The organism is Methanobrevibacter sp., assembly GCF_017409525.1.
Lineage (GTDB): Archaea > Methanobacteriota > Methanobacteria > Methanobacteriales > Methanobacteriaceae > Methanocatella.
This window is the reverse complement of sequence record NZ_JAFQSO010000011.1, coordinates 1-57,671: the sequence shown is the minus strand read 5'-3', so window position 1 is coordinate 57,671 and position 57,671 is coordinate 1. Positions and strand designations below refer to the sequence as shown.

Annotated in this window: 64 protein-coding genes and 1 pseudogene (1 of these 65 running past the window's edge); 22 read left to right on the top strand and 43 right to left on the bottom strand. The window is 35.2% G+C overall.

The annotated features are described in order from the left end of the window. Nucleotides 1-432, bottom strand: partial view of a cytidylyltransferase domain-containing protein gene (locus IJE64_RS05305; protein ID WP_292783061.1) — the beginning only. 1,254 nt of this gene lie to the left of the window's left edge; only the first 432 of its 1,686 coding nucleotides appear in the window; the start codon lies at nt 430-432; its stop codon lies beyond the left edge, outside the window. 88 nt (nt 433-520) lie between these two features. Here IJE64_RS05305 and hypD point away from each other — a divergent pair, with 88 nt between their 5' ends. The 3 genes from hypD to IJE64_RS05290 are packed head-to-tail and all read left to right on the top strand — an operon-like array spanning nt 521 to nt 3,591. Next, complete coding sequence (gene hypD, locus IJE64_RS05300; protein ID WP_292783058.1) at nt 521-1,567, top strand: hydrogenase formation protein HypD; 1,047 nt, start codon at nt 521-523, stop codon at nt 1,565-1,567. Between the two features lies 1 nt (nt 1,568). After that, the gene (locus IJE64_RS05295) at nt 1,569-2,273 is read left to right on the top strand and encodes a phosphoglycolate phosphatase (protein WP_292783056.1); all 705 of its coding nucleotides are present in this window, start codon (nt 1,569-1,571) and stop codon (nt 2,271-2,273) included. Between the two features lie 7 nt (nt 2,274-2,280). After that, nucleotides 2,281-3,591 (top strand): TldD/PmbA family protein, encoded by a 1,311-nt coding sequence (locus IJE64_RS05290; protein WP_292783054.1) that lies wholly within the window; start codon nt 2,281-2,283, stop codon nt 3,589-3,591. An 11-nt stretch (nt 3,592-3,602) separates the two neighbouring features. Here IJE64_RS05290 and IJE64_RS05285 read toward each other — a convergent pair whose 3' ends face one another. The 3 genes from IJE64_RS05285 to glp are packed head-to-tail and all read right to left on the bottom strand — an operon-like array spanning nt 3,603 to nt 5,573. Further along, nucleotides 3,603-3,854 (bottom strand): hypothetical protein, encoded by a 252-nt coding sequence (locus IJE64_RS05285; protein WP_292783051.1) that lies wholly within the window; start codon nt 3,852-3,854, stop codon nt 3,603-3,605. Nucleotides 3,855-3,862: 8 nt separating this feature from the next. After that, nucleotides 3,863-4,324, bottom strand: coding sequence for a GyrI-like domain-containing protein (locus tag IJE64_RS05280; RefSeq protein WP_292783048.1), 462 nt, complete (start codon nt 4,322-4,324; stop codon nt 3,863-3,865). A 25-nt stretch (nt 4,325-4,349) separates the two neighbouring features. Next, entirely contained in the window at nt 4,350-5,573 is a 1,224-nt protein-coding gene (gene glp / locus IJE64_RS05275) for a gephyrin-like molybdotransferase Glp (RefSeq protein WP_292783045.1), read from the bottom strand. Between the two features lie 72 nt (nt 5,574-5,645). On the opposite strand from glp, the gene eif1A reads away from it, so the two are divergent. The 8 genes from eif1A to IJE64_RS05235 all read left to right on the top strand — a co-directional run bounded on the left by eif1A (nt 5,646) and on the right by IJE64_RS05235 (nt 13,245). After that, a complete protein-coding gene (gene eif1A, locus IJE64_RS05270; RefSeq protein ID WP_292783042.1) occupies nt 5,646-5,987 on the top strand; it encodes a translation initiation factor eIF-1A in 342 nt (113 codons plus the stop codon). Nucleotides 5,988-6,014: 27 nt separating this feature from the next. After that, the gene (locus IJE64_RS05265; protein ID WP_292783040.1) at nt 6,015-6,788 is read left to right on the top strand and encodes a serine protein kinase RIO; all 774 of its coding nucleotides are present in this window, start codon (nt 6,015-6,017) and stop codon (nt 6,786-6,788) included. A gap of 117 nt (nt 6,789-6,905) precedes the next feature. Beyond that, nucleotides 6,906-7,523: a KH domain-containing protein gene (locus IJE64_RS05260; protein WP_292783038.1), complete on the top strand. Its 618-nt coding sequence runs from the start codon at nt 6,906-6,908 to the stop codon at nt 7,521-7,523. Nucleotides 7,524-7,900: 377 nt separating this feature from the next. Then, the gene (gene top6B / locus IJE64_RS05255) at nt 7,901-9,589 is read left to right on the top strand and encodes a DNA topoisomerase VI subunit B (protein ID WP_292783268.1); all 1,689 of its coding nucleotides are present in this window, start codon (nt 7,901-7,903) and stop codon (nt 9,587-9,589) included. 8 nt (nt 9,590-9,597) lie between these two features. Then, complete coding sequence (locus tag IJE64_RS05250) at nt 9,598-10,698, top strand: DNA topoisomerase IV subunit A (RefSeq protein WP_292783034.1); 1,101 nt, start codon at nt 9,598-9,600, stop codon at nt 10,696-10,698. Between the two features lie 114 nt (nt 10,699-10,812). After that, nucleotides 10,813-11,085, top strand: a complete 273-nt coding sequence (locus IJE64_RS05245) for a metal-sensing transcriptional repressor (protein ID WP_292783032.1) — start codon at nt 10,813-10,815, stop codon at nt 11,083-11,085. 60 nt (nt 11,086-11,145) lie between these two features. Continuing rightward, nucleotides 11,146-13,017 carry a cation-translocating P-type ATPase gene (locus IJE64_RS05240; protein ID WP_292783029.1) on the top strand — a complete coding sequence of 624 codons (1,872 nt, stop codon included), beginning with the start codon at nt 11,146-11,148 and terminating at the stop codon, nt 13,015-13,017. A 24-nt stretch (nt 13,018-13,041) separates the two neighbouring features. Continuing rightward, complete coding sequence (locus IJE64_RS05235; protein ID WP_292783026.1) at nt 13,042-13,245, top strand: heavy-metal-associated domain-containing protein; 204 nt, start codon at nt 13,042-13,044, stop codon at nt 13,243-13,245. Nucleotides 13,246-13,250: 5 nt separating this feature from the next. Here the strand turns inward: IJE64_RS05235 and IJE64_RS05230 are convergent, their stop codons facing one another. Next, nucleotides 13,251-14,015, bottom strand: a complete 765-nt coding sequence (locus IJE64_RS05230; RefSeq protein WP_292783022.1) for an alpha/beta fold hydrolase — start codon at nt 14,013-14,015, stop codon at nt 13,251-13,253. 200 nt (nt 14,016-14,215) lie between these two features. Between IJE64_RS05230 and IJE64_RS05225 the strand changes: the two genes are divergently transcribed. Both IJE64_RS05225 and IJE64_RS05220 read left to right on the top strand, forming a co-directional pair. Then, on the top strand, nt 14,216-15,232 hold the full coding sequence (locus IJE64_RS05225) for a phosphorylating glyceraldehyde-3-phosphate dehydrogenase (RefSeq protein WP_292783019.1): 1,017 nt from the start codon (nt 14,216-14,218) through the stop codon (nt 15,230-15,232). 36 nt (nt 15,233-15,268) lie between these two features. Beyond that, nucleotides 15,269-16,105, top strand: a complete 837-nt coding sequence (locus tag IJE64_RS05220; RefSeq protein ID WP_292783016.1) for a TIM barrel protein — start codon at nt 15,269-15,271, stop codon at nt 16,103-16,105. Here the strand turns inward: IJE64_RS05220 and IJE64_RS05215 are convergent. Both IJE64_RS05215 and IJE64_RS05210 read right to left on the bottom strand, forming a co-directional pair. Continuing rightward, nucleotides 16,102-16,614 (bottom strand): zinc ribbon domain-containing protein, encoded by a 513-nt coding sequence (locus IJE64_RS05215; protein ID WP_292783013.1) that lies wholly within the window; start codon nt 16,612-16,614, stop codon nt 16,102-16,104. The two genes, IJE64_RS05220 and IJE64_RS05215, sit on opposite strands and share 4 nt — an antisense overlap. 51 nt (nt 16,615-16,665) lie before the next feature. Further along, entirely contained in the window at nt 16,666-17,733 is a 1,068-nt protein-coding gene (locus IJE64_RS05210; protein ID WP_292783010.1) for a metallophosphoesterase, read from the bottom strand. 105 nt (nt 17,734-17,838) lie between these two features. Here IJE64_RS05210 and IJE64_RS05205 point away from each other — a divergent pair, with 105 nt between their 5' ends. After that, nucleotides 17,839-18,963: an AAA family ATPase gene (locus IJE64_RS05205; protein ID WP_292783008.1), complete on the top strand. Its 1,125-nt coding sequence runs from the start codon at nt 17,839-17,841 to the stop codon at nt 18,961-18,963. Between the two features lie 14 nt (nt 18,964-18,977). Here the strand turns inward: IJE64_RS05205 and hemA are convergent, their stop codons facing one another. From hemA to IJE64_RS05190, 3 genes are read right to left on the bottom strand one after another with little or no spacing between them, the layout of a single operon-like run. Next, a complete protein-coding gene (hemA, locus tag IJE64_RS05200; RefSeq protein ID WP_292783005.1) occupies nt 18,978-20,177 on the bottom strand; it encodes a glutamyl-tRNA reductase in 1,200 nt (399 codons plus the stop codon). Then, nucleotides 20,174-20,794, bottom strand: coding sequence for a bifunctional precorrin-2 dehydrogenase/sirohydrochlorin ferrochelatase (locus tag IJE64_RS05195; RefSeq protein WP_342764997.1), 621 nt, complete (start codon nt 20,792-20,794; stop codon nt 20,174-20,176). Before IJE64_RS05195 ends, hemA begins: the two co-directional genes overlap by 4 nt. A gap of 1 nt (nt 20,795) precedes the next feature. Next, complete coding sequence (locus IJE64_RS05190) at nt 20,796-21,278, bottom strand: methanogenesis marker 9 domain-containing protein (RefSeq protein WP_292783000.1); 483 nt, start codon at nt 21,276-21,278, stop codon at nt 20,796-20,798. A 130-nt stretch (nt 21,279-21,408) separates the two neighbouring features. On the opposite strand from IJE64_RS05190, the gene IJE64_RS05185 reads away from it, so the two are divergent. Then, complete coding sequence (locus IJE64_RS05185; protein ID WP_292782997.1) at nt 21,409-22,101, top strand: M48 family metallopeptidase; 693 nt, start codon at nt 21,409-21,411, stop codon at nt 22,099-22,101. 10 nt (nt 22,102-22,111) lie between these two features. On the opposite strand, the gene atwA is transcribed toward IJE64_RS05185, so the two are convergent. The 11 genes from atwA to IJE64_RS05130 all read right to left on the bottom strand — a co-directional run bounded on the left by atwA (nt 22,112) and on the right by IJE64_RS05130 (nt 31,383). Continuing rightward, the gene (gene atwA / locus IJE64_RS05180) at nt 22,112-23,710 is read right to left on the bottom strand and encodes a methyl coenzyme M reductase system, component A2 (protein WP_292782994.1); all 1,599 of its coding nucleotides are present in this window, start codon (nt 23,708-23,710) and stop codon (nt 22,112-22,114) included. Nucleotides 23,711-23,783: 73 nt separating this feature from the next. Then, nucleotides 23,784-24,494: a tRNA-dihydrouridine synthase gene (locus IJE64_RS05175; RefSeq protein ID WP_342764996.1), complete on the bottom strand. Its 711-nt coding sequence runs from the start codon at nt 24,492-24,494 to the stop codon at nt 23,784-23,786. Nucleotides 24,495-24,523: 29 nt separating this feature from the next. Beyond that, complete coding sequence (locus IJE64_RS05170; protein WP_292782990.1) at nt 24,524-25,285, bottom strand: GTP cyclohydrolase III; 762 nt, start codon at nt 25,283-25,285, stop codon at nt 24,524-24,526. Nucleotides 25,286-25,306: 21 nt separating this feature from the next. Then, complete coding sequence (cofD, locus tag IJE64_RS05165; protein WP_292782988.1) at nt 25,307-26,212, bottom strand: 2-phospho-L-lactate transferase; 906 nt, start codon at nt 26,210-26,212, stop codon at nt 25,307-25,309. An 8-nt stretch (nt 26,213-26,220) separates the two neighbouring features. Beyond that, nucleotides 26,221-26,985 (bottom strand): coenzyme F420-0:L-glutamate ligase, encoded by a 765-nt coding sequence (locus tag IJE64_RS05160; RefSeq protein WP_292782985.1) that lies wholly within the window; start codon nt 26,983-26,985, stop codon nt 26,221-26,223. Between the two features lie 33 nt (nt 26,986-27,018). Next, nucleotides 27,019-27,645 (bottom strand): IMP cyclohydrolase, encoded by a 627-nt coding sequence (locus IJE64_RS05155; RefSeq protein ID WP_292783265.1) that lies wholly within the window; start codon nt 27,643-27,645, stop codon nt 27,019-27,021. Nucleotides 27,646-27,659: 14 nt separating this feature from the next. Then, the gene (locus tag IJE64_RS05150; protein ID WP_292782982.1) at nt 27,660-28,073 is read right to left on the bottom strand and encodes a biopolymer transporter ExbD; all 414 of its coding nucleotides are present in this window, start codon (nt 28,071-28,073) and stop codon (nt 27,660-27,662) included. 8 nt (nt 28,074-28,081) lie between these two features. Further along, on the bottom strand, nt 28,082-28,921 hold the full coding sequence (locus IJE64_RS05145; protein WP_292782980.1) for a MotA/TolQ/ExbB proton channel family protein: 840 nt from the start codon (nt 28,919-28,921) through the stop codon (nt 28,082-28,084). Between the two features lie 91 nt (nt 28,922-29,012). After that, entirely contained in the window at nt 29,013-29,627 is a 615-nt protein-coding gene (rnhB, locus tag IJE64_RS05140) for a ribonuclease HII (protein ID WP_292782978.1), read from the bottom strand. Between the two features lie 41 nt (nt 29,628-29,668). Further along, nucleotides 29,669-30,742, bottom strand: coding sequence for a rod shape-determining protein (locus IJE64_RS05135; RefSeq protein WP_292782975.1), 1,074 nt, complete (start codon nt 30,740-30,742; stop codon nt 29,669-29,671). Between the two features lie 2 nt (nt 30,743-30,744). Beyond that, nucleotides 30,745-31,383, bottom strand: a complete 639-nt coding sequence (locus tag IJE64_RS05130; RefSeq protein WP_292782972.1) for a hypothetical protein — start codon at nt 31,381-31,383, stop codon at nt 30,745-30,747. Nucleotides 31,384-31,788: 405 nt separating this feature from the next. Here IJE64_RS05130 and IJE64_RS05125 point away from each other — a divergent pair, with 405 nt between their 5' ends. The 4 genes from IJE64_RS05125 to IJE64_RS05110 are packed head-to-tail and all read left to right on the top strand — an operon-like array spanning nt 31,789 to nt 34,847. Then, a complete protein-coding gene (locus tag IJE64_RS05125; RefSeq protein ID WP_292782969.1) occupies nt 31,789-32,490 on the top strand; it encodes an archaetidylserine synthase in 702 nt (233 codons plus the stop codon). 52 nt (nt 32,491-32,542) lie between these two features. Next, a complete protein-coding gene (locus IJE64_RS05120) occupies nt 32,543-33,712 on the top strand; it encodes a DUF515 domain-containing protein (protein WP_292782966.1) in 1,170 nt (389 codons plus the stop codon). Between the two features lie 38 nt (nt 33,713-33,750). Continuing rightward, nucleotides 33,751-34,473, top strand: coding sequence for a class E sortase (locus tag IJE64_RS05115; RefSeq protein WP_292782964.1), 723 nt, complete (start codon nt 33,751-33,753; stop codon nt 34,471-34,473). Continuing rightward, on the top strand, nt 34,473-34,847 hold the full coding sequence (locus tag IJE64_RS05110; protein ID WP_292782961.1) for a dihydroneopterin aldolase family protein: 375 nt from the start codon (nt 34,473-34,475) through the stop codon (nt 34,845-34,847). The genes IJE64_RS05115 and IJE64_RS05110 overlap by 1 nt, the downstream gene beginning before the upstream one ends. A 3-nt stretch (nt 34,848-34,850) precedes the next feature. Here IJE64_RS05110 and mfnA read toward each other — a convergent pair whose 3' ends face one another. The 3 genes from mfnA to rplJ all read right to left on the bottom strand — a co-directional run bounded on the left by mfnA (nt 34,851) and on the right by rplJ (nt 39,014). Continuing rightward, the gene (gene mfnA, locus IJE64_RS05105) at nt 34,851-36,008 is read right to left on the bottom strand and encodes a tyrosine decarboxylase MfnA (protein WP_292782958.1); all 1,158 of its coding nucleotides are present in this window, start codon (nt 36,006-36,008) and stop codon (nt 34,851-34,853) included. A gap of 59 nt (nt 36,009-36,067) precedes the next feature. Then, nucleotides 36,068-38,344, bottom strand: a complete 2,277-nt coding sequence (gene ppsA, locus IJE64_RS05100) for a phosphoenolpyruvate synthase (protein ID WP_292782955.1) — start codon at nt 38,342-38,344, stop codon at nt 36,068-36,070. 187 nt (nt 38,345-38,531) lie between these two features. Further along, nucleotides 38,532-39,014, bottom strand: a complete 483-nt coding sequence (rplJ, locus tag IJE64_RS05095; RefSeq protein WP_292782952.1) for a 50S ribosomal protein L16 — start codon at nt 39,012-39,014, stop codon at nt 38,532-38,534. A gap of 236 nt (nt 39,015-39,250) precedes the next feature. Between rplJ and IJE64_RS05090 the strand changes: the two genes are divergently transcribed. Both IJE64_RS05090 and IJE64_RS05085 read left to right on the top strand, forming a co-directional pair. Beyond that, nucleotides 39,251-39,484 (top strand): KEOPS complex subunit Pcc1, encoded by a 234-nt coding sequence (locus IJE64_RS05090; RefSeq protein WP_292782949.1) that lies wholly within the window; start codon nt 39,251-39,253, stop codon nt 39,482-39,484. Between the two features lie 69 nt (nt 39,485-39,553). Further along, nucleotides 39,554-40,543, top strand: coding sequence for an ATPase (locus IJE64_RS05085; protein WP_292782947.1), 990 nt, complete (start codon nt 39,554-39,556; stop codon nt 40,541-40,543). On the opposite strand, the gene IJE64_RS05080 is transcribed toward IJE64_RS05085, so the two are convergent. Continuing rightward, complete coding sequence (locus IJE64_RS05080) at nt 40,540-41,622, bottom strand: nucleotidyltransferase family protein (protein ID WP_292782945.1); 1,083 nt, start codon at nt 41,620-41,622, stop codon at nt 40,540-40,542. The two genes, IJE64_RS05085 and IJE64_RS05080, sit on opposite strands and share 4 nt — an antisense overlap. 89 nt (nt 41,623-41,711) lie before the next feature. On the opposite strand from IJE64_RS05080, the gene IJE64_RS05075 reads away from it, so the two are divergent. Further along, entirely contained in the window at nt 41,712-42,971 is a 1,260-nt protein-coding gene (locus IJE64_RS05075; protein ID WP_292782942.1) for a dihydroorotase family protein, read from the top strand. A gap of 40 nt (nt 42,972-43,011) precedes the next feature. Here IJE64_RS05075 and IJE64_RS05070 read toward each other — a convergent pair whose 3' ends face one another. The 18 genes and pseudogenes from IJE64_RS05070 to IJE64_RS04985 all read right to left on the bottom strand — a co-directional run. Continuing rightward, a complete protein-coding gene (locus IJE64_RS05070) occupies nt 43,012-44,247 on the bottom strand; it encodes a 4Fe-4S binding protein (RefSeq protein WP_292782939.1) in 1,236 nt (411 codons plus the stop codon). Nucleotides 44,248-44,267: 20 nt separating this feature from the next. Further along, nucleotides 44,268-45,695, bottom strand: a complete 1,428-nt coding sequence (locus tag IJE64_RS05065) for a Ni/Fe hydrogenase subunit alpha (protein WP_292782936.1) — start codon at nt 45,693-45,695, stop codon at nt 44,268-44,270. 1 nt (nt 45,696) lies between these two features. After that, complete coding sequence (locus IJE64_RS05060) at nt 45,697-46,623, bottom strand: F420-nonreducing hydrogenase (protein WP_292782933.1); 927 nt, start codon at nt 46,621-46,623, stop codon at nt 45,697-45,699. Between the two features lie 15 nt (nt 46,624-46,638). Beyond that, complete coding sequence (locus IJE64_RS05055; RefSeq protein WP_292782931.1) at nt 46,639-47,064, bottom strand: hydrogenase iron-sulfur subunit; 426 nt, start codon at nt 47,062-47,064, stop codon at nt 46,639-46,641. A 320-nt stretch (nt 47,065-47,384) separates the two neighbouring features. Continuing rightward, nucleotides 47,385-48,635: a SufD family Fe-S cluster assembly protein gene (locus IJE64_RS05050; protein ID WP_292782929.1), complete on the bottom strand. Its 1,251-nt coding sequence runs from the start codon at nt 48,633-48,635 to the stop codon at nt 47,385-47,387. Further along, on the bottom strand, nt 48,604-49,359 hold the full coding sequence (locus IJE64_RS05045) for an ABC transporter ATP-binding protein (RefSeq protein ID WP_292782927.1): 756 nt from the start codon (nt 49,357-49,359) through the stop codon (nt 48,604-48,606). Before IJE64_RS05045 ends, IJE64_RS05050 begins: the two co-directional genes overlap by 32 nt. Before the next feature lie 120 nt (nt 49,360-49,479). After that, nucleotides 49,480-49,746, bottom strand: a complete 267-nt coding sequence (locus IJE64_RS05040) for a PRC-barrel domain-containing protein (protein ID WP_292782924.1) — start codon at nt 49,744-49,746, stop codon at nt 49,480-49,482. A gap of 55 nt (nt 49,747-49,801) precedes the next feature. Then, entirely contained in the window at nt 49,802-50,410 is a 609-nt protein-coding gene (locus tag IJE64_RS05035) for an NTP transferase domain-containing protein (protein WP_292782921.1), read from the bottom strand. A 16-nt stretch (nt 50,411-50,426) separates the two neighbouring features. Next, nucleotides 50,427-51,896 (bottom strand): methanogenesis marker 14 protein, encoded by a 1,470-nt coding sequence (locus IJE64_RS05030; protein ID WP_292782919.1) that lies wholly within the window; start codon nt 51,894-51,896, stop codon nt 50,427-50,429. A 139-nt stretch (nt 51,897-52,035) separates the two neighbouring features. After that, the gene (gene mtrH / locus IJE64_RS05025) at nt 52,036-52,968 is read right to left on the bottom strand and encodes a tetrahydromethanopterin S-methyltransferase subunit H (RefSeq protein WP_292782916.1); all 933 of its coding nucleotides are present in this window, start codon (nt 52,966-52,968) and stop codon (nt 52,036-52,038) included. An 18-nt stretch (nt 52,969-52,986) separates the two neighbouring features. Further along, a complete protein-coding gene (mtrG, locus tag IJE64_RS05020; protein WP_292782913.1) occupies nt 52,987-53,205 on the bottom strand; it encodes a tetrahydromethanopterin S-methyltransferase subunit MtrG in 219 nt (72 codons plus the stop codon). 10 nt (nt 53,206-53,215) lie between these two features. After that, nucleotides 53,216-53,422, bottom strand: a complete 207-nt coding sequence (locus tag IJE64_RS05015; RefSeq protein ID WP_292782910.1) for a tetrahydromethanopterin S-methyltransferase subunit F — start codon at nt 53,420-53,422, stop codon at nt 53,216-53,218. Between the two features lie 12 nt (nt 53,423-53,434). Next, nucleotides 53,435-54,148 (bottom strand): tetrahydromethanopterin S-methyltransferase subunit A, encoded by a 714-nt coding sequence (mtrA, locus tag IJE64_RS05010; protein WP_292782908.1) that lies wholly within the window; start codon nt 54,146-54,148, stop codon nt 53,435-53,437. After that, nucleotides 54,149-54,478, bottom strand: coding sequence for a tetrahydromethanopterin S-methyltransferase subunit MtrB (gene mtrB, locus IJE64_RS05005; RefSeq protein WP_292782905.1), 330 nt, complete (start codon nt 54,476-54,478; stop codon nt 54,149-54,151). 16 nt (nt 54,479-54,494) lie between these two features. After that, on the bottom strand, nt 54,495-55,313 hold the full coding sequence (mtrC, locus tag IJE64_RS05000; RefSeq protein ID WP_292782903.1) for a tetrahydromethanopterin S-methyltransferase subunit MtrC: 819 nt from the start codon (nt 55,311-55,313) through the stop codon (nt 54,495-54,497). Continuing rightward, nucleotides 55,314-56,030, bottom strand: coding sequence for a tetrahydromethanopterin S-methyltransferase subunit D (gene mtrD / locus IJE64_RS04995; RefSeq protein ID WP_292782900.1), 717 nt, complete (start codon nt 56,028-56,030; stop codon nt 55,314-55,316). It lies immediately after the preceding gene. Nucleotides 56,031-56,043: 13 nt separating this feature from the next. Next, a complete protein-coding gene (mtrE, locus tag IJE64_RS04990; protein ID WP_292782897.1) occupies nt 56,044-56,922 on the bottom strand; it encodes a tetrahydromethanopterin S-methyltransferase subunit E in 879 nt (292 codons plus the stop codon). Between the two features lie 316 nt (nt 56,923-57,238). Further along, a pseudogene (locus IJE64_RS04985) lies at nt 57,239-57,671 on the bottom strand (methyl-coenzyme M reductase subunit alpha); the annotation flags it as partial.

The following is a 57,671-nucleotide window of genomic DNA, read 5'->3' as shown; positions in this document are numbered from 1 at the left end:
ATGCCTGTCGTCAACAACTGAAATTACGCTATCCAAACTAAAATCTTCAAATTTTTCAATAGCCTTATCCAACGTTTCAGACTGTATCAATGGAGACGTAGGCTGTAAAGTAATTATAATATCATATTCATCAAAAGCCTGTTTTTCTTTTTGAATCATTGCATCATGAATAACAGGATCAAGCGAAATTTCATCAGTTGCCAGTTCTTTAGAACGTCTGACAACACTCGCTCCGAATTTTTCAGCTATCAATGCAATTTGAGAATCATCAGTAGTTACAACAACATCATCAACATATTGAGAGGCTTTTGCTGTCTCAATTGCATAGGAAATGAGCGGCTTATTGTTAAGCAGCCTCAAATTCTTACGAGGGATTCCCTTAGAACCGCCCCTTGCCGGAATAACTACTAAAATCATATTATTATTAAACATATAAATCCCTATACAATTATAATAAACTATAATTAACCTAATACTAAATATTATATTGAATGTATAATATTAAATCTTCGGTGTTAATATGAAAAATATGTCAAAAGAACTTTTAGATAGAATAAACAAATTAGCCACACCCGTTAAAATAATGCATGTCTGTGGCTCTCATGAACACACTATAATGGAAAATGGAATCAGGAGCCTGCTTCCAGAGGAAGTGGAAATAATTGCAGGCCCAGGATGTCCAGTATGCGTTGTACCGTCACGTGAAATTGATGAAGCTTTAGAGCTTATTGACAAAGGAGTTACAATCACAACTTTTGGGGACATGTTAAGAGTTCCGGGTTCTGAAAGATCACTTGCTGATGCTAAGGCAGAAGGTGGAGACGTAAGGGTCGTTTATGGAATTAACAGAGCCATTGAAATTGCGCAAAAAGAGGACAATGATGTGGTATTCATATCTGCAGGATTCGAAACAACCGCACCCACAACAGCCGCAGAACTATTAGCGACACCGCCTGAAAACTTCTCAGTATTGTCATGCCACAGACTGATTCCACCGGCAATTGACTTTTTAATTAATTCAGGAGAGACAAGCCTAAACGCATTAATACAGCCAGGACATGTCTGCACAATCATCGGGACAAAACCATTCGAATACTTCTCAACTGACTTTGGAATACCTCAAACAGTAGCAGGATTCAACCCATTAGACATATTAATGTCCGTTTACATGATTTTAAGACAAATTCACAATGAAACACCGAAAATTGAAAATGAATACAAAAGAGCAGTTAAAGAAGAAGGAAATGTCATAGCTCAAGACATGATTAAACAGGTATTTGACGTGACTTCAAGGGAATGGAGAGGATTTCCAAAAATACCAAACTCAATCCTAGAAATAAAGGATGAGTTTTCAGAATTTAATGCCCGTGAAAAATATGATATTGAAGTGAAAGACGTTAATGAAGCACCTAAAGGCTGCATCTGCGGACCAATCCTAAGAGGACTTGCAAGACCCGAAGACTGCAAGCTATTTAGAAAAGCATGCAATCCACTACATCCAATCGGCGCATGCATGGTGAGTAAAGAGGGAACCTGCAACATAGCACACAGATATTCAAGAGGATAACATGACAATAGAAGCAATAGCAGTAGACATCGACGGAACAATAACTGACGATAAAAGACAAATCTGCATCTCAGCAATTGAAGCATTGAGAAAAGCAGAAAAAGCAGGAATCCCCACCATAATAGTCACAGGAAATGTCGTGAATTATGCATATGCAACTGAAGTGCTTATCGGATGTAGCGGAGGACTTGTTGCAGAAAATGGAGGCATTGTCTTTAAAGAAGGTGAAAACAACAATGCTGTTGAAACAATGGTTGACAGGGACTTTGTCACATCAGCGGAAAATCACCTAAAAGAAAAATTAGCTGAAAAATTCGATGCACATGCATCCCATGACAATATGTATAGATTAACAGAAACAGTATTCTACAAAACCCTTGCCCGTGAAGAATTGGAAGATGCCCTAAAGGATTTTGAATACTTAAACGAACTTGAAATATATGATAGCGGGTTTGCACTCCATGTAACCGATAAAAGAGTGAATAAAGGAACTTCACTCAAATATCTATGCGAAAGAAATGGGATTAATATGGAAAACGTGATGGCTATCGGAGATAGCGAAAACGATGAAGACTTTCTAAAAGAAGCAGGATACAAAATAGCTGTTGGGAATGCCGAAGCCAAATTAAAAGAGATAAGCACCTATGCTTGCGAAAAAATGTTTGGCGACGGCGTGGCGGAAGCTATCGAAAAATTTGCACTGTAGGGATAGTATGATATATGAAATAGCTGAAAAGGCAAAAAAAGCTGTTGAAAATAATTGTGATGCTTACGAAATCTATATAGAGGAATCCGAATTAATAGAACTCGACTCAAAGCAGGATGAATTAAACTTTGCAAAAGAAGAAATTGAGCAAGGAATCGGCATTAGAGTCATCAAAGACAATAAGATCGGTTTTGCATTTACATCAAACCTGGATAAAATCGAAGAAACCGGAACCCAAGCTATTGAAAATACAAGATTAAACAAACAGGATTCAAATTACGCTTTTTCCGAAGTTGAAAAGGTGGTTGATGTCAAGAAAGTCTATGACAAAAAATTTAACGACTTGGACCTTGATGAATCAGTTGAATTTCTAAAGAATGTAATCGCAACAGCAAGCGATAGCGGATGTGAAATTACCGGCTCCGGATTTTCCGCAAGTGAAGGAAGGTCATTGATAATTAACTCAAATGATGTTTCAATAGAAAATGAAGGCACCGGATTTGGCGTTGGCTTATCCGTAACCATCCAAAAAGAAGGGCAAATTGCAACCGCATACAACTCACAATCATCAAGATTTTTCGATCTGGACGGTGAAAAACTAGCTAGCGACGTGTGCGAATTGGCTAAAAAATCCCTTGACACAAAGCCTATTGAAACAAATGATTATGATGTAGTCTTAGACTATTATGCTGCAACAGGACTTCTTCAAACATTTATGGGAGCTTTTGATGGTGAAAATGTAAGAAGAGGCAGGTCCATATTAAAAGATAAAATGGGACTTGAAACAGCAAATCCTACCCTTACCATCATTGACGATCCCCTTTTAGAAAAAGGAATGTTGAGCTCAAAATGCGATGGAGAAGGCAGCGCCAGTCAGAAAACTGAATTAATAAAGGATGGCGTTCTAAACTCATTTATCTATGATATTTACACTGCAAACAAGGTTGGCGCGAAGACAACCTCCAACGGACATAGGGGAAGCTATCTGACAACACCGATGATTTCTCCAACAAATCTGGAGTTCAAATTTTCCGAGTCAAGAGAACTGTCTGAAATCAAAAAAGGCGTTCTAACAACAAGTGTCCTGGGAGCTCATACTGCAAATCCAATTTCAGGAGACTTTTCAGTAGAAGCAAGCAATGCATTTAAAATAGAAAATGGAGAGTTGACAGAACCAATTAACAAGGCCATGATTTCTGGAAATATCTTTGAAATTATGAAAAAAGTAGAAGGTTTGAATACGGAAATAAAACAGTACGGTTCTTTCATTATCCCTAAATTATTGGTGCATGATTTAAGGGTGGTTGGCCAAAATTAAAAAAAGAAAAATTAAATTTTATTTAATTTTTTCCTATATCTATCGATTGTATCATCTTTATACTCGATAGACAAATAATCAGAAGTTAATTGCTTACTTTCATCAAATTCTTTTATTTTGCCATTTATGGCATTATCAATTTCTTTATCCAATTTTTTCAATTGATTTTCAAAAGCATATTCTGATTTTCTAATATTGATATTAGAAGTGCGAGCAACCTTTTCCAATTCCTTATCAAAATCAATCTCTTCTTTTTTAGACATCCTAACACCTACATCTCAATAATAGGCAATTGAATTTCAGTGATGAATTCATTTTCATCATCGCAGTTGTGGATACCCTTGATTAGAACCTCTTTAGGTGATCCTATAATATCATAGTTATTGGTTTGCGCTACTTCCACCAATTCAGCATAGGTATCCATGATATTATCTGTTGAACCGAAGTGCTTTCCTGCTAAAACCTTATTTTCGATCATGTCAACGACACGAATCCTATCGGTTTCATCCGCATCCTGTTTAATGGCAATGCTCACATCGTATACCGCATCACCTTCATTGACTTCGTGTCTTGGTGAGAAATAAACAATGAACGGGTCGCCTTCAGTTTCTATTTCTTCAGAATCAACCCAACCCATCAATATAGATAAAAATATACCTAAATCTTCTATTGGAGTCTTGCAATTGATAACTCCTAATTTTTGTTCTGGAATTACTTTAACTTCATAATCCATAATTACACCACATTAATTTATAATTTTAATTAAATAAAAAGACTTCTACTTCTTCACCCTCTTCAAGCAACTCAACCAATTTTGGAATCTTTACATATCCATCTGCTGTCGAAAGTGAAAATATTGCTCCTGAATCTTTAAAAATTGGATGAACTTCATCTTCATCAACTTTAACAAGCTGATATTGCATTCTTCCAACTTGAGAATGAATTCTGCGAGTCATTGTTCCCTTAACTGTTTTTAACTCGAAATCTTTTTCGATACCTGCAAGTTTAGTCAAAGGTTCTGCTACAAAAGCGTTGAATATCATTATGGCTGAAACCGGATTTCCCGGAAGGCCAATGACAATCTTACCCTCAATAACGCCAACGATTGTAGGTTTTCCAGGCTGAACTGAAATTCCATGAATGTGAACTTCACCTAATTCATCTAAAACATGTTTCAGCACATCTCCAAGACCAGCTGAAGTTCCTCCAGAGCAGAACAGGACGTCAACATCCTCCAATGATTTGGTAATCATCTCCTTTACCTCATCATAATCGTCCCTCATGACCCCTAAAAATTTAGCGTCAGCGCCGCAGGAAACCGCATCGTTTTTAATCATTCCGCCGTTAACATCATAGATTTTTCCATATTCCAACTCATCTCCCTGAAGTGTGATCTCATTTCCTGAAGACACTATACCAACTGTCGGCCTCTTGTAGACTTCAATGGTTTCAAAACCCTGTGAAAGCAAAACTCCAATCTTTCCAGGATTCAAAAAGTCGCCTTTTTTGAGGATTAATTTTCCCTCTTCAATATCAGAGCCTTTACGAGCAACATCCTGTGTAGGGGTGGCAGTTGTAAACAGATTCACTTTTCCATCAAATTTTTCAGCATATTCAACCATTACAACAGCTTCAGCACCCTCCGGCATTGCCGCACCGGTACTGATTTCAATGCATTTTCCCTTTTCAACTTTTTTATCGGTAGTTGCTCCAGCTTCTAAAAAGTCAATTATCTCCAATGTATTCGGTGATTCTTCAGAAGCTCCGAAACTGTCTTCTGCAAGAATTGCAAAACCATCCTTTAAAGCCTTATCGAATGGCGGGAAATCCATTCTTGAGTAAACGTCTTCGAATAAAATTCTTCCATAAGCTTCACTGACATCAATCTCTTCACTTTGAGGAGTCAAATTTTTGTCAAACAACTCCTGGATAATATCAATCGCTTCATCACATTCCTTAATTTTTAAAAATTCAGTACCCATAATAACGCCTTTATTAAAAATCCAATAAATTAATATATAATATATTCATAAATATATAAATAATTTAATCTAGTGGAAAATTGTATTATTATTTTTGGAGGAGAGTATTTGTCAAAACCTAATAACAACCAACAACAAGAGTACAGAAGGGTAAGAACCCCTAAAAAGGGCGAAATACCTGGAGTAGTTGAACAAATTATGGGACATGGGAAATTAAAAGTCCGTTGTGCTGATGGGAATATACGAATGACCAGAATCCCTGGAAAAATGAAAAAACGTATTTGGATTCGTGAAGGAGACGTGATCCTTGTTAAACCATGGGATTTCCAATCTGATGAAAAAGCTGATGTAATTTGGAGATACACCAAAACCGAATCAAATTGGCTTGAAAGAAAAGGCTACTTAAAAATGTAGTCTAACTACTTATTTTTTTGATATAAAATGGATTCCAAAATAGCAAAAGCCGATGCTGCTCACGAAAAATTGCATTCCCGAAAAAGAAAAAAAGACAGTTCCGAGAGAAAGGTCGGGAATGAAATTTTTGATAAGATAACATTAGAAACACTATATAAACTTGCAAATCAGGGATTCATTGACGTTTTGAATGGTGCCATAAGTACCGGCAAGGAAGCCAATGTGCTTACAGGCATTAGAGATGATGAAAGCTTTGTAGCCGTTAAAATCTATCGGATAGCCACTTCTGATTTTAAAAAGATGGACTACTATCTTAAAGGGGATCCGAGATTCAACATCAAAACCAAAAACAAACGGAAAATCATCTATTCCTGGGTTACAAAGGAATTCAAAAATTTAACCAGATTACATGACGCTGGAGTGAATGTTCCAAAACCCTACACAAGTTCCAATAATGTCCTGATAATCGAATTCATAGGTGATGAAAACGGAAATCCTGCACAGCCTGTCAGAAATCACCCTCCTGAAAATCCAGATGAATTTTTCAATAAGTTACTGGTTCAACTCAAACTGTTTGTAAGGGAAGCTAAACTGGTTCATGGGGATTTATCCAACTATAACATTTTAAATTTAAATGAAGAACCCGTGATTATCGATGTCTCACAGTCTGTAGTTCTGGATAATCCAATCTCTAGAGAATTGCTTGAAAGAGACATTAACACTCTTGTTCGCGAATATAGCAAACTTGGTGTTGAAACCAGTTTTAAGGAAATTTGGGAATATGTTGCACCGGAATTTTGAGTATTTACATACAAAATATCTAAAACATATAGGTTACAATATTAATTTTAACAAAAACATTTAAAGATTTGAAATTAAATAATTATAATTAGTTCTAATTAAAAAAAGGTGAAAATTATGCCGGAAACAGATTACTTAAAAATACCTCAAAATAGAGTAGGGGCATTGATTGGAAGCAATGGAGAAGTTAAAAAATCCATTGAGAAATCAACTGGAACCCTATTAGATATTGATAGTGATGATGGTACCGTTTATATCACACCTAGAGACGATATGGAAGATCCATTAGGGGTTTGGAATGCAAACCATATCGTTAAAGCTGTTGCCCGTGGATTTAACCCTGAAGTTGCACTTAAATTAGTTAGCGATGACATTTATCTAGAAGTAATAAGTTTACCATTATACATTGGAAAATCCAAAAAGGCTCTTGCAAGATACAAAGGAAGAATTATTGGAAAAGACGGCAAAACCCGTGAAATAATCATGGAAATGGCTGAAGTGGATATGGCTGTTTACGGCAAGACCGTTTCCCTAATTGGTGAAATGGACAACATCATGATTGCAAAAGAAGCCATTGAAATGATATTGAATGGATCCAGACACAAATCAGTTTACGGATTTTTAGAACATAAAAAAGAAACCTTAAAGATGAAAGAGTTCAAGGATCTAGTTGGTATCGAAGACGATAAAATCGAATTTAAAGATGGAATTGACTTCGATGAAAAAGATTATTAGGAGCAAACACTCCTAAAACTTACTTATTTTTAAATCCAATCTAATTTGAAAGTTATTACATTTAAGTATACATTTGACCAAACCAGACAAATATTACATATTGAAATTAATTTTAATGAAAGATAACTATAAAAATTATGGCAAATATAGTAAAACCTTATATACTGTAACAAACATATATAGATAACGTAGTGTAAATACTATATTTTCTACATGTTTTTAAATTATTATTTTACCACATATTTAAACAAGATAGATAGGGTACTGTAAAAATATTACTTATCAAATGCTCTCTCACTTGATTTAAATATATTATACCATAATAAATTTAAACATAATACTATAAGGAGGAAAAAACTTTGGCTCAAGAGCAAGAAATGGGACTTGATTGGGAAGAAGATTTTCAAAGATTAACCCCATCACAGTTCTTTAGGAAAAACAAGCAAATGCTTGGATTTACCGGTAAAATTCGTACTTTAACAATCGTATTTCACGAATTAATTACCAACAGTTTTGATGCATGTGAAGAAGCAGGAATATTGCCTGACATTGACATAGAATTAAAACGTATCGATAAAGAGCATTATATTTTAAGACATAAAGATAACGGACCTGGAATTCCTGAAGACTATGTAATGCAAGTATACTGTATGATGTTTGCAGGTTCCAAATTCAGAAACATCCAATCCAGAGGACAACAAGGTTTAGGTTGTAGTGGTTGCGTGCTTTTATCACAAATGACAACCGGTAAACCGGCTCGCGTAATTTCATGTTATAAAGAAGGGGATGAAATTAAAGGAGTGAAAATGAAGTTCCAGATGGATGTTGAAAACAACCGTGGAATCCTAATGGAAAGAGAAGATTATCCTGCAGAAAGCACTGGAGTCTGCATTGAATTACAATTTAAAGACGTGTCATACTCACTTGCGGAACAAGGCGCTTTTGAATACATCAGAAGAACAATGATTGGAAATCCTCATGCAAAAATCACATTTAGGGATCCTTCAGGACACAAATACATCTTCAAAAGAGCAGCAGACATTGTTCCAGTACAACCAAAAGAAGTATTGCCTCACCCAAAAGGTGTAAGCGCTGACGATTTAATGACAATGGCTAAAAATACCGACAAAAGAAGATACAAAAGCATGCTAACTTCTTCATTGTCCAGAATGTCAAACAAAAGAGTGGATGAAATTGCTGAAATGACCGGAATTGACATGAACAAACGTCCAAAAGCAATGACATTCGCAGAAGCGGAAGCAATTGTTCACTGCTTTAAGAAAATGAAATTCATGGCCCCTCCAACTGACGGGCTCATACCAATTGGATCTGATCAAATCGAAAAAGGTATGAAACAGATTCTAAAACCGGAGTTTGTAACTACAATTACAAGAAAACCTGTCACTTATGCGGGCGGTATCTCATTTATTATCGAAGCGGGTCTTGCCTATGGTGGAGATGCAGGAAGAGTTGTTAAGGAACAGAGAAAATCAGAAATCATGAGATTTGCTAACAGAGTTCCATTGACTTTCGATGCAGGAAGTTGTGCAATTACCGAAGCGCTAAAAAGTATTGATTGGAAACGTTATGGTTTAAGAGACATGGACAATACCCCATTAACATTATTTGTAAATATTATTTCCACACAGGTACCTTACCTTTCAACAGGAAAACAAAGTGTATCACCGGAACCTGAAATAGTTCACGAAATAAGGCAAGCAACCATGAAATTGGCTCGTAAACTCCAAAAGCACTTAAGAGCTAAAAGAGCAGCTAAAGAAAAGGAGAAACGTTCAAAAGTATTTGAAGAATATGTTCCGGTAATTATCGAAGAGGCTGCAAAGCTTGGTGAAACTGGAGTTCCTGAATATCAGGAAGTTTTAGCGAAAGTAACCAAAAGGGCTCTTGCGGAACTGCTTGGTGAAAAGGTTGAAGAAGAAGAGGAAGAAGAAGAACTTGACGCAATCATCATGGAAGAAGTTGACGAATTCGGCCATGCTGTTGAGGAAGGTCACTCAACATTGGACAAATTCATTGATGATGATGAAGAGGAATTTGAGGAGTAGTGATTTAGATGACTAAAGTACCCAAAGGTAGTAAATCACATAAAGATGAAAGAAAAGAATACACCCTTAACAAACTTACAGGATTAGGACAGGAAATTATTGAAGACATTGAGAAAAATAAAGTTCCATCCATTAAAGTTCCTTCTAGAGGTACAGGAAACATCATTTACGATACGGCTGAAAGATATTACGTATTAGGTGATAGATTCGGAAGAAGATCCCTTGGAAATGTAAAGCAAATCAGGAAATTAGGTCAAATGGTTTATGTTGGTAATTTCTGTAAAGATTTGGTTGCAAGAGAAAAAACCGCAACCATCAGGGAGATGTATTACGTTTCCGAAGGTTGGGGAATCAGTTTCAAAACACAACAAGAATCCAACATTGTTGGGGAGGACTTGGAAGTTACTTTAGGAACCACCCGTGAAGAATTGGGTTTAATGCCAGAAGAAGACGGAGCATCAGTTTACGGTGACCTCACCCTCTTGGATGAAGGCACCGAAGTTAATGCAACCAAAATGGGAAAATCAGGTTATACAATTTCACCGACAATCGACCAAGTAGAATTCTTGGACTACAATGTTGATAAAGTATTGGCGGTGGAAACAATGGGAATGTTCCACAGGCTAGTGCAAGAAAACGCTCACAAAAGATTCAATTGCTTGATTGTCGGGCTTAAAGGACAAGCCGCCCGTGCTACAAGAAGGTTCATTAAAAGAGTTAATGAAGAACTTGGCCTACCAGTCTACATCTGTAACGACGGAGACCCTTGGGGATTCCACATTGCACAAGTAATCATTTCCGGAAGTGCAAAATTAGCTCACGTTAATCATCAATTAGCTACTCCTGACGCCAAATTCATTGGAGTGACAGCGTCTGACATCATCAACTACGATCTGCCTACAGATAAACTCAAGGATGTTGACGTCATGAGACTAAAAGAGCTTTCAAAAGACCCAAGGTATAAAGGCGATTTCTGGCAAACTGAAATCAAAAAGATGCTTAAAATAGGTAAGAAAGCAGAACAGCAATCTTTCTCAAAATATGGGCTTGAATATGTAGTAGATACATATTTCCCAGCTAAATTTGAAGAAATGGAAAATCAAGCATAGACTTGAATTTTTCCTCCTTTTTTTATTTTATTTTTTCAAATTTCATACTATTTTTTCCGAAATATTTATATACTAATTCAAACATATACCCCCATAGGTATAGGAAGTGTTATTATGAAACAATGTATGGACAGTGAAAACTTACATAGACGACTCAAAAAAATCATTGGCCAAATTAATGCAATCGACCGCATGATTGATGAGGACATTCCATGTGAACAGATATTAATGCAAATAAATGCATCTAAATCAGCATTACACAAAGTCGGACACATAATTGTAGAAGGACATTTAGAACATTGTGTAAAACAAGCGATAAAAGAGGAAGATGCAGACGAAGCCATAAGCGATATTTCATCAATTTTGGAATACTACTCCAGAATTTAAATTTTTTTAAAATAACTTTATACCCTATGGGGTATATCTATACTATTGGGGTTGATAAAAATGAACCTTACAAAAAATCAAAAGATAGACATCATGCTTATAATCGTTTCCACAATAAGTATAATCTGCAGTTCTATCCTCACACTCGATTCAATTTCATGGATTGCAGTTATACTTTGTGGAATACCAATATTTAAGGAATGTGCAGAAGGATTAATAAATGAATTTGATATTAAAGCAGATTTACTTGTTTCAATTGCCATTATCGCATCCATAATAATTGGAGAGGTATTTGCAGCAGGAGAAATCGCAACTATCATGGCTATCGGAGGATTTCTAGAAAAATATACTGTATCAAAAACACAAGGCAGAATTGAAGAACTTGTGAAAATGACCCCACAAATTGCAACAAGAATTAAAAACAATATAGAAGAAAGAATACATGTCGAAAAAGTACAAGTCGCAGATATCTTAAAAGTGCTTCCTGGAGAAAGCATACCAACAGACGGCATCATAGTTGATGGCGAAACATCTATTGACCAATCTACACTTACAGGAGAATCAATGCCAGTAGATAAAACCGTTGATGATGAGGTATATAGTGGAACAATCAATCTTTATGGATCATTTATGATGACAACAACAAAAATCAGCCAAGAGAGTTCTCTTCAAAAACTAATAGGATTGGTTGAATCCTCCAAACCAGAGAATGCAAAAATTGTCAGAACCGCAGATAAATGGGCCACAATGATTGTTGTAATAGCCTTTACTGCTGCGGTATTGACATATTTATTTACATTTGAAATAACAAGATCAGTTACAATATTAGTAGTGTTCTGTCCATGTGCACTGGTTCTGGCAACACCAACTGCAATAATGGCCGCAATTGGAAACCTGACCAAATATGGAATTCTCGTTAAAGATGGAGAATCATTAGAAGAATTGGCGCATGTAGATGAATTAGTGTTCGACAAAACAGGAACATTGACACATGGAACACCAGAAGTCGTTAATGTCATCTCAGATAACCCCAAAGAGATGATGCATCTGCTCACATCACTGGAATCAAAATCAGAACATCCCCTAGCGAAAGCCATAATGGAATTTTATGGCAATGATGATTTAGCCAAAGTGAGCGACTTTAAAATGCATATTGGAAAAGGAGTTAGCGGAACAGTAAACGGTTCAAAAATAATAGCAGGAAATGAAAAATTCTTAAAATCAGAAAATATTACATTAAACAATAGCAAAGAACCACAAAACGGGGAAATTGCAATATATGTGGCAAAAGACGGGGCGAATATTGGAGAAGTGCATCTTGCAGATACATTACGCGAAAATGCAAAACAAACAATAACCGGTCTAAAACGCCTAAGAATAAAAACAACATTGCTTACAGGAGACAATGAAAAGACAGCAGAATTCGTCGCAAATCAAGCAAAAATTAGAAATGTCAGATACAACTGCTTGCCTGAAGACAAAACCAACTATATCAAAGAAGAGCAGATGCTCAAGCATAAAGTTGGAATGATTGGAGACGGCATAAATGATGCCCCATCTTTAAGAAGAGCCAATGTGGGAATAGCAATGGGAGACATCGGCAGCGACATTAGTGTTGAAGCCGCAAATATCGCATTAATCAACGATGACATAGGCAGCATCCCCCATTTGATTAAAGTTGCAAAAAGAACAGTTCGCATCATAAATATAGGAATCGCCTTTGCATTAACATTGAATATAATAGCCATGGCATTAGCTATTCTAGGAATCTTAAACCCTATTGAAGGAGCTTTAATCCACAATATCGGATCAATTGCTGTCATCCTATATTCTTCAACATTAGTGCGATACAATATTTCAAAAAAAGACTCCAAACAATCAAAGAAATTGGGTGTCAATAAAACTTTAAATAAAACAAAAGTAAAATATTAACTATCGATGATAAGGTGATTTATTATGGCCGAAAAAGAAATTAAAGTAGTGGGCATGCACTGCCCATCATGTGTTAATGCTGTAGAATTATGTTTAAAAGATGTTGATGGTATTGAAGATGCTAAAGCAGATTTAGATTCTGGAATTACCACAATTACAATGTCTAGCGATGTAAGTGATACAGACATCAATGATGCTGTTGAAGAAGCAGGATTTAAAGTAGAATAGATTTTCTACTTACCTTTTATTTTTAAAAACTCGATTAAAATATTTAATATTTTCCCATTATTTTTCCCAACCAGCAAATTATGTTTCACATCATCAAGAACAATCATTTTTGAATTTCCTATTTTTGCACAAATATCCTTTTGAATAGATACAGGAGTTATTTCATCATATTCACCTGCCAAAATCAATGCAGGAACATCAATTTTTGACAGCTTATCTCCTACATCAAAATCCAAAGAGGCATCAATAGCTTTGATATAAGCTTGAACATTAGCAGTTTGTGAAGCTAAATGCTTTAAAAACTTCAAATCATCATAATTATCATCAATGACCTCCGGACATAATACCATAGGTAAAATCAAATCATAAAAATCTTCAAAACTGCTATTCAATGCATTTTTAAATTCATTGAAAACAGCTGCCAAATGGTTGTCAATTTTTGAAAAGCAGGACATGAGCACAAGAGATGCCACTTTTTCAGGATATGTGATTGCAAAATCAAGCGCAATTGCTCCACCTAAAGAAAAACCAATTAGGTTAACTTTACCAACATTTAACTCATTTAAAAGATTGGCCAAATCTTTTGCATACAACTCAATAGTTATCTCATCATTTCCTAATTCAGACTCGCCATGCCCTCTTAAATCAACTCTTATAACTTGATAATTCATTTTAAGATTGCTCGCTAGAACTTCCCAATATAATAGACTATCCGAAAGCCCATGGATGAAAATCAAGGCCTCACCATTTCCCTCAACTTTATAGTTCATAATATTCATTTAATTATTATCCAAAATAACATTAACGATTTACATTCAAATCATGGAATAAATCAAACATTTAAATAAATCACCATGATTCAAACAAAACAAATCCCCCCTATCTGGAATATTATATCAAATTTTAAATAAGTTAAAAAACAAATCTAATTTCATATAATATTAATTATATAAACAAAAAAGGGATTAAAATGAAAACTGTTGCAATTAATGGTTATGGAACCATCGGTAAAAGAGTGGCTGATGCAGTGGCCGCTCAAGATGATATGAAAGTTATTGGCGTAAGTAAAACTAGACCAAACTACGAAGCAAGAACTGCAGTTGAAGAAAAGGGCTATCCTTTATACATTGGAATTCCGGAAAGAGAACAATTATTCAAAGACGCCGGAATTGAAATAGCCGGTACTGTTGAAGACATGATTCAGGAAGCTGATGTCGTTGTTGACTGTACTCCTGGAAGTATCGGACCGCAAAACCTTGAAATGTATAAAAAAGCTGGAGTAAAAGCAATTTATCAAGGTGGAGAAGACCACGAGCTAACAGGTCTTTCATTTAATGCTTTTGGTAACTATGATGACTCCTATGGTGCAGACTACACTAGAGTAGTCTCCTGTAACACCACAGGATTAACCCGTACATTATCTACAATTGACCCAATTGCAGACATCAAAAAAGTCAGAGCAGTAATGGTAAGAAGAGGATCAGACCCATCCGAAATCAAGAAAGGACCAATTAATGCAATTGTTCCAAATCCTCCAAAAGTACCTTCCCACCACGGGCCTGACGTGAAAACCGTGATGAAAGGCATCGACGTGACCACCATGGCATTGCTCGTGCCTACTACCCTAATGCACCAACACAATATCATGGTTGAAATCAACAATGATGTTGAAACCGAAGAAATAATTGAAGCATTAGAGAAACGCTCCAGAGTAATTGTAGTTTCTGCAGAAGAAGGTTTAGGTTCTACTGCTGAGTTAATGGAATATGCCAAAGAACTCGGAAGAAACAGAAATGACTTATATGAAATTCCTGTTTGGAGAGAATCTATCAATGTTGTGGACAATGAATTATTCTACATGCAAGCAGTGCATCAGGAATCTGATGTAATTCCAGAAAACATTGATGCTATCCGTGCACTTCTAGAAATGGAAAGTGACAACGAAAAATCAATTGCAAAAACAAACGAAGCTATGGGAATATACTAAATTCCCTCTTTTTTTACTATTTTTTTACTGATTTAAATGAAGCATAAAGTACTTTTTGGACCTGCTGGCAGCCCTATCGATTATAAGGGTGCAGCATATAAGGCTCCAAAATACATTCGTGAAGAAGGACTTGACTCTTATGAATACCAATCCCCCTACGGAGTCAGGATTGGTGAAAGTTCAGCTACAACATTGAAAAAAGAATCAGAAAAGCATGATGTTTTAATTTCAATGCACGGCCCATATTACATTAATTTATGTGCCAAGGAAGAGGAAAAAATTGAAAAGAGCCTAGGGCATTTGATTTCAATGGCACGAGCAGGTGAGTGGATCGGAGCTTACCGATTAGTGTTTCATCCGGGAGCTTACTTAAACAGGAAACCTGAAAAAGCCATGGAGATATCCAAAAATACCGTCAATAGATTATTTGAAGAATTGGAATCAGAAGGCATTGAAGAGTTTACATTTGCCCCAGAAACCACCGGCAAAAGAACCCAACAAGGAAATATTGGAGAAATTGTGGAATTATGCTCATCATTTGATCATTTTGAACCTACAGTTGATTTTGCCCATGTCCACGCAAGAGGAAGAGGCTTTTTAACAAAAAAGGACGATTACAATTGCATTTTTTCAACACTAGAAGACAAACTAGATATTGATATTCTTCACTGCCACTTCACAACAATCGAATATGGCAATCATGGAGAGGTAAAACACCATACTCTTGATGAAAGTGACGAATATGGCCCAAATATTAGAGATTTGTTGGCCAATCTTATTGATAACGGTTGGAAGGCGAACATAATCTGTGAAACTCCACTTAGGGATGTTGATGCATTAAAAATGAAAGAGATATATGAAGAGATGGTTTAGTAATCTTTTACAGAATTAATTAAATCATCCATATCATCAAATAAATGCTGAATATCCTCATTGTCTTTTTTATTTGAACTTAAATGAATTATCAGCTCATTAGTCAAATCTTCAATCTTATCTATGAAAGATTTCAATGTAGCGATTTTATTTTCAATCTCCTTTTCGACGAAAGGATTTTCCTCCACACTCAATTCAGCCATCTTCCTTGCAATGCCTACTTGAGTGCTGAATAAATTATTGGACTTGTTGATTGATGACATGAACTTTTGATAAGCCATGTGGTCCGGACTAAACAGTTTTTCGACCAATTCTTTTGCTTTACTTTGCTTAACGTCGTATTCTTCTTCTAACTCATTGATTTTTGAATCGTATTTGGAAGGATCCTTTTTAACAGTGACATTAGGGCTCTTATAAATTGGTTTTCCGCATTTTGTACAGAAATTTTGGCTGTCAATTATTCTAGCACCACAGTAAATGCAAAAATGGTTGTGATTATCAATAGTCATACAATTAAATATATGAATATTTCTCCTAAATAAACTTTAATTACCTGCGAGTTATTCTTTTCTCAATTTTAAAACAACCAGTTCCGAATCCGTACCCCACCTCATAGGAGTATCCATTGACCCTACACCAGTTGTAACATGCAAATATTTGCCTAAATTATTCTTAAAAAGACCCATATTATATTTAAATAGCATATCAGTGAAATTTACGGCAGGATAGAATTGGCCTCCATGGGTATGGCCAGACAATTGAATATCGAAACCCGCAGATGAGAATTCCTCCCAATAATACGGAACATGATAATTAATGATATTTACAAATCCCGGCTTGATAAGGCTTTCATCAATTTTTGGAACGGACCTGTCATCAAAACTAAATCTTAGACCAAAAATGTTTAAACATTCAAATTCCATGCTTTCATTATCTAAAATAATGATGCCTGCTTTTCTGCATGCATTAAAAACATTTTCAATGCCCATATAGAAATCATGATTTCCTGGCGTGAACACAACGGGGATGCCCACTTCTTTAAATGCAAGAAAATCATCTTCCTCCACAACAGAAGAGCCATCTGCCAGATCTCCGGAAATGATGGCTATTTCGCAAGTGTCCTCAATTTCTTTTAATTTATCTACAACTTGGCGGATAATGGATTTATGCCTTACAGATCCGAAATGAACATCAGAAAATTGAACGATATTGATATCGCGAGGCAAGTTTGGCAATGTTAATGTTTTTTCATTCACAACCAATTTATGAGCCTTATAATAGTTATAAACTCCCAAAATTGGAACAATAGCCAATAATATCGCATTTATTTCAGCTGAAACGTGAATGAAATTTCCAAGCAGATACAACACCAAAACATCTATTAGAAACATTAAAGATGCCCACATCCACACCCCATCAACGGCAGATATGAATCTGGTAATTCTTCTTGATTTTTTAGCTTCGAAAAACATCGGCACCAAATGCAGCGAACCGATGAATACCGCCATCACTGCCACATAAACATCATTAATGCCACCCAATAACAAAAATAGATATTTGAGTAAGAAAAATTCAAATAACATATAGAATGGTGTTATGAAAATTACTCTTCTTGACCTAAAGCTCATAAATTTAACCTCATACTTAAACATATATTACTTTCAACAACTATTTAAATAATTAAAACAAATAAGAAAAATGTTAAAATTAGCGAAAAATAAGGAGGTGATGATTTGAAAAACGATAGCAAAAAACAAGAAATGAAGCCAACTAATCAAAAGCAACATATTAAAGAAAGCGAAAATAAAGAATATGCAAATCTTGTTGTTTTAAAGCCCGTAGGATATCCATTTGAATTTAATTTAATGGAAGATGATATAGAAATTACAAATAAAGAATTGTTTGAAGAATATGCTCGAGAGCAATGGCTAGGATTGGTTGTGCGGGAAAAATCCCATCTATTCGATCAAAAAATCATCCCTGATTACGGTTTTGAAATCATAACTGCAAAGCCAAACAACTCAATAATTTCTGAAGACACTAAAATAACAATCATAACTGATGAAATAAACAAATTAAAAGACAGCAATAAAATCAAATCAGACTTACTCCTTTCAGACATTGTCGGGCAGGACAATGCCAAAAATAAAGTTAAGGTCATAACAAGATATTTGGAGAATCCTGAAAAATTCGGACCATGGGCTCCAAAAAATATTCTTTTTTACGGACTTCCAGGCACTGGTAAAACCATGCTTGTAAAAGCACTTGCAAATGAGCTTGAAGTCCCACTATATCTAATAAAAGCCACATCATTAATAGGAGAACATGTCGGAGACGGTTCATCCAAAATTCATGATCTGTTTAAAAAAGCAAGTGACAATTCCCCATCGATAATATTTATTGATGAGATTGATGCAATCGCACTGGACAGGTCATTTCAATCATTAAGAGGAGATGTATCAGAAATAGTTAACTCCCTATTAACTGAAATGGATGGGATTGTTGACAATAATGCAGTGATAACCATTGGAGCAACAAACAATCCTAGTTCACTTGACTATGCAGTAAGAAGTCGTTTTGAGGAAGAAATTGAATTTAAACTACCAAATGATGAAGAAAGATTGGCTATTTTAGAAAATAATCTAAAAACAATGCCCCTAGATTATGATTTGGATTTGAATAAAATTGTAAAACTAACTAAAGGACTGTCCGGAAGGGACATTAAAGAAAAGATTCTAAAAACTTCACTCCACAACGCAATAGCCAATGATAGCGACACCATCATGATGGAAAATATCGAATATGCCATCAAATCCAGTAAAATTAAAAATAGTGATGTTAAAGGAATGTTTGAATAAAAAAACATCATTCCCTATTTAAAATTAAAAATATATTCTGCTGCATCAATAATCTCCTTATCATCATCTTTTGCAGCAGTTTTGACATTTTTTGAAATGTCATAAAATATCTTATTGACAATAGAATTTGTGAGATTATCTAAAATTTTTGCACTGCCATCTACATCAGACAACTTAGAAGATGCTTTTTTTGTTTCACGTCGCCTTATATCTTCCATAGATGCTCTTAAATTACCAAGAATTTCATCAACTTCCATTATTTTAAAGGATTCTTTAAGTAAAATGAACTCTTCATCTATGATATTTTCTGCTTCGCCAAATTCCTTAATTCTGAGGTTGGTATTTTCATCTGCAATTTCCCTTAAATCATCAATATTGAAAGATTTGACACCCAACTCACAGACATCATCAGAAATGTCCCTTGGATTGGCAATATCAACAATCATTAAACTTTCATAATCCCTATCAATACCTAAAAGACGATTTTTTGTGATAATTGCATGGGGAGCGCTAGTTGCACTAATCACCAAATCGGCAGTAGCCAAATACTCTTCCAGCTCACTGAAAAGAATTGCTTCACCGCCCAAATCCTTTGCAAGATTTACAGCAACATAATATGTCCTATTTGCAACAAAAATTGCATTTAAATCTTTCTCAGCAAGTGCCTTGGCAACCAATCTGCCCATCTTTCCAGCACCTATTACCAATACTGATTTGTCATCCAAACAGCCCATGTGTTTTTCTGCAAGGTCGATTGCAGCAGAACCTATTGAAACGGATCCCTTGTTAATATTGGTTTTGTTTCTAACAACCTGGCCAACATGAACAGCCTTGGTAAAAACAGCATCAAGAGTTTTCCCACAATGATGATTTTTTACGGCATCATGCTTTGCATCCTTAACTTGGCCCAAAATCTGGTCTTCACCAACAATCATTGATTCAAGACCAGAAGCCATACGCAGCAAATGCATGATGGCTGATTGACCATACTCAATTATTATGCTTTGATTTTCATGGGATAACAACTCATCATCCTCATCAATATAATCGTTGTTGATATAATATTCCTTTCTGTTACATGTTGAAATTTCAATGTATTCCCCAATGGAATACTTTTCCTGCAATTGCCAGAACAAATCATCAATGTCTTTGGATATGGCTTCCATTGAGTGTATGTCTGCAATCTTGTGGTCAACTCTTAAATTAAGTATCACTGTAATCCCCTTATCAAATTATCAATATGAGTCTTTGCCTCATCAATTTCTCCATTTCTAATAAATTCATTAATGGTCTCGTCTTCAAAAATTTCATAAAGACATTTCTTCCTATCCTTTTGATCATCAACACGCTCTTTTAAAATGGAACGTGCATAATCCTGAAGTTCTATTTCTAAAATATCATCTTCCGTGATTATTGACTGAATTTTTTTCCGTAATTGGCGAGCCATTAATGGACTTTTGCCATTAGTAAAAATAGATATTTCAATTTCTCCAATATTGAAACTTGTTGGAACAATTACATCCCCTTTTAGTGGAAAGTCCGCCCTGTTAACGAGTTTGTCTTGAGCAATCCCGCAAACATAATCAGACAAATCTTCATCACCGCTGGCAACAACAACCAAATCAGACCATGCCACAAGTTCGTCAACATCATCAGTGGAACATAATACAGCCCCCTTATGTTCTAAATCTTCAGACAAACTACTTCCCGCCAATTTAACATCAGCACCATGATCTAGAAATTTATTGGCCCTTCTTGTTGCAACTTCACCAGTGCCTAAAATAAAAACATTTAAATTTGAAGTATTTAAATAAATAGAAGTCCAATCCATTTTAATCAGAATTTTCAAGAGATCTTGCATGTAAAACCTTTACTGCAGCCCTCAAATCATTATTACATTCAGTTAAAACATTCATGGCTTCAAGTTTACTGACATGGAATGTTTCAGCTAACGCTTCTGCTCTTTCATCAGGATCAGGTTTTTCAACACCAACTAACCTTTCGGACAATTCCTTTTTCAAGTCCAAATAATCATCATGAGTCATTCCCATATTCCTTAATGTCATGTCTCTTAATGGACAAGGCTTTGATGGTTTACAACACCAAATAAGTGAACCGAAACAAGTACCTGCCCCTTCACCTAACCTAGTTTCTTTTCCAAATTGAATCTTAATGTCAATGTACTCCTGTGGAGTTAAATTAACTTGCTGTAAAGCATTTAATACTGGACATGGTTTAACTGGAGGACAACAAAAAGCAAGTCCCCTTACATCTCCCCCTCTACAAATATGAGATGGTGCATCTTCCCAAGTCATTATGAACCTCCATAAAAAATTTAACAATAAACTGATAATTATAAAATAATAATATAATTTATTGAAACACTGAATATATAATCTTTATTGTATATGGAATTTATAAACTTCAAAAATAGTAATATTAATAATGAAAAAAGAAACAAAAATTATTGAAAATATAGCCATCATCTTACACAGAAAAAATATCAAAAATATGTACATACGCATTTTACCGCCTGACGGCGAGGTTAGGGTATCTGCGCCGTCATTTGTATCTGATGAAGAAATTGAAAACTTCATCAAAGCAAGGAAAGATTGGATTTTGAAAAAACAAAAGCTAATTCAGGATAACAATATACAAGGTCCCCTAAAATATAAAAATGGTGAAAAGCATTATCTGTGGGGAAAAGAATATCAAATGCAACTAATTTCAAATGAAGCTGTAAAAAATGCATTCGCCGATGAAAACAAATCCGTAATATATTTACCTGTCCCAAAAAGAAGTACAATAGAGAAAAGAAAGCAGATTCTGACCGAATTCTATAGAAGCCAAATGAAAATAGCAATTCCCCCTATTTTAGAAAAATGCATGAAAATTGTTGGAAAAGCGCCTTCTGAAGTAAAGATAAGAAATATGAAAAATTGGGGAAATTGCAGATATCAGGATAAAAAAATTACATTAAATCTAAATTTGGCAAAAAAAGACCCAATATGTCTTGAATATGTTATTATACATGAACTATGTCATCTAATAGAATTTAATCATGGAAAAAAATTTAAAAAATTAATGGACCAATATTGTCCAGATTGGAAAAAGATAAAAAAAATATTAAATGAATAAGAAGAATTATCTACTCTCTTTTAAGCATGTCTTCTTTTTCATCTACAGTTAATTTTTCAACTATTTCTTCAGGAGTGCCTATGTCTAGGAGTTTGCCTCCCCTCATCAAAGCAGCCCTGTCACAGACATCCAAAACAAAGTCCATGTCGTGAGAAATGATAATGAATGTTTGCTCCAATTCTTCACGCGCTTTTAAGATAGAATCTGTTACAACAACACGAGTAACAGGATCCATAGTACCTGTTGGCTCATCTAACACGATGAGATTAGGTTCTTTAATTAAAACCTGCGCAAGAGCAACCCTATGTTTTTCTCCAACACTTAGCTGGTCAGGATATTTATCAAGAATGCTAACTGCCATATCATCAGTAAATCCTACTGTGGTTAATGCATGAATAGCTTTAATCTTACCAAATTCAGCAGGTAAGTTCAAACTAATTGCATCAGTCAAGTTACCTAGGATAGTCCTGTGAGGATATAATGAATATTCCTGGTGTAATAAACCAATATAAGGCATGATACGGCCACGGTTAAGAGGACCTACCTTAGTCATGTCAATCCATTCATCACCAAGTTTGATTTTAATATCACCGCTACTTGGCTCGGTTAATCCCATTAACATACGGGTAGTGGTTGTTTTACCAGAACCGCTTAAACCTACAATACCGAATATTTCCTCTTTATTGATGGTTAAACTTACTCCATCCACAGCTTTTACAACACCACGTTCGATAGAATAATAATGTTTTTTAACATCTTCAAGAACAACTTCAGGTTCGCCGAATTCAGGAACTTCTGGCTTTTTAGGAACTGGGACAGTTTCCATGAAACTGTCTACGACTTCATGAGGATCCCCTTCCTGTTTAATTTGACCGTCTTCTAACCAAATAACATTATCTGCCAGTTCAACCATTACTTCAGGCCAGTGAGATGTGATTAACATGGTGATTCCTTCATCTTTCACGCCTTCTTTCAAAGTATTATGGAGTTTTACAGCAGTTTGAGGGTCTAAAGTACCGGTAGGTTCATCTGCTAAAAACATCATTGGATTTTTAGCCAATTGTCTTGCAAGAACCACTCTTTGTTTTTCCCCACCACTTAAATCACGGGCAATGTGAGTAATCCTATGGTTCATCTGAACCATTTCCAATAATTCCAAAGCAAAGTAAATCTTTTCTTCATACTGCTTATCATCACCCATTGCTCTCATGACATTTTCGATTACAGTTTCTTCATCATATAATGCAAAATTACGTTGTAGCATGATGGAAATTCTTCTTTTAATGCTTGCAAATAATTTTCTTTCACAATTGAAGAAATCAACTTCCCTTGTTTCTAAAGTTGCTCCGCAACTACATTTTTCACCATCATGAGATGGAGAGTCTACAGCCAAACATTCCGGGCAAACAGCAACATTAACCAATATTTGACCGCCATCAGGTTTGTAATCTAATGTACCTCTGAGCATATTGATTAAAACAGATTTTCCACTTCCACTACGTCCTAAAATACCTAAAGTTTCCCCTTCGCTAATCTTTAAATTAATATCTTTAAGAACATTGACATCATCGAAACTTTTTGTAATATTCTTAAGAGTTATAAAATCCATGAAATCACCTATTGAAATAATTTTTATTTTAAACCATTAATAATGTTTTCTAATAACAATTGTTTTAAAAATCTTAAAAATCAGAAATATTGAAACCTAAATTTCCAGAAATAACTCCTCGAGCTATTGAAAATCCATTAACACCAGTTTCAATCATTTTTTGAGCATTAGCTTCATTATTAACAGAATTATTTCCTATAACTTTAATTTGAACATTATTACATATATTCTCTAAAAGATTATAATCAGCATCGAAGACACCTTTTTTCATGGCATCAATATGCAAATAATCTGCACCCGCCTGCTCAATCAGACGAGCTATTTTTAAAGTATCTATACCATCAACATTTGCCCGAATCTTAACTGAAACCTCACAAGCAACATTATCAACAACTTGTGAAATAAAATCTCCTAAATCTGGTCTTTTTAACATTTCCTGTCCGCAACCAATATTTAAAATCTCTTCCTGACGGCAATGGCAATTAATTTCAACAATGTCTAAATTTTCAATATTCCCAATATCGATTATTGGCTGTGGAGTCGTTGACCTCACATTTACTGAGACCTTCACATTACTGTGAACATTTTTAATTGAAGCAATCTCGTTTTCTATATGAGCAAATGTTTCATTTAATGGAAAAACAAATTCTTTTCTACCTCTTTGGATAATTTTTTCGCTTGCTTCAATCGTTGGAGCATCTAAACTATATCCTCCCAAAGTAGCAACATTAAAACCAAAAGGAATAACCTTATTTAAAAATTTGGCATCGGTTATCCCTGCCATAGGTGCCACTACTTTAAGCATGATATTCCTCAATATTCTTTTTCAATTACCCAAGTCCACATTTCATTATTATGAGCGCGGATTTCTTCCAGACCTATATCCGCCATATAAGCTGCATCTTCAGCGTTTTTTCCTCTTCCGATACCTGCTTTAAGTTTAATGCCAATTTCATTATCTATTTCTACCATGATGTCTTCAATTTCCTGTTCGCTCAAACCATTACATGGAGACATGAAATTATCTCCACCTATGAAGAACAATAATGCTCCTTTTTTAATTAATTTTGTCATCAAGTAATGTTGAGCCTTATTAACCATGAAACTAGTGTCAAATGCAGATTCTATATCAGTTAAAGTTTCAGTAACACTATTAATATCAATATGAGCTGCTTGAACAAAACTATCTTCTTCACTAACTAAACTATCAATAGCCAAGATTTCCTTTCTTTCACCAGATTGAGCACTACCTGCATTTTGAAGCGCAATAGTAGCTAATTTTTGAGCTTCATGAGGAGTTTCAGCGGCACCTACACCCATACTTATAGTGATAGGATACCTGTTCCTAATAGACCTCTGAATTCTTAAATGATCTTCTTCATCAAGACCATTTGATATTGCAAGCAAGTTATCGAATCTTGTAAAGAAAACTAAACCTTTTTTATTTCCAAAATGATTATTTAAATCAGCAAATAAACTTGCTTGTAGCATTTGTAAATCGGATTCAGTTCTCGGTCTTGGAGTAACAGTCCAAGGACCATAGTTGTCAATTTGTATTAAAGTCATTTGTATCATTGAATAACCGCCTATTAAATATTAAGGAATATTTTCAATAATAATTTTAGCCAAATTTTTTTTAGCATCTAAATTATTCATTATTGTATTTGTAACTATTACCTTATTAACTATTTGATTTACCTCAATTTTTTTATCATCGTCTTTTGTATCGATTACCATTGTATTTAAAAATTCATTATACAATGATGCAACACCCACAGCAGAAACATCAACATCAAGGGCCTTCATGAATTTGCTTGCAGGACCGGATACGGCTCCAGAACCAATAATCGGTGATACTGCAATCACATGAGTATTTTTTAAAGCTTCTATGATGCCTTCTAAGGATATGATCGGTAAAATTGAAGTGATTGGATTGGATGGTCCGATAATGACCGCATCAGAATTATTAATAACATCTATGATATCCTCTACAGGAGCCACTTTAGAGAATTTAACGTCCAAAACTTCAGGTTGGGATTGGTGTTTAATTAAAAAATCATGAAATTCCAACTCTCCAATATCCGTGATAATTTTAATATCAGAATTTTCATTACTCATTGGAATGACCCTGCATGTTAGCCCCATATTCTTCGCTTGAATCTCACATGCCTTTGCCAAATCATATTTTTCCATCAGCAATGTTTTCTGAATTTTTGTAGCGCGATCCTTATCGCCAATTCTTAATAATTCAGGACATCCAATATCCTCAAGCTGTTCATGAGTGATGAAAGTATCATCTTTAATACCGTACCACAATTCATCATTAATCAAATCAGCCATCGTGTATAAAACAGTGTCGATATCTGCAGATACATAAACGCCTGCAAAATAATCATTCTCCAACGTGTTTACAACAATTGTCAATTCACTGGGGTCAATTACTTCTTTTAAACCTTGCAACAATTTTGGAGTTCCAGTTCCTCCAGATAAGACAGCAATCATGAATACACCTATTTTCTAAATACATCAAATTCTTTTGGCATTAGTAAAGGAGAGATATCTGAATCGACATTTCTCAAATCATCGAAATTGCCAAATCCCCTAATAATAACCACAGGAAGGCCTTCATCGGCTTGCCCCATAATCAATGATGCGGCAGCCGCTAGTTCATCAGCAGTTGCGATTTCAGTTGTTTCGAGTTCACGCCCGTATAAATCCTTTTCACCTACTCTTTTCCAAAGAGGAGAAATGCCAGAACAACCAATTGAAGTGCCTATAGCCCCAAATCTAAATGCCCTTCCTTGAGTATCAGTAATTATTACTGCAATTTCTTCGCCAAATTCGTTTTCCAAAAATTCACGAATTTCAAAAGCGGATTTATCAGCATTTACTGGCATAGGAGTAGCCAAACCTTCACCAACATTTGATTCGTCAATTCCAGCATTTGCACAAACAAAACCCTGCTTAGTTTCAGTAATGATAAAACTAGGGCCGACTTCAACAATTTCGTTGGATTGCTGTATGATGGCTTCAACAAGGTTCGGATCTTTATTAGATCTTTTTGCCAAATCCAATGCTTCATCTGAAGGGGTTAACTCATTTAATTTAATAAAATTGCCTTCAGCTTTTGAAATTAAAGTTTCTGCTATTAAAATAATATCCCCATGATTAATAGAACATCCCTGCTTATTAATTGCATCCTTAATAATCACAGAAATATCGTCCTTCTCATCAACAAGGGGAATATTCTCTAACCCTATCAATTCAATTGTCATAATATCATCTAAAAAATTAAAAAAATAAAAAAATTATGGATTATAGACATCAATAGTCCATTCTCCATCAAAAACAGCAGCACATGAAGTTACTGGCTTTTCATAATCAGCAAAAGTGCCTTCATCAAAAATAAACTTAGCAGATTCAGCGGCAGTTTTTGCTTCAAAGTCAACTAAATCCGGCACTTGACTTCCATATGTTGAAATAAATGCCGCATCCCCAAATGGAACTTCCTCAACTAGCAACTTCTTATCGTTTACAATTCCAATATAACAGCCATATTCGTCTTCCTTATCGGTTGATGTGATAGCAGCCGCAATCCTAGGAGTATTATAATCATCTTTTTCATAATCCATAGTAAGTAATGAATATGCCATCGCATCCCTAATATTCATTCCTACAGCTATCTTATCCGCTATAACATCAGTTTGAGAACCATTAGACACGATAGCCACATCATCTACAATACGAATGGAATTGTAGGTAATATACGGATTCTCAAAAATATCATTCACATAACCTTCTTTTGGAACAACCGCTGCACGAGTTTCAAATTCTAAACATTGCCTATTCGGAAATGACCTGCTTGAAACACGATATGCTACAAAAGGTTTACCATCTTTATTCATCCCTGTTGATAAAATTCTGCCTGTATACACTTTCATTCCCCACTTTATGTATTCGGACGACGAACAGCCTCATCCGGAGAGAATCCCTCTGGAGTGGTAATGTCTATTTCTCCCGGCTTAATAGATATCTGTCCTTCATCCATAACTTTTGCATGAACACCAATTGCGTTATTCGATATCAAGTCTGATTTATCAACCCCATTGACTGTAACTTTATGTAAATTAGCTACAGGCACAATATAGTATTCTTGATCACCAGAAACATCAGTGACATTTGGTTTTCCTGTTGCATCATTAACAACATCAGAGTCATCAGCTTGAACATCAGTAGCTGAAAAATTACTAGTAACTACTAAAAAAATCAAAATTGTGAAAAGAATATCAATAAAAGGAACTAAATTGATACTTGGTTTTTGATTTAAAACTTTCTTCTTATAAGCTCTTACATCAATAGCCATCAAATCACCTATTGTTTTAGTTTACTTTCAGTAATTTCAGCATTAACATTACATTTCTCTAAAATAATATTCGCGATACTCTTATCCAGCATGCTCGGTTTAAACGACACTTTAATATTAGCATAAGGATCGGAAATTAGTCTTGTGTTAACAACACCCTCTGCATTCTGAAGAGCTTCAAGTGCGCATTCCACATTAGAATCAACTCTAACTTTTACTACAGCGAATCCCCAATTAGTCATTTTTGTAGCAAGCTCAATTTTATCCATTTCAGCTTCGATAAGTCCTTGAATATATGTATAAATAGGTAATAGAATAATCGCCACTAAAAGTCCCATAATTGTTGTTGTTAAAGCTACATAAATTCCTTCTGCCATAGCTGCAGAATCGGGATTAACGCCCAATGACTTGAATGTCATCCAAATACCAATAACAGTACCTATTAAACCTAAAAAAGGAGCAAGCTCAGTAATAGTCTTAATTGTGCTTAATCCTTTTGTCATTTTTGCTACTTCTACAATGAAAATTTGCTCCATACTTTCTTCAACTTCAGTTTTATTCTTATAACCAATTTTTAAAGTTTCAGAAATAATCTTAGAAATAGGATTTTTAAAGTTATTAATCTGCTTTAATGCTTCAACAGCGCCTCCTCTTTCCATAGAAGCCGTAACAACACCAAATATTTCAGTGGTGTCAACTTTACTAATTCTTCTTAAATAAGCAATTTTTCTTATTGCAATGATAAGACCATAAATACCAATGAAAAGAATTATATAAGTTATAATTCCTCCTTGACTAAAAATGTCAACAATATTATCTAAAAATGAAGTAAAAAATTCAACAACCATTTTTACCCTCTATATCTTATTATATCGAAAATTTTATAAGATTAAATTTATTATTTCATATACTTAAATATTATTTAAAAAAAGTGGAAAATTATTTCATTTTGGCAACAGTTGCCCAAGACCTTCTTACAAAGTCCGGCATTTCTTCATAAGTATAATTAGTTAAAAATTCTTTTGTTTTTGGATCTGAAGGATATCCAGAACCAATTCCTCCCAATTTAATAAAATCTTTATTTAATTGAGAAATTTGATTATCTCTTTCAGCTTTAGCAATTATGGATGCCGCACTAACTTCAATATATTTATCATCAGCCTTGTGTTCCGCCACGACATTGATTCCAGTGTCATTGCGAAGATTATCTTGAAAACGCTCTGCCTTAACATCCACGGCATCAACAATAGCTTTTTCTGGATTCATTTTTAATAAAATGGATTCCATTGCATTTTTCTCAATTTCATTGAGATTGATGCCTTCAGCCCTCATTTCATCTATTTCACGAGCAGAAATTACAACAATTTCATAATCAAACATCTTTTTAAGCTTTCTAGATAAGATAGTACGTCTGTTTGGAGTTAATCTTTTAGAATCCTTAACTCCCATGCGTTCTAAAACTTTTTCCATTTTTTCAGGTACAACAACACCTGCAATAACCATAGGACCTAGAACAGACCCTCTACCCGCTTCATCAATACCTAAAATATCCATAAAAATCAAATAAAAAAAAAGAGAAATAAATAAGAATTTATTTATTTCATTGCCCTAAGACGGACTTCTGGCTCTAATGCAAGAGGTTCTGCAGCTACAATAGCAGTTCCTTTTGCTACTACAGTCATTGGATCATCAGAAATTTCTATAGGAATTCCTATTTCATCGAAAACCCTTTCTTTTAAACCACGGAGTCTTGAACTTCCCCCAACTGCAACAGAATTATTGTAAACACCCATCATCAATTCTGGAGATAATCTTTCCAAAATCACATTTAAACCGTCTACAATCTTCTGCATGTAAGGTTCTACAGCATCAGCAACTAACATGGAGTCAATAACCACTTTTTTAGGCCTGTTTGTTTCTAAAGACTTACCAATAACTTCAACACTTAAGTTTTCAATTTGTTCACTGCAATGGACCATACCAACTTCAATTTTTGCAGATTCCGCATCATGAATACCGATTGCTACATCATATTTTTCGGCTACAAGCTCAACAATCCTATTATCAATATCGTCACCACCACATCTGACAGTTTCAATATCGTTAATGCCTCCAAGAGAAATTATTACAATATCAGTTGATCCTGCACCAATATCAACGACCATTGTACCGTTAGGTTCAGCAATAGGTAAACCGGCACCAATTGCAGCAGCCAAACCTTCACTAATGACCAATATATTTTGAGCTCCAGCTTTCCTACCAATTTCTTCAGCAGCATTCTTTTCTACTTCTGATGCATCACCAGGAATACCAATAACAATTCTTCCAACACTTTCCCCTTCATTAATACCAATCTGCATTGCTTTAATAAGTAAAGCTTGCGCTTGTACAACATTCTCAATAACACCTTTTTTCAATGGCCTTACAGCAAGAATGTCCTCAGGAGTTCTTCCAAGCATTCTTTTAGCTTCTTCTCCAACAGCTAAGACCTCTGACGGGTCATCTTTTTTCACAGCAACGACAGATGGGATTTGATATAAATCAAATTTGTCACCTGAAGGTTTTGCAATTACTGTATTTAAAGTTCCTAAATCAATTCCTAAACTATTGCTGATAACTCTTACATTATCAACTTGTGGTACTTCCTCGTCTTTTCCAAAAATATTCATGGTTAGTCCTCCGTTACAATGTCTTTAAAATCTATAACGAATATTCTATTAGATGTAGCTATGCTTTGAACCTTCTCAACATTTGCATCATCCTTAACCGATATGATGAGAGTTGTTAAAACAACTTCATTTGCATTGTAGAATGGTTTTAAAGCAGATTTGATGAAATTTGGTAATCTAACTTCATTATTTATATCGATATCAATGAAACTAGTAGTTTGAGATTTTTGAAGAATTTTAAATTGAATTTTTGATTTGATAATAGTGGATAAAGCTCGCCTAATCACATCATCCGGTCCAACAAACACCATCAAATTATTTTCATCGGATAAATAGTTACGAGGTATCCGAACATATGCTCCACCATATTTTTTAGCATCATTCTTGAAATCATTGATAATTATAGAATTACCATAAAGCATGATAAAATCAAATTTTTTATCCAATTTACCATCGTTTAATATTACGTGTTCTCGAAACAGAATTTTAATGTTTGCATTGGACAGTATAGCTTTATAAGCCATTTCATCCACCAACTCGACATTGCCTGCAATAACACACCAATTTTTTTCAACCTTAAAATCATTATTTGATGTAACCTTTGCAGCTTGCCTAAGTACACGTATATTATTTTCTATCATTTAACTACTCGCAATACATTAATATAATTATCATTTACTAAAAACAATGGCTTAAAATTCAGAAAAATTAAATCTAACACTTAAAATTAAAGAAATTTAAGTCATTTATTTAAAGTCTAACAATAAATATTTATTAAAAATATTATTATATATATTTTATCTTTCTTGAGTTAAATTATCAAAATTAGTTGAAAAATCACAAATTTTAAACCAAACTAAATAATAACATGGACAAATGAAAAAAATAGACAAGGCAATAAGTGAATATTAAAAAAATAAAAAAAATAATAACTTCCTAGAAAAATAACACTTATAAATAATTAGAAATAAATATAAATAAAAATAAGACAAAAACAAAGATAAAGTTAATAACATATGAAGTAAAAAGTATTACTGGAGTTGAACATGAAAATTGAAGATACAAATATTAAAAAATTTATAGCGATATCCGACATCATATCATTATTAAACATGAGCTGTGGATTTTTATCAATAGTAAATTCAATTAATAACAATTATGAATTATCCGCACTATTAATGATATTTGCAATCATGTTTGACTCAGTAGATGGTTGGGTAGCAAGAAAAGCCAACAGAGATGACTCATTAGGATTTGGAAAAAATATAGATTCCCTATCAGACGTTGTATCCTTTGGCGTTGCACCAGCAGTATTTGTATATTCAACTATTAACACCACCCCAACTATTGTCCAGGAGATTGGAATACTAGTTAGCTTATTCATTGTTATTTGCGGAGTTTTAAGATTAACAAGATATAATGTTATTGCCGATAAAATTAATACAAGAGATTTTATTGGATTCCCGATTCCAGGAATTGCATTCATCATTGCCACATTATATCTAAGCGGATTATACAACCCATATCTTGCATTAGTCTTAAGTGTTATCATTTCTTTAATAATGATCAGTACAATTATCTATCCTAAATTTGATAACATTCCAACACTAGTGATATCCTGCATATTAATCGTACTGTTAATCCTCCCAATAAAAATTGTTTTGTTTAATATTAATATACCAGCACTACTATTGTTATTATTCTGCTTATACTACCTAATAATTAATTTAATTAAAAACTACTTATAACACTCCAATTAAATTAACCATCTACTTTTAATAACCGTTAGGAGTAGAAACCATGAATAATAAAAAACCAAGAAATCCATTGTTTCCAAAAGGTTTTGAACAAACAAAAGATATAAAACAAAAATATCGTGACCAAAATCTGAAAAAACCAACGAAAAAAGACGAATTAAGTCCGTTGAAAAAACTAAATCGCAAAATTGGAGTTTATTTAAGTCCAAAAGCAACAAACATGACAGAAGATGAGCAGAAAAGGAAAATTGGACTAATTATAACAACATTGATTTTGATTACCTTGATAATCTCTGCATATTATTTTTTAATTTACCAGCCCCAACAAGAAGAGCTGGCCCTTGCAAAAACAACAAAACTAAACGAACTTCATGATTTATATTCCGGCCCTTTAGTAACATCCGGCAACGCATTAGTTTTAGAAAATAAAATTAACGACGCCAGAAGTTCACAGGAAGTGGAAAGCATAAACATCATCACACCCGCAACAAAAGACTGGAAATCGTATCACAAAAAATCCGTTGAATCAAATAAGGATGCATTCAATAGAACAATGCTCACCTATAAAAATGAAAGTAAAGATGTTCTAATGAACAGTGATGAAGCCATGAAAATTATTAATGAAAATGATGCTACCGTTTTATCAAAATTAAAATTTGAAAAACCGAATACCGTTACGGTACCTATACTTGTTTCTAGACTTCAAGCGGGAGCGGGGCTCATAAATGTTGGAAGTGTAGTGGATGTTTATCTAAACACAAATTATACGGAAGATGGCATTACCAACAACACAACAAGCCCTGAAATAAGTGGATGCACTGTTTTATCAATATTGAGATATGAAGAAAATGGAGAAATTGATTCACAATATTCAAAATCAAAGATTCATGTGAGAGGAAACACCACTTATCCTACTGAAAATACAAAAAGCTTTTCATCAAACGTGCTTGAGCTTCTAAAAGGGTCAATTATCAAAGGATATAATGAAAAACAAACAATCAAATTACTGAAGAATTACGGAGTCAAATTATCAAATTATGAACGTCAAATTAACTTAGGGGATTTAGATGCAGAATATATGATTTTACTTGAAACCCCTCGAGACAAAGTTAATTTCCTAATAAACAATATGGAAAATGTAATCCTGACAATACCAACTTCAAATGCTCCAAACTGGATGGTGAAGGAAATTAACAACACATATTCCAACTGAAAAAATTATTATATATAGCAATTAACAAAATTGATAATATGAAAAGGCCAACTATCTCAACAATAATTATAATCATATGTATAATTATTATAGGATTATATGCAATGGGCGAAGTTAATTATTTCTCCTCCAAAATTGCTGTAGAAAGGAATATTGAAGCGCCGACAATTGTAATCCCCTCAATAGGCGTTAACGAAAAAATAAACAATGAATCTTTATCTCAAGGAGTGTTATGCGAGCAATCATCATACCCCCCACTGGAAGGGGACGTGCTGCTCTTTGGACATAGAACACTTCAGGGATCGCCATTTTTAAGACTTAACGAATTATCTGCTGGAGATACATTGCTTCTCGAATGGCCAGGAGTTGGCGAGTTAAACTATACCGTTATAAATTCAACTGTAGTGCCCGCCACATACACTCTCAATGCCCAAGAAGGAGGAGATTACTTATATTTAATTACATGCGACCCAATAGGATCTACTGAAAATAGGTTAATTGTGCAAGGAGAATTAAGCGACACAAATCCCGTCAATACAGAAATCCTAGAGGACAATCCCCAAGAATCAAATGCCATAATAATAAGTGCGATATTTTTAATTGTAGGATTGGTTTTCAGTTACTTCTTCTCCAAGGAGCAAAGGTATTATATATTAGCCGCCGTGATAATCATATCAGCAATATTATTCTACTGCTGCATAAATCCAATACCGTCCGAGCTCATATATGACAAGATAAACTTTTTGAATGGAGGATTATAATGGATGTTGATAAAAAATATTTTTCAAATATAACAACAAGAGAAAGAGCCATATTTGAAGGAGCTATCAGCATGGGAGCATTATTCCACCAGTTTGTTGGAACTCCCGTGAATAAAAATACGAAAAATAGCTTAGAGACAAGTATGGAAGAATCCTTAAAATTACAGCCCGCTATTGAAGATGTGAAAGTGAATATTCGATTTGACAAACTTGAAGAATCAATGACTGAATTCGAATACACTTCCCTTACTGGCGATATGCTGGACGTTAAAATTTACACAAAAGTGGATGACATCACAGCAATAATAAGAATTGAGTTTATTGAAGAACTCAATTATCCTTTAATGTATGTTGAAGACATTTCAGAAGATTAAAAGTTAATATATTTCTTTTAAATCTTCTAATAATTCTTTAATATGATTGATTTTAATATGATTCATTAAAACTACCCTAATGGATTTAGGGCATTTAGCAACAGAAACTTTCCAACCTAATTTTTCTAATTTTTCAGCAAGAACATTGGTTTCCATATCAGGATGGTTAAAAGCGATGATATTCAATTCGGGTTTGCAAACTACCTCATACCCGATTTCAATTAAGCCGTCGTAGAAATAGTTAGTGTTCTCCATTAAACTTTCAGCCAACTCACAGTATCCCTTTTTACCAAAATATTTCATTATTGCATAAGTAGCTGCAGAAGATGCGCCCAAACGGGTTCCCACAATAGTGGATTGAGTTTTAACTGTGAGATACGGAGAATCAACAGCCATGACTTCCAGATATTCCTCTTTTCTAAAAATTATTCCTCCAGCAGGAATTGGCGCCAATCCCATTTTATGAGGATCGACAGTTATAGAACAAACGCCCTCTAATGAAAAATCGAAAATAGGCAAATCGTAACCTTTTTTTCTTAAGAAAGGAATGGAAAATCCTCCAAATGCAGCATCTACATGGAAATATATATTGTTGTCAAAAGCTATCTTTGAAATCTCTTCAATAGGATCAATTAAACCCAATTCAGTGGTGCCTGCAATAGCCACAATTGCTACAGTCTTATCAGAAATAACATTTTTCAGTTCATCAACATCAATTTTATAATTATCATCCAGTTTAGCCTCAACAATTTTCAAATTCAGCATGTCTGCAGCTTTTTTAAATGAAAAATGAGCTGATTCCGGAATGATTATTTCCCCATCAACAATTCCCTTGTATTTTCTTGCATGATTCCTGGCGGCGCGAATGGCCATAATATTGGCTTCAGTACCTCCAGTCACAATATTTCCATAAGCAACATCTAAAGACAATAATTCACCAATAGATTTAATGACTTCCTCTTCAATATGTTTTGTTCCTTTAAATAGGCCAGGATCACCCAAATTTGTATCAAGAAATTTGCAATAAACTTCCTTTGCGAATGGATGCGCTTCAGTGCACATTGACCCTAAAATCCTACCATCAGAATAATCATAATCCAAATTATGAAGTTCAGATAATTCTTTTAATATGTCTTCTTTATCTACTGGTTCATCTTGCATAAAACAACCTAACTAACTAATCATTGATAAAAATAAAAATAAAAAAAAGAATAAAAAGATTATTCTAAACGTTTACGAGCAGCGTCAAGAATAATTTTTTGTTCAGCTCTAGCGACAGTTTTTCTCACATCAGCGATAGCATCGGTGTTTGATGATACGCTTGTAATTCCAAATCCAACAAGTTTTTCAACAATGTGAGGCACACTACCTGCTTGACCACAAATACTACATTTAACACCGGCTTCAGCACATTTTCTGATTGTTCTTTCAATCAGTTTCATTACTGCAGGGTGTTCTTCAGAATAGTGTTTTGCTACAAACTCATTGTTTCTGTCAACTGCAAGGGTGTACTGAGTTAAATCGTTAGTTCCCAAACTTACGAAGTCGAGTCCTATTTTGATATACTCATCAATCATGATTGCGGCTGCTGGAATTTCTACCATCATACCAAACTCAACATCCTTGTGAGGTTCAAATCCAATTTCAGAACAGAGCGCTTTTGCTTTTTTAAGCTCTTCAGGATTTTGTGATAATGGTATCATAATACCAATGTTGGTGTATCCTTTTTCATGCAATTTTTTAATAGCTTTGAATTCGCATTTAAGGATTTCAGGTTGGTCGAGTTCTCTTCTAATTCCTCTCCAACCAAGCATTGGATTATGTTCTCTAGGCTCGTTTTCTCCACCTTCCAATGTGATAAACTCATCAGTAGGAGCATCCAATGTCCTATACCATACTGGTTTTGGATAGAATGCATCTGCCACAATCATAACATTGTCGGCAATTGTATCTATTAATTCATCTTCATTTCCATCAGCAATGAATTTGCCTGGGTGAATACCAGATGTTAACATTAAATGCTCGGTTCTGAGCAAACCTACCCCGTCTGCACCGGTAGCGGCTGCTTTTTCAGCTGCTTCAGGCATACTTACATTGGCTTTTACTTCAGTGACTGTGATAATTGGTGCTTCTCCTACAGTTACGGTTGCTACTTCTTCAGATTTGGTTTCTGAAATTCCTTCAAATACCAATCCTTTTTTACCATCCAAAGTAACACCTGTGTTTTCTTTTAAAGTAGTGGTAGCATCGCCAGTTCCAACAACACATGGAATTCCGAGTTCACGGGAAATGATGGATGCATGGCAAGTTACACCGCCCTCATCAGTTACAATACCGCTTGCTCTTCTCATGGCCGGAACCATATCAGGAGTGGTCATGGTTGTTACCATAATGTCGCCGTCTTCAATTTTATCCAATTCATCGATGTCTAAAACAATTTTAACTACACCGGATGCCATACCAGGGCTTGCTCCAAGACCTCTAACAAGAACATCACCTACATCTTCTGAAGCATCGTCATTTTGGTCTTCATCCACATCGCCTAAAGTGGTAATAGGTCTTGCCTGCAATAAGAACAGGTCTCCCTTTTCAAATGCCCATTCAGTGTCCATCGGTTCACCATAATGAGCTTGAACTCTTTTACCCATCTCAGTTAATTCGATGAGCTCTTCATCGGATAAGACCCTTTCATTTCTCTTGTCTTCCGGAACATCCACTTTAATACTGGTTCCATTTTCATCATTAGTGTACATTACCTTTTTATCACTAATTGTAACATTGATGATTTCATTGTCTTTTTTATCAACCTGATAGTTATCAGGAGTAACATCTCCAGATACAACAGCTTCTCCAAGGCCCCATGACCCTTCGATTAAAGCTATTTCTTCACCGGTTGATGGATTTACAGTAAACATTACACCTGCTTTATCTGCATTAGCCATTTTTTGAACAACGACGGCAATGTATACTTTTGAGTGCTCAAAGTTATTTTCTTCCCTGTAAAAGATAGCTCTTGCTTCAAACAAGGAAGCCCAACATTTTCTGATATACTCAATTACTTCATCATTTCCGGAAACGTGTAAAAAAGTATCCTGTTGACCTGCAAAAGAAGCTTCAGGCAAGTCTTCTGCAGTAGCTGAAGAACGAATAGCTACATCAGTATCATCTTCACCAACTCTTTGACAAAGTTGATTATAAGCTTCGGTAATGAACAAAATCATGTCTTCAGGAATAGGACTTTCATTAATAATGGATTTGATCTCTTCAGAAGCAGCTTGAAGAGCTTTTGTGTCATTAATGTCAATTTTATCAAGAATATCCATAACTTTATCATTAATTCCTGCATCTTCCATGAATTTTTCATAAGTTTCTGCAGTTACTACAAAACCTGGTGGTACTGGAATACCCGCTTGAGTTAATTCACCCAAATTAGCACCTTTTCCACCTGCAATTCCAATATCGGATTTATTTAAATCCTCAAATTTTACAACATACATGAAATATAACCTCTTGGATTAAAATATAACTAAATTGACAATAGTTTAGATAGAAAAAACAACGTCAATACTATGTATTATTTTTTAATTTTAAAGTTTAAATATTTAATTATAAAATTAGAAAATTGGTAAAAAAAATGTTATAATAAAAATAAAAAAAAGTAGAAAAAGAAATTAATTAAAAAACTTATTTAATTAATTCTGCGCCTTTATCAACAACGACTTTGCATGGAACCGGCAATTTCATGCCTGCTCTTTTTAATGCAACTTTAGCTTGTTCAAAGTTCTTTTCTTGACAATCAATAGTGATGATTCTTTGATCTTTTTTCACAATAGCTTCAACACTTATTGGTTTTCCAAATGCATTTCTCATACCACTTTGTACCCTATCCGCACCTGCACCGGTTGCCATTGGGTTTTCTCTTACGATTTGGTGAGGGTATACTCTTAATTTTAAGTGGTATCCCATTCTACCAGCAGCCCTTTGCATTAATCTGTTAGAAGCGATCCTTGCAGCTTCTAAAGAGTTGTGTCTGATTTGAGCTGGTTTTTTAACAGCTAAACTTAAAGACACTGGAAATTCGTCAGTTAAGTTACCCATATCATATTGAACAATTCTTGAATTTGGGGTTTTTCTAATGTAATCTCTTCTTGTATAAGCACGAACCATTATTATTCCTCCGAAATAAAAATAACATGATAAACATGTCTAATTAAAAAATAGCTATATAATAAGTAAATTCCAACAATAGCTATATAAAAATCATATATCAGTAATATATAGAATACTTAAATATATTAATTAAGTTATTAATAAAGGTTACCATATTTTCCAGAAATATGATAGATAGAATTATTTTAGAAAACAAATATAATAATATTTATTATTGAAAAGAATGTGAAAAAATGAAAATAGCCGGCAAATTAACACTGAATTATAAAAATAAAGAATCTGCTTTATTGGTATATAATTCATTAGAAATTGATAATGAAAATTATCTTGAAAGTGAAATTAACGACAAAACCATTAATTATGAAATAAATAGCAAAAGCCTAGGAAGTTTTCTCGCAACTGTTGATGATTTGATTGCATCGGAAATAGTAGCTGAAAAAATCCTTGAAAAAACAAATAAACAATGAAAAGCTTTATATAAATAAAAATAATAAATATATACATTAATATAATTTATTCGTTAGAGTGTGTAATTTATGGAATGTCATTATCATCCTGAAAGAGAAGCTGCAGATACATGTGCAATCTGTGGGAAATCAATTTGTAAAGAATGCGGTTTAGAAATTGCTGGAAAAGTTTACTGTAAAGACTGTCTAGAGAAAATTGTTGGTCTTGGACTAGATAACAATACCCAACAAAATGCTCCTCAAGCAGAACCAGAACCTGTTGTCCAACAGCCTGTTGAAGAAAGCGTTTACCAGCCACAGGAAGAGTATGAAATACCATATGCTGCTGAGGAACCTGTTCAGGAACATAAAGCGATTAATGATGACTCCCCATATAACATAAAGGATACCATCGAATACAGCGGAGGACTAGAATCATCCTACTTAAGCGAAGATGAAAGCATTTATCAAAGCCAACCTGAAGTTACACAAAACGAATACGAATTCCATCCTCAAGAAGAAATCACACCACAGGTTTCAAAAGAACCTGAATTCATCTATCCGGATCACAGTTATGAACCTGAACCAACAACTGCCAGGCAGGAACTTGAGGACAAATATGAGAAATACTTAGATGACTTGTATTTCGATGAAAAAGAAGAGGTTCCATTAGGTGAACAATTAGCCAAAGATGAAGCCGAGTATGGTTCATTAACAAGGGAAGAATATGTGCCTAAACCTGCTCAAAGAGCTCCTGAAAAACCAATTCCAAGAAATGAAACTCCAGAAGAAATGGAAGCTAGAATCAGAGCTGAAATTGAAAGAGAGCATGGGCTCAGAGCAGAGGTTGAAAAGGATAAAAAAGAAAGCATTCACAACATTAATTACAAAGAAGAAAAAGAGCCTATGGGCATTGTCGATGTAGTGTTAACAATAATACTCATCATCGTGATTTTAATTGTAATATATTACATCCTTTACTTGTTCATCTTAAGTTCAAGCTACCCAACATTTTTGGATTCAATATATGCACTTAAAAATCCACAGAATGTCATTAATAATTTATTGGCATCCCGCTAAAATAATGAAATATTTTCATTATTTATCTTTTTTTTAAATTTTTCCAAACATTCTTCATTTTTATATCCTAAAATTCTAATCACTGTAGGATACTTATCGATATATTGGGAAATTACCTCTTTAGGTATCGGATTTTCCAAAATGCTTAAAACCCTTTGGCGGAAATGTGATGAAAATCCTTGAAGAATAGCATTTTGCAACTCATCAATATCCTCAAAAGGCCTATTATCAACAATATTTTTAGCTAATTTATCATTGAATAGATTTAAACTTGACAGTTCATCAAGACTATAATTATTTGCAGTGTCCAAAATCTTTTCAACATCGCGAATGCCATAGATAATCGAATCATTATCGATTTCACGCTTTAAAACTTCAATTGTCTTTGAAGGCATCATGCCCACTACATCATTCAAATTGTCTTCCAATATGCTTTCGCGAATAAGAGTACCGCTTACGCCATTGATGCGCTCGACAAAAATAAACTTATCTGTATAATCAAAACCGATTTTGCTTAAGGAATTCGAAAAAGAAGTAATGACATAATTGTCTTCCTCCAATTTGCCTTTCAATAAAATTTCATTTGTTGTTTTATCTACAATTTTATAGGGTTTTGAAACAACTCGATGCCCCATGTTAATCCTTTTTAGAATCTTATCCATGCCTTCAACAGGCTTATACCCTCTAGGAATATAATCGGCATTTAATGCCTGAAACATCTTACAAAGACATAATGAATATTGGCCTGACCCCATAATCCCCATAGGAGGACCTTCAACCACAATATCGGCACCGACAGAAATTGCAATTTCTGCCCTAACTTCCCTTGGCAATATATATGGTATGCCTCTACCACTTCTCTCAAATAACCCTGGTACAACAGCTACAAATAACGAGTTAGGAAACATATATTTTGTAGCGTTCATGCAATGAAAATGACCGTTATGTAAAGGATTATACTCTGTAAAATCTGCCAATAAAATAGCATCAGAAGTAGTGTCAGAAATTTTACTATCGCTATGCAGATCATTTAAAAATAATTCCATATCCCTCTTGAGAATATTTGAAACTTGAGACATGAATTATAATATAAATCTTAAATTAAAAAAAGATTATGTTTTAAAGTGATGAATAATATATTATAAACTATAAAAATTGGGGATTAACAATGGATTTAGTAATAAAAAATTGTAAGCTTGTAGATGCTATCGGAGAACATCACATTAAAATCGAAAACGGGAAAATAACAGAAATTTCAAAAAATCCCATTAAAGCAGATGAATATATTGACATAAGGAATAATTATATATTGCCGGGTTTAATTGATCCTCATGTTCATTTCAGAGATCCTGGCCTGACACAAAAAGAAGATTTTAAAACAGGAAGTTTAAGTGCTGCAAATGGAGGTTTCACAACTGTTATAGACATGCCAAACACCATCCCGAAAACCAATACCTACAATGCTCTTAAAGAAAAAATCAAAATAGCCAAGGACAAATCTGTTGTTAATTTCGAACTCCAAGCGGGGCATAACACTCTTGAAGAAATGGAAAGAATCATCAAATTAAATCCAGTGTCCTTTAAGATTTTTATGGATTTGGAAAGCGATGAAAGTCTAGAAAGAATATTTGCCGATTTAGGAAAATTGAAAGAAACAACTGAATATAACGGGCTTGTTTCAGTGCATTGTGAAAAGCAATCTATAGTGAAAGAGGAAACAGCAAAATTAAAACAAAAGGAAAAGAATACTGCAATAGACTACAGTTATGCAAGACCTGCAGAATCTGAAGACGAATCTGTAGAACAGGCCATCAAACTTGCAGGAAAAAATAATTTGAAACTGCACATATGCCATTTAAGTTCATCCAAATCATTGAATCTTGCAAAAGATGCAAGTAAAACACAGGAAGTAAGCTGGGAATTTACACCACATCATTTATTGCTTGACAATTCCGCATTCAATGTATATGATACGTTAATAAAAACAAATCCACCATTAAGAGAAAAACAAGACAGCATTAGCATTAACGATTTAGATTCCAGTTCAATAATTGGAACTGACCATGCTCCCCACACCATGGAAGATAAATCAAAAGGTGTTTGGAGTTCATCACCTGGAATCCCAAATTTGGAAACAGTAATACCTCTGCTTTTAACTGAAGTCAATAGAGGAAATATAGATTTGAAGATCATTCCAAAAATTTTATCTGAAAATGCCGCAAAAGTATATGGGCTTAAGAATAAAGGAAAGATAGCCATTGGATATGATGCTGATTTTACAGTAATTGACTTAAAGCAAGAAGGAAAATTCAATATTGAAGAATTTAAAACAAAAGCAGAATATTCTCCATTTGACGGTTGGAGTTACATTGGAATGCCTGTAATGACAATCGTTAAAGGAAAAACAGTAATGAATAAATTGAACTAGTTTTTTAAAAAAAGAAAAAAATAAAGGTGTGTTATCACACCTATTTATAACATAATGCGTCTTCTGGACATGCTTCAAGACATTGACCACATAAAGTACAGAATCCTGCAATTGGTAATTTAGGATTTTCTGTTTTGTGAATCATGTCATAAGGACATGCTTCGATACAGTCACCACATTGGTCACATTTAGATGGGTTGAAAGCAATTCTGTCTCTAATGACAGGTTCACCATCAATAGTTAATTCGTATTGATCAACTTTTAATGCATCGTTAGAACATACTGAAGCACATGCTCCACATCTAATACAACTTGTGAATGATGGTTCCGCATCAGTTTCTACTAAAGCAGGGCAGGACATACCAGTTTTGGTAACTACACGAATAGCTTCAGTAGGACATTTGTTAGCACATGCACCAATGAAGTCACATTTTTCTACATCTCTTCCAATACCTTCTGCATCTACAGGAGCACCTTCACCCCATTCGACTTCAATGTCTAATGCATCAACAGGACACATTTTTACACATAAGCCACATGCAGCACAGACACTAGGAATAGCAACAGTTAAACTAGCACTGTTTGCAGAAATAAAGTCACCAGGACATGCTTCTACACAAGTGTTACAACCAATACATTTTGCTGAATCGAAAGTAAATGATTTGATTTCTTTAGAACGTTTAACAGGTACTTTTTCTGAAATGAATATTTCATTCCAAGGACAAGTTTGAGAACATAAACCGCATCTAATACAATCATCATTTACAGTAATTGGGCTTCCAACTTCTTCAAGAGTGATAGCGCCTACAGGACATGGTTCAACACAGGATCCACATCCGACACAATCCTTGATGTAAACAGGACCTTTTCCTTTAAGGTCAAGTTCATATTCAGCAGGTTCTTTAAAGCCAGGAACTCCAATTACGTCAACTGGGCAAATGTCAACACATTTTTGACACATTACACAGAATCCTTCAACTTCTTTTAATTTAGCGCCAGTAACATTAATAGTTTCTTGTGGACATACTTCAGCACATTTTCCACATGAGTCACATTTAATAGAGTTGAATACTAATCTTATTTGAGTGATACCTTCTGCGATTTCGTATTCTTCTGCTTTTAATGCGCCTTGAGGACAAACATCTGCACACTTAGGTTCTTCTCCACAAAGATCACAGTTAATAATAGCGTCAGGTTTTACCTCAATAGCTGATGTAGGGCAAGTACCTTCACAAGCACCACATTTTATACAGCCATCTTCATTAAATACTATCATTTATAAAAACCCCCTTAAATTTAGAATTTTTTAATGAGGTTTCCTTCACTGTCTACAATATCTACTTCAGCTAATCTCATTTGGCTATCCATTGAGTGGGTAGCACAAGATAAACATGGGTCGTAAGCTCTGATAACCATTTCCATTAAGTTGAAGATACTATCATCTACTTCTACACCAGGTTTGATGTAATCTTTAGCAACTTGGTGAATACCCATTTCCATAGCTGGGTTGTTTTGGATTGTAGCTACAACAATGTTAGCATAATTACATAATCCATTGTCATCAGATTCGTAGTGGTGGATTAAAGTACCACGAGGAGCTTCTACAATACCTACACCTTTACCTTCGGTTCTTTCTAATTCATCTGGGAATTTTTGAGCGGATAAATCTTCTTCTAATGCTGCAGCAGCACATTCAGCTGATGCTAATAATTCTATGAGTCTAGCATAGTTGAATAATAATGGTGCTTGAGCATATCCAAATGCATCACGGAAAGCTTTAAGAGCTTCTTGTGCAAGAGGTGCTTCTTTAGGCATTTGGTCACAGACGTTAATCCTGGATAATGGTGCAACTCTGTAAATACCTTCTGGGTATCCCATTTCTTTAATGTAAGGGAATTTTAACCAGGAGTAAGGTTTTACGTGTTCAGCAACATAGTCGGTATATTCTTCGTTTCTGTATTCAAACATGTCACTACCGTCTTTGTCTCTGAATCTGATGTTACCATTATATACATCCCAAGTTCCATCAGGTTTTACGGTACCACAGTGTCTGGTGTCACCGAAGTTACCTAATGAAGCAATTAAGTCGATGTTTTCTTCAAATACAGGAATAGCTAAATCTAAAGTAGCTTGTGCTAATTCTACGTTTTGTTTAGCTCTTTCAAGTAAGTCTTTTTGAGTTTCATCATCTAATTCGGTTGAAATACCACCAGGAGTGGATGAGGTTGGGTGAATAGGACGACCGCCTATTTTTCTAACCATTTCTAAACCGTTTCTTCTGATGTTAATAGCTTGAAGTGCAATTTCAGGCATGTCTTTAATTACTTGGAAAACGTTTCTAGTTTTTCTGGTTCCATTTGGAATGATTAAATCTGGTGCTGCTAAGAAGTAGAAGTGAAGAGCGTGGGAGTGCATGTAGGAACCCCAGTTCATAATTTCTCTCATTCTGTATGCAGCAGGTAAGATTTCGTAATCATCATATCCGAAGATTTGGTCAACAGCTTTAGCAGCTGCTAAGTGGTGTTGTACATCACAAATACCACAAATACGAGGTACTAATCTTGGTAATTCTTCTACAGGACGACCTGTTAAGAATTTTTCAAAACCTCTGAATTCCATAACGTGTAATCTTGTTTCTTCTACATTTCCAGCATCGTCAAGATGTACTGTAATTTTTGCGTGTCCTTCAATACGAGTGACAGGCTCCATAGTAAGTTTAACCATTTTATTCTCCTCCTTTCTGCATTTTAACTGGTACTAAAGCAGCAGGTAATGTGTAAGTATAGAAAGTACCTACAATATCATCTAATTGATCTGCGACAGTTTCAGGATCAACGGTCTTATCTTCTTGTACACCGTAGTCAGATGCAATCGCACTGATCATTTTTGCTCCTTGATCTAATACTTTAGCAGTAGGACCGTAACATCCTCTACATTGGATACCAATGGAAGGACATTCTGCACCACATAATGATACGGTAGCAGGACCCATACATACTAAACCTTGGGTAATTAAACATAAATCAGGTTCAGGAGCACCTAATTCGAATTGTCTTTTAATGAAGTCCATTGCTAAACCAGCTGGTGGTTTTTCTCTAGGACATACTTCACAGAGGTTAGTTGAAGGTAATTCAATAGTTTCTCCTCTTAATAATGTTAAAATAGCTTCAGCTACAACATCAGAACGAGGTGGGCAACCTGGAATCATTAAGTCAATATCCATAACTTCACCGATAGGTCTTACTCTGCTTTCGAGATGAGGTACATCTTCGTGAGGAATAATACCTTCAGGGTTTACAGTGGATACAGAGTTAATGTATGCTTCTTCTTCTAATTCTTCAACTGTCCATAAGTTTCCAAGACCTGGAATACCACCGTAACATGAACAAGTTCCGTAAGAGATTACCATGTTAGCTTTTTCGTTTAACATTTCAGCTAATTCTCTGTTTTCATCGTTTCTTACTCCACCTTCGACAATAATAATGTCTAATTCAGGGACTTCGTCATATTTAGTATCCATGAGCACAGGGGAAAATTCAAAATCTGCAAATTCCATTACATCAATTAAGGATTCGTGGAAATCCGCAATGGATAAGTGGCAACCGGAACATCCGCCGAACCACATAGTTCCTATTTTAACTTTATCTGCCATATTCATTCCTCCAATCTATTTTTCAGCATCGATTTGTTCTTTCAATGGAGCTGGACCTAAATCTTTGATTCTGTTAACCATCATTTTAACAGATTCAGAGAATTTTTCACCCTCGGATGCAGAAATCCAGTCGTGGTGAACTCTTTCTTTTCCAATTCCCATATCTTCAACTAATCTATAAATTAATCTCATTCTACGATCTAATTTGTAGTTACCAGCGTCATAGTGGCAGTCACCCATGTGACATCCAGCTACAAATACACCGTCAGCACCTTCTTTAAATGCTTTTAAAACAAATTGTGGATCAATTCTTCCAGAACACATTACACGAATAACTCTAATATTCGGTGGGTATTGCATCCTTGCAGTACCTGCTGTGTCTGCTCCTCCATAGGAACACCAGTTGCAACAAAACATTACAATTTTTACATCATCAGCCATAGAGTTTCTCCTCCTCTATAAATATTTTTTTTCCGATTTTAGAAAAATTTGCATCTTTCTAAATCCAATTTTAAAGTTTTTTAAAAAATTTTAAAATTTTTCTTTTAAGGAATACTGTTTAGGTATGCCTTAAAATCACAATTTATGTACTTAATGAGCTAGCTCAGCAGAACATTATGTACTGATTAATATATTTCATTAATAATTAATATAAAGCTTACTTAGAAACTAAAGTCAAAAAGTTTATATACTATGAAACAAGATTTTTAGAAAATAAATATAAAGAAGTTAAATAGAAAAAAAAGAAAAAATAGATGGAATTACATTCCATCAAGACTCATGTCAATCATTCTTTGAGTTTGCTCAGCTAATTCATCAGGAAGACCAGTAATATCCATATTTAAAAATCCTCTTACAATCATGGATTCTGCGTCTTCTTCAGCTATTCCTCTTGAAGTCAAGTAATTAATCTCTTCTTCAGAAATTTTACCGACTGCAGCCTCGTGAGACATTTCCAAGTTTGAGGAACTGGCTTCAAGCTCAGGAACTGCATAGATAAAACTATCATCAGACAATACGAGCCCATGACATTCCAAATGTCCTTTAACATTAGGAACAGTACCTGCCAAGTGTCCCCTTGCATAAATTTTGGATTCGTCTTGAGCAACCGCTCTAGAGATGACTTCGCCTCTAGCTCCTTCAGCATTCAATAAAACCCTTGAGCCAACATCGATAATTGAATCCTTTTTACCTCCCTGAATACTTTGGAAGATTGCTCTTGAATTTTTACCGTCACAATAAGCAGTAGGGAAAGATTGAATTGTGCTTACGGGACTGGTTAAAATATAATTGTTAATGTAGGTTGCATCACCCCCAACTTTAACGCCTGTTCTAGGACGTACTTCAACCTGTTCAGCCCAGTTGTGAACCATTGTGAAAGTGATTTTGGAACCCGGTTTCAAATACATTTCAGACACACCAACGTGCATTGCTGAGCCTACATCATCTCCAGTTGCACATCCTGTAATCAAATGCAATTCTGAATTCTCTTCAGCAATAATAACATTGTGTGCGGTCTGCATAATATCCTCATCACTGATAAACATGCAAGCTTGAACCGGCATCACCTCTTTTGTTCCAGGAAGAGACCTTACAAAGTAACCGCTCTTTACACCAGTTTCCTCTTCTCTTAAAGCGGTTTTTGCAGTGTATTTGTCCGCATCAGGTTTTACGACATTCCAAAGATAATCTTCAAGCCAATTGTATTTTTCCAATGCAATACCGATGTTCATGACTTCGATTGAACTGGACATCGAATTGTTTGTAAAGATATTGCTCTGATCGACTTGTAAAAATGAACCTGACCTATTCTCCTCATTAGTATCCACACCGACTTGAAGAAGGTCTTTTCTGGTTTGTTTGTCCAAATCATTCAAGTCATCAATCATATCCAATGCATTTACAGTTTCATCAGTGAAATTTTCAATAGTAACATCAGCACCTAAAGCTGCTTTTTTATCTTTAGCTCTTTGAGCATCTTCATAAACATTGCGCACACTCAACACATCCATTAAAACCGTTTTTTCTAATATCTTCTAAAATTTCAGTAGGGTTTCCAGAACAAGAGATAACCCCATCAATTAAAACATGCGCCTTATCTGCACTAACAAAGTTTAAAATATAACCTAAGTGAGTAATTAAAAGACCACTTCTTTTTCTTGAACCTTGTGGCTTATCTTTATCCAATAAAGTGCCTATTTCAGAAGCTAACAATTCAACATTTTCAATATCCACACCAGAATCAGGTTCATCAAACATGGTGAAATCCGGCATTTGAGCCAACAACTGCAAGATTTCAGAACGTTTTACTTCTCCCCCAGAGAATCCCAGATTAACATCCCTGTCTAAAAATTCATCGCTGAACTTGAGCTGCTTAGCCAATTCCTGCATTCTAGGATTCAATTCTTCGTCCATATCCTGATGAGATTCTATTTTTAATAAGTCCCTTACAGAAACACCTCTAATTGAAGGAGGTGTTTGGAAACTTACTCCAATACCTAATTTGACTCTTTCAGCAGTAGTTAATTTTGTAATATCCTGGCCTTTGAATTTAATGGAACCTTGAACTACTTCGTATTGTGGAAAACCTAAAATGGTTAAAAACAAAGTACTTTTACCGGCACCATTAGGCCCTAAAAGAACATGAGTTTCCCCTTCATCAATGGAGAGATTGATATCTTTTAAAACTCTTTTTCCAGCCACTTCAACTGCCAAATTTTCTATTTCAAGCAACATACAATCACCTTTAAAAAATAAAATATGAATTTGTTTTATACTATAATAATTATAGCATTACTAAATATAAATAGTTAACAATAGTTAGAAAAAATAAATAAAAAAAGAGAATAACTGAAATTATTCAGTTACAATAATAAATTCGCCGACTTTTTCAACTTTAGCAAAAGGAACTAACAATAAGTCTCCATTTCTTTTAGCGCCTTTTACATGAATATTACGGTCACTTTCAACCCTAATAGCTATATCAACAATTTTACCTGTTTTTTCATTAATGATCAATTCATCCAATACACCAAGAATACGTGCATTGTTGGTAGCTACTTGATAGTTTCTGATTTCACTCCATAATTTTTCTTCTCTTTTAGGAATTTGTTTATTTTCCATTTAATCACCTAATAAAAATTAAATTCAATTATATAAATATATAACTTCATTATATTTAAACATAATATTCTTTGTAAAATTTTTCAGCAACTTTGCTATCCAAAAGAGTATTAATATTCAATGCCAATTCCTTTTTTGCAATGATTAGCTGGTCTTCATCCTGAACAATATTAATGCTTCTCAAAACATTCAACCCCGAAGGGACATATCCATTGAATTCATATGAATAGTTCAATCCCAACTCCTTAAAAATCTCAACTGGAACTAATGTGGACAGCGCATCTTTATCAGACTTAAAATAATACTCCAATACGCAATCAATGGTTTCAGTTGATATAAAAGGCAAATCGGCATTAATGAACAATAGCGTGTCATCACTGGACTTCTTTTCAAAGTAATCTAAAATAAATGACAAATCAGTCAGGTAGTCATCACCGGATGTATCCAATATATCAAAATTTCCTTCAAAAGACTTAAGATATTCTGTAGTTTCACGGGTGTGATGGCTAACTGCAATAACGATTTTGTCAATCAATTTAGAGGCATTCAGATTGTCAAGCACATATTTAATTAATGGTTTGCCGCATAATTTAAAAAGAGGTTTTTCGCAAGGAACTTCTAGCCTAGTTCCTCTACCTCCAGCCATCAAAACTGCATAAATCATGACAAACCACATGCGCTTAAGCGAATTTTCCGCCAGCCATTTTCATACGATCTTTAAGAATACATCTGCCGCCCTGTTTACCTCCAATAGGAACTTTAGGAGTACCCATTGAGTTCATGCAACGAGCCATGATTGCAGAACCTAATGCAAGACCATCCTCTACAAATACGATTTTCTCAAACTTATCCTGAACGGCTTCCAAAATAAGTTGCGGTTTGCGTCCTGTAATACCTGCCCTACCGGTAATGCCTAAAGCAGAGCCCGGAATGATGACGTTTTCCTTAAATGCAACATCCAAACATCTTGTAACGATATTGGTACTTACATAATCCAAGGTTGAAAGCAAGGTTGGAAGACCGTACTCATCATAGAACTGTGCACCGACATCCATCAGTTCAGGCAATTTATCCCCGTTGAATCCAACATCACAACCGATTAATGTTGTTCCGGCATTATTGGCCGCTTCAGGATTTACAGGAACTGTACCAAACCTTTCAACATCCATCGGAACTTTGGTAATGTTGATTAGTTTATGGGCTTCAAGGGCATTTGCTTCAGCCTGCTTGTGATCTGCTTTTTTCATTGCCTTATCAGAATATATATCCAATGCCGCACCGTTTTTCTTGTCAATCAACCCAGAACCCCTAGCTAAAGAGTCGCTGACAACACCTGCAAGACCCAAAAAGTTTCCTACAGTGTTCGCATATGGTTCATTATCATTAACTATACGGCCGGCTAAAGTTGATCCAAAGTCCAAAGATACACAAGGGTTTCTGTAATCCACATCTGTCCATTTAGCGCCCAACTTTATTCCAGCAGTAACAAGTTCACCTTCCATCTCATTAGCAACTGTTTCCTTACCTTCAGGAGGAACTACACTAACAACCGCCCCATCAAACATGATGTTTTCCAAAAGGGTGTGCCTATGCAACTTCTCAGGAAGCTGTGACACGCTCATTGCAGGAGACATCTTACGAGGTGGAATATCAGCTTCAAGACAACCGTCAGCAAGCGCGATGATTAATTGGCCCGCTTCCTCTGCGGTTGCAAAACCTGCAGTTACACCAGTTGACCTAACAACGAAATCCAAATCCTCATCTTTATCCACACGACATTTCTTAAGAGATTCTAAAACAGTATCCCTAATAAGTTCAGTGACAGCTTCTTTTGAAAGCTCAATTCCCCAAACGGTTTTACCGAACACCTCTTCAGTTGGTTTAGGCGGTCTGATATCCCTTGTCATTTTAACTGTTTTATTAAGCAAATAAGATTCACTAGTGTTCAAATTGGTTGCCATGACAATGCATTTGGTTGTTGTATTACCTAACTCGACAGAAGCAGTGACATAAAAAACATCAGGTTTCTTAACGGCACCCGGACTTGCAGGGCCCGCTTGCTGTGCAGTTAAAGATGCCAAATTACCTTCCTTAGAATGAGCAATAATAGGTTTTGGACCTCTATTAAAAATTTTACTTAAAAAAGACATTTTATAACCTCAATTAAAACTTAGTTATAAATATCTTTTTATGATAATATAAATTTTATCAAATAATTTTAAAAAAAGTGTTGAAAAAATAGAAAAAAATGATTAGATGAATGTTTTCATCTAATCGGGACCCTTTTGTTTATAATAAGTTGTTAATTGGGTGGTCTTCTACAGGTTCGGTACCGATATCTTTTGCTGCTTCAGCAATCATAATATCAGCCATACCACATGCAGGGAATGCAAGTTTTGAGTTTTCGATTGGTCCGAAAAGAACGAAGTCTCCACCAGCCATTTGTTGAACAATGTTTGAACCAATATCACAAACAGGCCATGCTTCTTTGTGTTCTTTTTTGTATCCTCTTAACCAGTCCCATGCGGAAGGTACGTTGTGAATACCTGATCCTACTGGGTATCCCCATTTAGCTTTTACTGCGTAAGCAGTTCTTACTGCAGGTCCTGCACCTTGACCTAATGGAGTAACAGCTACGTCCATCCATGGTTTGGTGATTCCACATTCATCAGCCATTTCAAGAATACCTTGGTCGATTACAGATCCACCAGTTTCCCAAATTTCGATTTTACCTTCTACACCAGGAGTCATTGGGTTGAAACCTAATAGAATGGATGCATCGATGTCTGAGTTTTTAACAGCTTCGATTTCACCAGGTTCTGCTGCCATACTTAAAGAGTTGTAAACAGCCCTATCAGCTAATCCTGCATCTTGAACATATTCTACACCTGCAATTTTTGCAGATGCTGCAGTTGAGTCGATAAGGAAAGGTTTGTCACAGACGTCCCCTACAAATTCTAAGTATTTTACCATAGCTTCACCAGTAGCACCGAAAGTTTGTACAACACAAGGGTTTCCGGTTACATCAGACATTTCTTCCATAGTTTTAATTAATCCATCAGCAGCGTCTTTATCAAAGTCACCTGCTTTTTCATCACTAATAATTTTGTGTCCGCCGTAAAAGATAGTTCCTGCTAAAACGGTAGGGTATTCACCAGGTTGACCCCCCATTTTTACTCCGTTCATATCTACGACGAGTTGTTCTTTATCAAATCTAAACATAAGTACGAACCTCCTTAATTAGATTACACCGAATTTAATAATTGTAATTAAAATTATTAATCCTAGTATAATACCATATAATATACCAACATCCCTACCAGATTGTTGGCCTAAACGTTGATAATATTCCCCAACAGTGAAATCAACTTTTTCTTCAGCATCATCTAATTTTGCTGCGATTGCATTGAAATCATCTGCTGAAACCATAACTTGAGGTATTGAATCTCCTTCACTCATAATAACACCTCTATAATCCACATGCTTTTGCAAGGGCTGGAATAATTACAACTAAAAGAACAGCTATGCACATACCAATAGCAAATCCTTTTACTCTAGTCGCTAGTAAACCTGCGAACAATTTTCCGTCTCTTGCAATAAGTTTTGAACTGTATTCTGCATCTTCTGCAGCGTTTTTCATTCCGCCAATATTTGGTTTATTAGAAATTTGCACCATAATTAAACCTCCTTATAACAAGAATAAAGCCCCAATCACTAAAGTGAAAGCTAATCCGATCATTATTCCTTGGACTTTACCGGCATAATTACCTGCCATATTTCTTTGGACAGCACCGACCATGTCGATTTTAGTGTTAATATCTCTGATTCTTGCTTCAATAAGAGCAGTTTCAGCAGATACAACTTTCATTTCTTCTCCATCGTCATCATCGTCGCCATCCTCATCAACGGAAATAACCATAGCTTCTTCTTCAAAAGCACCAGGATCTTTTTCTACACATTCTTTAATTTTTGAGTTAATTGCTCCAGTATCTTCTGTATCAATTAAATCAACAATTTCCAATTGATTTTGGAACCTTTCAATACCATCGAGTGGAATATTTTCTACGAAAGGAATAGCACCGGTTGCACCGATAATTTTCTTTTTATCTGGGTCCGCACCATTTTCATATAATGCCTTAATACTTTGACCAGTAATGTGTCCTTGTACTTCAGCACCAGTTACAATTAAGAAACGGATGTTAGGATTTGAAATAATGTTTGCAACAACTTTTTCTATTCCTAAGTTTTCTGTTTTACATGGACCTGCAATAGCTGCTCCAGATAAATCTGCTTCAATGTGAGAAGCAAGAGTAGTTACAGCAACAGGGCTTTCAGGATCACCTACAATGTAATCCCCACTAATAACTGGCCAGCCGTCTGCAGGAGCTTTTTTATCAGCCATCTATAATACCCCCAACGCTTGTAAAATCGGGAATGCAGCGAATATGATGAAAGATGCTAATAAGAATCCATATACCATGTTTGTTAACATTCCTGCAGTAATATATGAGCCTTCCCTTCCAGGGAAAGATCCAACAGGACTTGTATATGGGTCTAATGAAGCCATTAATTCATCAGCAGCCAATTCCACTTTTGCTACTTGTTCATTTACGTCATCCATAGAGAGGAGCACAACTCCTGAACCTAAAGATGATCCGATAACCCCAGTTACAGGGTCTAATGCGAAATTCATTTCAGGTATAACCTGAATCATAGGTAACATTTGAGCCATATTTATTCCTCCTATTCTATTCTCCTACTTCAGGCCATAAACCAGCCCATTTGGTTGAAGCTGCATCATTACATGAAGCAATTACAAATGCTCTGAATGAGATGATCCATCCAATTAAACCTACGATGAATACAATGAACCATGAGATTCCATCAAGACTTAAAGCCATGAGACCAGTAATAGTCATGGATAAAAATGCAGTGGATGCTGCACATTTGAGGGTTCTTACTTGGTCTTCGTTAGGTCCTAAACATGCGTTGAATGGGTGTTGGATAGCCATGGTACACATAATGAATAATACAGCAATTAAACCAGTTGCAACAACTTTATCGAAGATAAGAGTCATGTCGTAACTGCCTGCAATAGCAACAGCGAATCCTAAAATTGATAATGCAGCAGCACCAGCAATTTCAATAGTACATTGAAGCATGATTGGGATTTTCATACCTACAATTTTAGTTGCAACAATTGCGATAATTGCACCGATAACTACAGCAATGACAAAAGCTGCGACAGGTCCGGCTATTGGCATTTTTATTAAAGTGTTTGTTAAAACAATACCAGTTAAAGCAGCGATAACACCAACAGAAAGGGACATGTACCCAATAGATGGTACACCAGTACCTAAACCGTAACTTGCTACTCTACGAATTGCATCTGATCCCCAAACAATAGCGAGGACTGCACCGATAGCAGCAATGACTGGGCCTACAACTGATCCTAAAAATCCGGATAAATATATACAAAGTAATCCGCCAACGATACCTAAAGCTAATAAGAGAGTTGAGCTTACTGCACCTGCAGCTGCACCGTCAGCACTTCCACCAGCAGACATTTAGATACCTCCAGTTAAAATAACACAAAATATTCCGACAACGATAGATGCGATAGCACAAGCAATAGCTCCAGTTCCAATCCTTTTGAATTTTGGATCGTGCATACCTTCAATGGTACCACCAATGTTATAAGAAGCAATTACTGAGTTAATAAAGAACACACCTACACCTCCAATAGCAGCAATTCCGACAGCTACTGCAGGTTCTACTCCTAATTTACCAGCATCAATAGCACTATAAAGTGCCCAGTAGACAAGTCCTCCACCGAAACCACCAAGAAGTCCTCCAATAAGACCACTTATGAATGAAGTGAGAGGTACACCGTGACCTTCGGTACCAGGAGTTTTGTAAATTTCTTGGTTACGTTTGGTAATCCAGTCCACAGGAACTTTAGATGCAGCAGGAACTACACCTACACCGAAAATGTAGATTAAGTTTGCAATGAGCATGGTAATACCCATCATGATCATAGCACCAATAGCTCCGCCAATACCAACTATATAGAATGCCGGCATCGCTTCACCAGGGATAATCATTGATGCGGCAGTAATAAGACCTGTTAAACCTGCACCAGCAGCTAACATAGCAGTACCAGTACCTACACCGGTAGCTGTTGCCATAGCTGCAGGAGCTCCTCCTACAGGGATAAAGTGCACACCTGCACCAATCATAATACCGCCTATTGCGATGAATAAAATTAATGTAATTGGATCCATAATCGAAACCTCCTTATTCTTCCTCATATGGTCCATATTGGTTTCTTGCAAATACTTCTAATCTATCATCGATAATGATCAATAAGATGATGATTATAATACCAACAATAATACCGCCAGTTATTCCGAATACTACTGTATTCCAGAAACTAAAGAATACAACGAGACCGAAACAGAAACCAGTTAATGGTCCACCGAATTTAGCACAGAAGTTTACTACATCCATAGAGTTTTTAGCACCTAATGGAGCTTTAGTTACAATATCCCCTTGAATAGCTACAGGGGTTCCTCCACCAAATTCGAATTTTTGATATTCGCTTTCTGCACCGTAATGAACATCCCCGGTTGAAGAACCGATAGCACCTAGAGCAATACCCCAAAGTACTGCTAAGAGTGGTAATGGGAATACATGTAATGCAACACCATTAATTGGAAGAATCATTAAGTATGAAATTCCAACAATACAAAAACTAGTTATAAATCCGTGACCTGCGATAGGTCCTAAAGATTGTGTTAATACATCCATAAATAATGGTTGTTCAAATTGGGATTGTCCAACAATCCTTCCCATGTGGGATGTAACAGTATAAATAGAGTGAACAAAAGCAGCGACACAAGCACCAACTGCAATAGCAACGATTGGCATAATATTTAAAGCCAACAACATACTTGCAATAGCACCAGCAACACCACACCAAACACCATAAGCGACTGGTTCACCAGAAGTCGCCTTGTTTATCATACGGTGTAAATGTCCCATCTGTGGAGCGAGTTGAACTTGAGAGTTAGGGTTACTTTGAGAACCGATATCTGATTCTAAGTCCTCTGCAGCCCCTCCGATTGTAGCAACTGCACCCATTAATGCAACTACACCTAATGTTACAGGGTCCATAATTTTTTTCCTCCATATTTTTTATTAAATTGATCATTTAATAAACGTGAAATGATTTTATTTAAATGATTTTGTTCCTTACAAAAATCACCTTTGACTACAATAATATCATATGTTAATTATTGTATACTAATACTTTTTTTAAATCATTAATATAAATGTTTTGGAATTTTTCAAGTAAACTTGATTTTTGTATATCAGAATTGCAACAACATTTATATATCAACACTGAAAATGTTTGATTTTATCAAGTGAACTTGATTTTTTATAAAGGAATAGGTAGGTGATAAAATCACCTACCTACGTGTTTATATCTCTATTTTGCTGGGGTAATAGCAGTTCTTTCACCAGCAGGTTCGAATTCTCTTAATGCACCTTTAGCAAATTGAGCACGTACTTGACTGAAGTCGAATACTAAGTTTTTGTCAGCAAATGCGATTTTTACTAATGGGTTGAAAGCCCAAGCGTCTCCACGTGCGGAGTGAGGTGCTTGTGAGATACCAGCGTATTCACCTTGGTGACCTACGTTCATTGCGTAGTTAGGATAGTTAGGTCCTCTCATTTCGAGTGGTAATCCTTCATCGTTTCTGATGGAGAATACGTTAGCTGCACCACATTGGTCTTGTAAATCGAAACCGTAGAATCCTAATCTGGAGTGTTGTTCTTTGTGTAAGTACATGGATAAGTACCATGCGCTTAAACCAGTTTGTGCATTACCAGTAGCGAATGCAGTGGAACAACCAGCAGCT

Coding starts and splice junctions, on each gene's coding strand:
- hypD (WP_292783058.1), top strand. CDS start 521: ATGAAAAATATGTCAAAAGAACTTTTAGATAGAATAAACAAATTAGCC.
- IJE64_RS05295 (WP_292783056.1), top strand. CDS start 1,569: ATGACAATAGAAGCAATAGCAGTAGACATCGACGGAACAATAACTGAC.
- IJE64_RS05290 (WP_292783054.1), top strand. CDS start 2,281: ATGATATATGAAATAGCTGAAAAGGCAAAAAAAGCTGTTGAAAATAAT.
- IJE64_RS05285 (WP_292783051.1), bottom strand. CDS start 3,854: ATGTCTAAAAAAGAAGAGATTGATTTTGATAAGGAATTGGAAAAGGTT.
- IJE64_RS05280 (WP_292783048.1), bottom strand. CDS start 4,324: ATGGATTATGAAGTTAAAGTAATTCCAGAACAAAAATTAGGAGTTATC.
- glp (WP_292783045.1), bottom strand. CDS start 5,573: ATGGGTACTGAATTTTTAAAAATTAAGGAATGTGATGAAGCGATTGAT.
- IJE64_RS05265 (WP_292783040.1), top strand. CDS start 6,015: ATGGATTCCAAAATAGCAAAAGCCGATGCTGCTCACGAAAAATTGCAT.
- IJE64_RS05260 (WP_292783038.1), top strand. CDS start 6,906: ATGCCGGAAACAGATTACTTAAAAATACCTCAAAATAGAGTAGGGGCA.
- top6B (WP_292783268.1), top strand. CDS start 7,901: ATGGGACTTGATTGGGAAGAAGATTTTCAAAGATTAACCCCATCACAG.
- IJE64_RS05250 (WP_292783034.1), top strand. CDS start 9,598: ATGACTAAAGTACCCAAAGGTAGTAAATCACATAAAGATGAAAGAAAA.
- IJE64_RS05245 (WP_292783032.1), top strand. CDS start 10,813: ATGAAACAATGTATGGACAGTGAAAACTTACATAGACGACTCAAAAAA.
- IJE64_RS05240 (WP_292783029.1), top strand. CDS start 11,146: ATGAACCTTACAAAAAATCAAAAGATAGACATCATGCTTATAATCGTT.
- IJE64_RS05235 (WP_292783026.1), top strand. CDS start 13,042: ATGGCCGAAAAAGAAATTAAAGTAGTGGGCATGCACTGCCCATCATGT.
- IJE64_RS05230 (WP_292783022.1), bottom strand. CDS start 14,015: ATGAACTATAAAGTTGAGGGAAATGGTGAGGCCTTGATTTTCATCCAT.
- IJE64_RS05225 (WP_292783019.1), top strand. CDS start 14,216: ATGAAAACTGTTGCAATTAATGGTTATGGAACCATCGGTAAAAGAGTG.
- IJE64_RS05220 (WP_292783016.1), top strand. CDS start 15,269: ATGAAGCATAAAGTACTTTTTGGACCTGCTGGCAGCCCTATCGATTAT.
- IJE64_RS05215 (WP_292783013.1), bottom strand. CDS start 16,614: ATGACTATTGATAATCACAACCATTTTTGCATTTACTGTGGTGCTAGA.
- IJE64_RS05210 (WP_292783010.1), bottom strand. CDS start 17,733: ATGAGCTTTAGGTCAAGAAGAGTAATTTTCATAACACCATTCTATATG.
- IJE64_RS05195 (WP_342764997.1), bottom strand. CDS start 20,794: ATGGATTGGACTTCTATTTATTTAAATACTTCAAATTTAAATGTTTTT.
- IJE64_RS05190 (WP_292783000.1), bottom strand. CDS start 21,278: ATGACTTGGGAAGATGCACCATCTCATATTTGTAGAGGGGGAGATGTA.
- IJE64_RS05185 (WP_292782997.1), top strand. CDS start 21,409: ATGAAAAAAGAAACAAAAATTATTGAAAATATAGCCATCATCTTACAC.
- atwA (WP_292782994.1), bottom strand. CDS start 23,710: ATGGATTTTATAACTCTTAAGAATATTACAAAAAGTTTCGATGATGTC.
- IJE64_RS05175 (WP_342764996.1), bottom strand. CDS start 24,494: ATGGCAGGGATAACCGATGCCAAATTTTTAAATAAGGTTATTCCTTTT.
- IJE64_RS05170 (WP_292782990.1), bottom strand. CDS start 25,285: ATGATACAAATGACTTTAATACAAATTGACAACTATGGTCCTTGGACT.
- cofD (WP_292782988.1), bottom strand. CDS start 26,212: ATGATTGCTGTCTTATCTGGAGGAACTGGAACTCCAAAATTGTTGCAA.
- IJE64_RS05160 (WP_292782985.1), bottom strand. CDS start 26,985: ATGACAATTGAATTGATAGGGTTAGAGAATATTCCCCTTGTTGATGAG.
- IJE64_RS05150 (WP_292782982.1), bottom strand. CDS start 28,073: ATGGCTATTGATGTAAGAGCTTATAAGAAGAAAGTTTTAAATCAAAAA.
- IJE64_RS05145 (WP_292782980.1), bottom strand. CDS start 28,921: ATGGTTGTTGAATTTTTTACTTCATTTTTAGATAATATTGTTGACATT.
- rnhB (WP_292782978.1), bottom strand. CDS start 29,627: ATGGATATTTTAGGTATTGATGAAGCGGGTAGAGGGTCTGTTCTAGGT.
- IJE64_RS05135 (WP_292782975.1), bottom strand. CDS start 30,742: ATGAATATTTTTGGAAAAGACGAGGAAGTACCACAAGTTGATAATGTA.
- IJE64_RS05130 (WP_292782972.1), bottom strand. CDS start 31,383: ATGATAGAAAATAATATACGTGTACTTAGGCAAGCTGCAAAGGTTACA.
- IJE64_RS05125 (WP_292782969.1), top strand. CDS start 31,789: ATGAAAATTGAAGATACAAATATTAAAAAATTTATAGCGATATCCGAC.
- IJE64_RS05120 (WP_292782966.1), top strand. CDS start 32,543: ATGAATAATAAAAAACCAAGAAATCCATTGTTTCCAAAAGGTTTTGAA.
- IJE64_RS05115 (WP_292782964.1), top strand. CDS start 33,751: ATGAAAAGGCCAACTATCTCAACAATAATTATAATCATATGTATAATT.
- IJE64_RS05110 (WP_292782961.1), top strand. CDS start 34,473: ATGGATGTTGATAAAAAATATTTTTCAAATATAACAACAAGAGAAAGA.
- mfnA (WP_292782958.1), bottom strand. CDS start 36,008: ATGCAAGATGAACCAGTAGATAAAGAAGACATATTAAAAGAATTATCT.
- ppsA (WP_292782955.1), bottom strand. CDS start 38,344: ATGTATGTTGTAAAATTTGAGGATTTAAATAAATCCGATATTGGAATT.
- rplJ (WP_292782952.1), bottom strand. CDS start 39,014: ATGGTTCGTGCTTATACAAGAAGAGATTACATTAGAAAAACCCCAAAT.
- IJE64_RS05090 (WP_292782949.1), top strand. CDS start 39,251: ATGAAAATAGCCGGCAAATTAACACTGAATTATAAAAATAAAGAATCT.
- IJE64_RS05085 (WP_292782947.1), top strand. CDS start 39,554: ATGGAATGTCATTATCATCCTGAAAGAGAAGCTGCAGATACATGTGCA.
- IJE64_RS05080 (WP_292782945.1), bottom strand. CDS start 41,622: ATGTCTCAAGTTTCAAATATTCTCAAGAGGGATATGGAATTATTTTTA.
- IJE64_RS05075 (WP_292782942.1), top strand. CDS start 41,712: ATGGATTTAGTAATAAAAAATTGTAAGCTTGTAGATGCTATCGGAGAA.
- IJE64_RS05070 (WP_292782939.1), bottom strand. CDS start 44,247: ATGATAGTATTTAATGAAGATGGCTGTATAAAATGTGGTGCTTGTGAA.
- IJE64_RS05065 (WP_292782936.1), bottom strand. CDS start 45,695: ATGGTTAAACTTACTATGGAGCCTGTCACTCGTATTGAAGGACACGCA.
- IJE64_RS05060 (WP_292782933.1), bottom strand. CDS start 46,623: ATGGCAGATAAAGTTAAAATAGGAACTATGTGGTTCGGCGGATGTTCC.
- IJE64_RS05055 (WP_292782931.1), bottom strand. CDS start 47,064: ATGGCTGATGATGTAAAAATTGTAATGTTTTGTTGCAACTGGTGTTCC.
- IJE64_RS05050 (WP_292782929.1), bottom strand. CDS start 48,635: ATGGATGTGTTGAGTGTGCGCAATGTTTATGAAGATGCTCAAAGAGCT.
- IJE64_RS05045 (WP_292782927.1), bottom strand. CDS start 49,359: ATGTTGCTTGAAATAGAAAATTTGGCAGTTGAAGTGGCTGGAAAAAGA.
- IJE64_RS05040 (WP_292782924.1), bottom strand. CDS start 49,746: ATGGAAAATAAACAAATTCCTAAAAGAGAAGAAAAATTATGGAGTGAA.
- IJE64_RS05035 (WP_292782921.1), bottom strand. CDS start 50,410: ATGATTTATGCAGTTTTGATGGCTGGAGGTAGAGGAACTAGGCTAGAA.
- IJE64_RS05030 (WP_292782919.1), bottom strand. CDS start 51,896: ATGTCTTTTTTAAGTAAAATTTTTAATAGAGGTCCAAAACCTATTATT.
- mtrH (WP_292782916.1), bottom strand. CDS start 52,968: ATGTTTAGATTTGATAAAGAACAACTCGTCGTAGATATGAACGGAGTA.
- mtrG (WP_292782913.1), bottom strand. CDS start 53,205: ATGAGTGAAGGAGATTCAATACCTCAAGTTATGGTTTCAGCAGATGAT.
- IJE64_RS05015 (WP_292782910.1), bottom strand. CDS start 53,422: ATGGTGCAAATTTCTAATAAACCAAATATTGGCGGAATGAAAAACGCT.
- mtrA (WP_292782908.1), bottom strand. CDS start 54,148: ATGGCTGATAAAAAAGCTCCTGCAGACGGCTGGCCAGTTATTAGTGGG.
- mtrB (WP_292782905.1), bottom strand. CDS start 54,478: ATGGCTCAAATGTTACCTATGATTCAGGTTATACCTGAAATGAATTTC.
- mtrC (WP_292782903.1), bottom strand. CDS start 55,313: ATGTCTGCTGGTGGAAGTGCTGACGGTGCAGCTGCAGGTGCAGTAAGC.
- mtrD (WP_292782900.1), bottom strand. CDS start 56,030: ATGGATCCAATTACATTAATTTTATTCATCGCAATAGGCGGTATTATG.
- mtrE (WP_292782897.1), bottom strand. CDS start 56,922: ATGGACCCTGTAACATTAGGTGTAGTTGCATTAATGGGTGCAGTTGCT.